We start from the raw sequence: 49,996 nt of genomic DNA, 5'->3' as shown, positions 1-49,996 counted from the left end.
TGGTTGCTCATGGCACCTCCTAATGGGCCTCATTTTAAGGCTTGGAGGTGTCTACGAAACTAGGGGCGATTCAGACTGTTGCTGAATCTCGACTCTCGGTGTTGCCGGTGCGCATCCAAGTTCTCAGATCACCCAGTCTCCATCTCAACCTTGACAGTCCCGGTACAGGCTCAAGCCCCGGCAATTTGCGCTGACGGACCGTAAGCACGCTGAAGCCGGTCAGCGCCGCAACTTCAGCCACGCCAATCAGAACGTCGTCGCCAAGCTTCTGTATTTTCTGGATGGTTTCATAATCTACTGTCATCGCTTTATCGCTCGATTGATCTGGTGAGGCCAGCTTTTGCCAATCAGACGCTCAATCACTAGGACAGCTTTTTAACAGATGAAAGGTTTTCTGAAGGAAGGGGCCGCAACAAGAGGCGATTGCTGACCCGGCAACAGTGCCTCGTAGACCTATGCTGGGTTCGCGCGGGCGTGTTGCAAGATCAGTGGTCAGCTCCAAGCTGACCACTGAGAAGTAGCCATAGGTCTGATCAAGCCAGCTTTGCCGCGAGCTCTTCTGCGGTGATGTTGTAGTAACGCTTCAGCATGTTCACTTCCCGATGACCCGTCACGCTGGCAAGCTCGATCAAATTCGGCAGCTTGGTCGCAAGCCGACATGTCGCTTCATGCCGCAGATCGTGAAAGCGTAGATTGATCAGGAAGTCTTCCTGAGGCGTTACCTGCGCCGCCCCGCAATCCCCCAGGTATTTCAGCCTCGCTCGCTCCAGGCCTCGCACAAAGGCTTTCTTGAGAGCGTCGGCGGTGGTGGGGAAGACTCGACCGCACAACGAGCGCGGCAAGTCCTTCAGCAGCTGAATAGCCCTTGGTGAAAGCGGGACGGTTCTGGGCAGTCCGTTCTTAGTCGCTGGAAGATGCGCGGTCCTGCGATCTAGGTTCACATGCTTCCAGCGCAGCTCGAAAATTTCGCCACGGCGCATGGCTGTCTCAATCGCCAGTTGGACGATGGGCCGTATCCATGGATTGTGTGAGGCGTCGGCATAGGTGCCGTCAGCACGGCGCTCACGAAGCTCCAGGGCGTTGAGGATGTATTGCTCTTCAATTGGGTCGAGCCGCCGCGAGCGTTCGTCGTTGTAGCTGGGACGGCTGACCATCCTGACTGGGTTCTCGGCAAGATGAATTCCCCATTCGCGGCGAGCGACCTCAATCACGCATTGGAACAGTGCGAGTTCACGTTTCACCGTATTGCCCTTCCGAATCTTCAGGCGCTCGTCGCGGTAGCGTGCAAAATCTGAAGAGGTGAGGGTGGCAACGATGCGTGTCGCCAGCGGATGACGCTTGAGCGCTTCCAGACGTTTGGTTTCCGAATACGCGCCTTTGTGTTTCGGTGCGATCTCGGAAATGTATCGATCAATGAGTTGATGAAAGGCGGTGCGTTCAGCCTCAACTCGAGAGACAAAAATACCTCGGTCGATTTCGCTTTCGATCATGCGCGCCCAGGCTTGGGCATCGGATTTGGTTTCGAAGGTTTTGCGCTGGGCTGGGTAGCCCTTACGGCGGATTTGCGCTTCCCACTGATACTCGCCGCGATTCCTGATTGTTGCCATTTCGACCATTCCCGCCACTTTTGAGTGTGGCAAATTTGTGGCAAAAACGACTTTCAGGACTAGGACAGGTTTCTGTCAGGAGCGCTATCCCCTTGTAATACAAGGGAAAGAAGATGGTGCACCCGGCGGGATTCGAACCCACGACCCCTGCCTTCGGAGGGCAGTACTCTATCCAGCTGAGCTACGGATGCTTGTGCGGGCGACATCATACCCATGTCGACCATGGGCGTCCATGCTGGTCTTTGGCCGTTCCAATGTAGGAAATGGCCTCACCAAGGCCTTGGGTCGGGCACCGTGGGTCAAGGTGCGGGAACCGGCCTCAACTACGCTGATCTGAAAGAATCGGCAAAAGCGCGGTTTTCGTTCTTTTTTTCGAACAGCCTATTGCCCTGTACCCCCATTGATCCTAGGATTCGTTTGAGATTTCAAACGCTCTGTCTCCCGCGCGCCTGTCCATTTATGCCAGCACGCTGGGGCTGATTTCCCTGACGGCAGCCCACCAGGCGCCTTTCAACAACTCTAATTCGCTCCGCGTGCGCGCGGTGCTGTTAAGGAAACCCGACATGCAGCTCAAAGATACCCAGTTGTTCCGCCAGCAAGCCTTTATCGATGGCGCTTGGGTGGATGCGGACAACGGTCAGACCATCAAGGTCAACAACCCTGCCACGGGCGAGATTCTCGGTACCGTGCCAAAGATGGGCGCCGCGGAAACCCGCCGTGCCATCGAAGCCGCCGACAAGGCCCTGCCAGCCTGGCGTGCACTCACGGCCAAGGAGCGCGCGAACAAGCTGCGCCGTTGGTATGAACTGCTGATCGAAAACCAGGACGACCTCGGTCGCCTGATGACCCTCGAACAAGGCAAGCCGCTGGCTGAGGCCAAGGGTGAAATCGTCTACGCCGCGTCCTTCATCGAGTGGTTCGCCGAAGAAGCCAAGCGCATCTACGGTGACGTGATCCCCGGCCACCAGCCCGACAAGCGCCTGATCGTGATCAAGCAGCCGATCGGCGTGACCGCTGCCATCACCCCGTGGAACTTTCCGGCTGCGATGATCACCCGTAAAGCCGGCCCGGCCCTGGCCGCTGGTTGCACCATGGTGATCAAGCCCGCTTCGCAAACCCCATTCTCGGCCCTGGCCCTGGTTGAACTGGCGCACCGTGCCGGTATCCCGAAAGGTGTGCTGAGCGTGGTCACCGGCAGCGCCGGCGACATCGGCGGCGAGCTGACCAGCAACCCGATCGTGCGTAAATTGTCGTTCACCGGCTCCACCGAAATCGGTCGCCAGCTGATGGCCGAATGCGCCAAGGACATCAAGAAAGTCTCCCTGGAACTGGGCGGCAACGCGCCGTTCATCGTGTTCGACGACGCGGACCTGGATAAGGCCGTCGAAGGCGCGATCATCTCCAAGTACCGCAACAACGGCCAGACCTGCGTCTGCGCCAACCGCCTGTACATCCAGGATTCGGTCTACGACGCCTTCGCTGAAAAACTCAAGGTGGCCGTGGCCAAGTTGAAGATCGGCAACGGTCTGGAAGATGGCACTACCACCGGCCCGCTGATCGATGAAAAGGCCGTGGCCAAGGTGCAGGAACACATCGCCGATGCGTTGAGCAAAGGCGCAAAGTTGCTGGCTGGCGGCAAGGTCATGGAAGGCAACTTCTTCGAGCCGACCATTCTGGTCGACGTGCCGAAAGACGCCGCCGTGGCCAAGGAAGAAACCTTCGGCCCACTGGCGCCGCTGTTCCGTTTCAAGGACGAAGCCGAAGTGATCGCGATGTCCAACGACACCGAGTTCGGCCTGGCTTCCTACTTCTATGCCCGCGACCTGGGCCGTGTGTTCCGCGTGGCCGAAGCCCTGGAGTACGGCATGGTTGGCGTCAACACCGGGTTGATCTCCAACGAAGTGGCGCCGTTCGGCGGCATCAAGGCTTCGGGCCTGGGCCGTGAAGGCTCCAAGTACGGGATCGAGGATTACCTGGAAATCAAATACCTCTGCCTGGGCATCTGACCGGGAAGGGATTGCAGCAAACGCAGAGGGCACGAGAGCGCTGACCCTTTGCGTGTTTCACACCGTTATTCGTAGTGGCCGGGAAAGCCGTGGCAGTCGATCATCGCATGCTGCCGCAGTTTCCTCCCCGCCACGTATTCCTTGGACCGCGCCACCCGATGAGTGGCGAATGAGGACTTTATGAGCAAGACCAACGCATCCCTGATGAAACGCCGCGAATCCGCTGTCCCGCGCGGTGTTGGCCAGATTCACCCGATCTTCGCCGAGTCGGCGAAGAACGCCACCGTGACCGACGTTGAAGGTCGCGAGTTCATCGACTTCGCCGGCGGTATCGCCGTGCTGAACACCGGCCACGTGCACCCGAAAATCATTGCGGCCGTGACCGAGCAACTGAACAAGCTGACCCACACATGCTTCCAGGTATTGGCTTACGAGCCTTACGTAGAAGTGTGCGAGAAAGTGAACGCCAAGGTCCCGGGTGATTTCGCCAAGAAAACCCTGTTGGTCACCACCGGTTCCGAAGCTGTTGAAAACGCCGTGAAGATCGCCCGCGCCGCCACTGGCCGTGCCGGCGTGATCGCCTTCACCGGCGCCTACCACGGTCGCACCATGATGACCCTGGGCCTCACCGGCAAAGTCGTGCCGTACTCGGCCGGCATGGGCCTGATGCCCGGCGGCGTGTTCCGCGCGTTGTACCCGAACGAACTGCACGGCGTGAGCGATGACGACTCCATCGCCAGCATCGAACGCATCTTCAAGAACGATGCCGAGCCGCGCGATATCGCTGCGATCATCATCGAGCCGGTGCAGGGCGAAGGCGGTTTCTACGTCGCGCCGAAATCCTTCATGAAGCGCCTGCGCGAACTGTGCGACAAGCACGGCATCCTGCTGATTGCCGACGAAGTGCAAACCGGTGCCGGCCGTACCGGTACCTTCTTCGCCATGGAGCAGATGGGCGTTGCCGCCGACCTGACCACCTTCGCCAAATCCATCGCTGGCGGCTTCCCGCTGGCCGGCGTGTGCGGCAAGGCTGAATACATGGACGCCATTGCGCCAGGCGGCCTGGGCGGCACCTACGCCGGTAGCCCGATCGCGTGCGCAGCGGCCCTGGCGGTAATGGAAGTGTTCGAGGAAGAACACCTGCTGGACCGTTGCAAGGCTGTCGGCGAGCGTTTGGTCACTGGCCTCAAGGCCATCCAGGCCAAGTACCCGGTGATCGGTGAAGTGCGTGCCCTGGGCGCGATGATCGCGGTCGAGCTGTTCGACGACGGCGACACCCACAAGCCAAACGCCGCTGCCGTTGCCTCGGTAGTGGCCAAGGCGCGTGAAAAAGGCCTGATCCTGTTGAGCTGCGGCACCTACGGCAACGTATTGCGCGTACTGGTCCCGCTGACGTCGCCGGACGAGCAGCTGGACAAAGGCCTGGCGATCATCGAAGAGTGCTTCAGCGAACTGTAAGCGCACGCTGACCGGTTCGACAGGAAAAACCCGCTTCGGCGGGTTTTTTTGTGCCCCCTGCAACACATTCAGGCCTTGTTCATTGTACGTAGGCCGCTCCATTGACTAAGGTGCAAGCATTGCCGATGGAGCGTGCTGGATGACTGCTGTTGATTTGCCGGCTGTACCCCGGGTATTGATTGCCGAAGCGGACCCTTGGTCGCGAGACCTGCTCAAGCAGGTTTTATTGAACGTGCGTTGCGACGCACGGCTTGATGTCTGTGCCGACGGGCAGCATGCGGCTACGTTGTTACGAGAAAAATCCTACGACCTGATCCTGGCGGATTGGGAATTGCCAGGCATCGATGGCTTGAGCCTGCTGCGCAACATGCGCCAGAAGCGTCGCTCGCCGGTTTTGCCCTTCATTCTGCTGAGCAGTCGCAATGACAGCGCCAGCGTGCGTGAGGCGCTGCCTCTGGCGCCCACGGCGTACCTGACCAAGCCCCTGAACATGGAGGGTTTGACCCAGCGCCTGCAGGACCTGCTGCTCAACGAAGGCGAAAGTGTGTACTGCGAAGTGCCTCCGCTGGCGCCGGGCGTGACGTTGCCAGTGTTTCTGGAGCGCCGCCGCGAAGCTTCCGATGGCGCGCCCTTGCGGGTGGATGTGAAAGCGGCGGTGCAGAAAAGCCTGGGCCCCGAGGGACTCGACCTCAAACGTCTGGAAGACCAGGTGCACGCAGACCCGCAAATCACTGCGGTGCTGATCGCGGCCGCCAACAGTGCCGGGCACCACGGCTCACCGGTGCAGACCCTGCCGGCGGCGTTGCACAAGCTCGCCGCCGGGCAAAGCATGAACCTGATCCTCGGCCTGGCGCTCAAGCACAACGTGGTGCTGGGTGATCCGGGCCTGGTGGCGTATGCCGAGCGTTACTGGCAGTTGTCCCAGGACACCGCTGACTATGCGCGCCGTCTGGCGCGCATGCTCGAACTGGACCACGAGCGCTGCTACAGCGCGGGCATCCTGCATCGGCTGGGCGACCTGGCGTTGCTGCGCTGCCTGGAGGACTGGCGCCAGGGCGGTGGGGCGTTGGATGATGAACTGATCGGCGAGTCCCTTGCCACGTTTGGCGCGGCCTACGGCTCGGCGCTGCGCACGCGCTGGCGTTTGCCGCTGGAGCTTCGGCAGTTGATCGCAGCGATTTACTCCCTGGAAGGCGGCGTGTACGCCCGCGATGCGCTGGTGGTGAACCTGGCGGCGCAGATGGCGCGCCTGACCGAGCACGAAGGCCTGGAAGCGTTGGCCGGTGGCAAAACCGCGCGCTTGCTCAAGGTGGGACTGTCGGAGCTCACGCGGGCGCGCAGGGCCTAGAGCGCGATCAGGCCCAAGTGTGGGGGCGGCTTCAGCCCGCAACCACGCGGTTCTTGCCCAGTCGCTTGGCCTCGTACATGGCCGCATCGGCGCGGGCAAACAGGCTGTCGAGGGTCGCGTCTTCTTCGGTAAGGCTGGCCAGGCCCTGGCTGATGGTCACGCTGAACACCTGGCCTTCATAGCTGAAGCCCAGCTCTTGTATCTCCCGACCCAGGCGTTCGGCCACCTGCAGCGCCATCTCCGGCGCGCAGCCGGGCAGCACGGCCGCGAACTCTTCGCCACCAATGCGCCCGAACAGGTCGCCCCGGCGCAACACGCCGCGGCCACTCTCGGCGATGCGTCGCAGCACCTGGTCGCCCTCCAGATGGCCGTAGGTGTCGTTGATGTCCTTGAAGTCATCGATGTCCAACAGCAGGAAGGCCAGTGGCGTGCCCTGGATGCAGGCATTGTCGAAGGCATGGTTGGCGCATTCGAAAAAGTGCCGGCGGTTGCTGCTCTGGGTCAGCACGTCGGTGGTGGCGAGGCGATGCAGCTCAAGCTCCAGCTGTTTCTTCTCGGTGATGTCTTCGGCCATGCCGACCACGATCAACGGCTCACCGGGCTCTGCCTGCTGGTTGATGTAGCACTTGTCGCTCAACCAGCGAATCTGCCCGTCGGCCGTGATGATGCGGTACTCGCGGTCTTCTACCGCGCCTTCGCTCAGGACGCGGGCCAGGCTGTGTTCGGCATAGTCGAGGTCTTCGGGGTGAATACTGTTGCGCCATTCCCGATGATCGGCCAGCAATGGACCGGCCGGGCGACCAAACACCCGCTCATAGGCCGGGCTCACGTACAGCACGCGGCGCGTCTCCCAATCGATGGCCCACAGCACCGCATTCACGCTCACCAGCAGCGAGCTCAGCAACTGCTCACGCTCGCTCAGCCGCTCGACTTCACCTTGGGCGTGCACGAGCGCCAGCAGGGTTGCAGCCGCAGCAGGACGAGGACTTCCAGTGGTTGGGGTGTCGACTAGGCAGGGCTTTTCATGAACCATCGGCACAACTCTCTCTGGGCGCGCCGCGATGTGGAGCAGCGGTCACAACAAGGGGCCACCATGATGGCGAAGTGTTCTTTGAGAGAGATGAATCGCGGTGAAGTTCCGTCGGGCGGACGGATTGGACCCGCCCGAGAACTGACGCCAAAAAGCTGATGGCTGGGAGGGCGGGCCCTCCCAGAGCGCCGTCAGACCGCCGCAGGACGCAGCGAATAGGTCTTCAATTGATGGGCAAAATCCCGCAGGGACTGGATGCCGCTTGCCTCGGCTTCATGCACCCATTCCTTGATCGCCGCGAGCATGTCGTGGCCATTGGAACTGGTCTTGAGCCAGATCTGTTGCAGCGCTAGGCGCTTTTCATAGATCACTTTCAGGGCCTGGCTGTGCTCCAGCATGCTCTGGATACGCAAGTGATGGCGATCGTCCAGCAGGCTGGTTTCCCGCGACAGCAAACGCTTGGCCCGGTGGAACTGGTGGCGCACCGAATGATCGACCTTCTCCAGCTCCTGCTTGACCAGCGGGCCGATCACCAGCTTGCGGTACTGGGCCATGATCTGGAAACGGTTGTTGAGGATCGCCATGGCAGTGTCCATGTCCAGGTGGCCCTTGCCTTCGACGCGGTGGGCGATCGGTGCGACGCGCTGCACCTTGGCCAGGCGCAGGAAGCTGAACACCTTGATCCAGGCCCAGCCCATGTCGAACTCCCATTTCTTCACCGACAGCTTGGCGGAGTTGGGGTAAGTGTGGTGGTTGTTATGCAGCTCTTCGCCACCGACGATGATGCCCCACGGCACCAGGTTGGTGGCCGCGTCACGGCATTCGAAGTTGCGGTAGCCCACGGCATGGCCCAGGCCGTTGATCACGCCGGCGGCCCAGAACGGAATCCACATCATCTGGATCGCCCAGATGGTGATGCCGATGGTGCCGAACAGCAGCAGGTCGATCACGCCCATGATCGCCACGCCCAGCAGGGGGTAGGGGGTGTAGATTTTGCGCTCGATCCAGTCGTCCGGGCAGTTCTTGCCGTAGATACGCAGGGTCTCGGGGTTTTCCGCTTCGGCGCGGTACAGTTCGGCACCCTTGCACAGGACGGTAGACAGGCCCTTGATCACCGGGCTGTGGGGATCGTCGACGGTTTCGCACTTGGCGTGGTGTTTGCGGTGGATGGCGGTCCACTCGCGGGTATTCTGGGCCGTGGTCAGCCACAGCCAGAAGCGGAAAAAGTGTTTCAGGCCGGCATTGAGCTCCAGGGAGCGATGGGCTGAATAGCGATGCAGATAGACCGTGACCCCAACGATGGTCACGTGGGTCATCAACAGAGTGACTGCCACCAGTTGCCAAGCTGACAAGTCAAGAAAACCGTTGTACCACATAGGCTGTATGGCCCTCAGATAAAGAAAAGAACAGCTCACGCATTATCACTAAGCCTACAGAGAAAACCAGCCGGCCTTTCAGATAGGAGTGACTGGATGTTTCTTATTCTATAATCCGCAGCCTTTGTAGGGCGATTCTGTTTTTTTGGTAAGGATTACTGACCATATGCTGTTTTCATACCGAGGTGCCCTACGTGCGGGGCTGGTATATCTGCTGCTTTCCATTGTGTGGCTGCAACTCAGCCAGCACCTATTGATCAACTTTCTCGATGAACCCGCCGACATCCTGCGCTGGATGCAACTGCGCGGGTACGCATGGGTCGCCGTAAGCGCCCTGGCCCTCTGGCTGCTCTGTGCCCGGTTCGCCCGGGCGAACCTGCTCCAGCCGCCGTTGAAGGAAAACCGCGAGCGCCTGCGTCAGGCGGCTGCGGTGTTCGACTGCACCCGTGAAGGCGTGCTGGTCACTGACGCCAAGGGCGTGATCGTGCATGTCAACCGGGCCTTTATGGAGATCACCGGCTACACCCGCGAGGCGGTCATCGGGCAGATGCCCAGCCTGTTCAAGTCCGGGCGCCATTCGTCGAATTTTTACCAGCAGATGTTCCAGAGCCTGGAGCGTGCCGGCGAATGGAGCGGTGAAATCTGGAACCGCCGCAAAAGCGGTGAGATTTATCCACAGTGGCAAACCATCCGAGTGATTCACGATGACCTCGGCCACGTCAGCCATTACGTCGCGGTGTTTTCCGATATCAGTGCAATCAAGGATTCCGAACACGAACTGGCCCACCTTGCGCACCATGATCCCCTGACCGACCTGCCCAACCGGCTGCTGTTCACCGACCGCGCCGAGCAGGCACTGGCCTCGGCGCAAACCCACAAGCGCGGCTGTGCCTTGCTGCTGCTGGACCTGGACCACTTCAAGATCATCAACGACAGCCTCGGTCATAACGTCGGCGACCAATTGCTCAAGTTGGTGGGCGAGCGGCTGCAAGGCCTGTTCGGCCCCGGCGTGACCTTGGCACGGCTGGGTGGGGATGAGTTCGCGGTGCTGGCAGAAAGTTGTCCACAGGTGGCGCAGGCGGCGGGGCTGGCGCAGCGCATCCTTGACGCGATGCGCCAGCCGTTCACGTTTGACGGTCACCAGCTGTTTATCAGCGCCAGCATCGGCATCAGCCTGTTCCCCAGCGATGCGCTGAGCGCCGAGCAACTGCTGCGCAATGCCGACTCCGCGTTGTTCAAGGCCAAGCGCGCGGGCCGCGAAGGCTATGCGTTGTACACCGAGGAGCTCACCGCCCATGCACAGAACCGCGTGGAAATCGCCAGCGAGCTGCGCCGCGCGCTTGAGCAGCAGGAACTCTGCGTCTATTACCAGCCGGTGCACGATCTGCATGACAGCCGCTTGATGGGGGTCGAAGCGTTAGTGCGCTGGCAGCACCCGGAGCGCGGCCTGGTGCCACCGGGCGAGTTTATCCCCATCGCCGAACGCACCGGGCTGATCGCCGAAATCGACGCCTGGGTCATGCACGAGGCTTGTCGCCAGATGTGCCAGTGGTTGGCCGATGGCACGCCGCTGGGCTTTATCGCTATCAATGTCTCCAGCCGTCTGTTCGCGCGTCGCGAGCTCTACGACCAGGTTGCCCAGGTGCTGCATGACACGGGCCTGGACCCGGCGCTCCTTGAACTGGAAGTCACCGAAAGCGCCGTGATGGACGATCCCGAGGTGGCGCTGGAACAACTGCACCGCCTGCGCGAGCTGGGCTTGCGCCTGGCCATCGACGACTTTGGCACCGGTTATTCCTCGCTGCTGCGCCTCAAGCGCCTGCCGGTGCAGAAACTCAAGATTGACCAGGGCTTCGTCGCCGGCCTGCCATGGGATGAAGACGACGCGGCGATTGTGCGCGTGGTCATTGCCTTGGCAAAAAGCATGGGCATGCAGGTGCATGCCGAAGGCATCGAGCAGGTGGAGCAGGCGCGGTTTCTGCTGGAGCATGCGTGCGACTTGGGGCAGGGGTATTGGTTTGGCAGGCCGGTGCCGGCTCAGGAGATTGACTGGAGCCGGGCACCCCCAATACGGAGTTGAAATGCAGCCAACATGTGGGAGTGGCAAGCCCCCTCCCGCATTTTGCTCGTCACAGGGCTAAATGTTGGCCGCATCACCCAAAATCCTCACGCAACCCCACGTCCCACCAGAAAATTCTTTCTGGTTATATAAACATTCTTAAATAGTATTTTTAAGAATATCCGCGCTTATCTACTATCGCCCTCACGCCGCAAGCAGTGCCGCCACTGCAAGGCACGCACTTTTCATTTCAGGAGCGAGACCATGAGCGCATCTCTACGTAGCGTCGACGGCCAGGACGAAGCAGCCATTTTGCGTGAGATCCAGAGCGCATTGCGCGATCTGCGGTTCGGCGCGGTGGAAATCACTGTGCACAACGCGCAAGTGGTACAGATTGAACGCAAGGAAAAATTCCGTCTGCAGAACCCGGGTAACAAACCGAGCTAAGCAAGAACGGCGATTCGCATGCTAGACCCGCAACTATAAGAAAAAGCCAACACCCCAGAATTTCAGGAGCTTCTATGTCGTCGATTCGCCGTTACGCCTTGGCCGCCCTGGCCAGCGCCGTGTTTGCAGGTTCCGCCGTTGCCAAGGACTACGAGTTGCTCAACGTCTCTTACGACCCTACCCGTGAGCTGTACCAGGACTACAACGCTGAGTTCACCAAGTTCTGGAAAGAATCTCACCCCAGCGACACCATCAAGATCCAGCAATCCCACGGAGGCTCGGGCAAGCAAGGCCGCGCCGTGATCGACGGGCTGCGCGCCGACGTCGTGACCCTGGCCCTGGCCGGTGACATCGACGAAATCGCCAAGTTGGGCAAGACCCTCCCGGAAAACTGGCAGACCCGCCTGCCGGACGCCAGCACCCCGTACACCTCGACCATCGTGTTCCTGGTGCGCAAGGGCAACCCTAAAGGCATCAAGGATTGGGGCGACCTGATCAAGAAAGACGTGTCCGTGATCACCCCGAACCCGAAAACCTCCGGCGGTGCGCGCTGGAACTTCCTCGCCGCCTGGGCCTATGGCCTCAAGGCCGGTGGCAGCGAAGCCAAGGCCCAGGAATACGTGAAAGAGCTGTTCAAGCACGTGCCAGTGTTGGACACCGGCGCACGCGGTTCGACCATCACCTTCGTCAACAACGGTCAGGGTGACGTGTTGCTGGCCTGGGAAAACGAAGCCTTCCTGGCCCTGAAAGAAGACGGCGGTGCTGACAAGTTCGATATCGTCGTGCCTTCCCTGTCGATCCTCGCGGAGCCGCCAGTGGCCGTGGTCGACAAGAACGCCGAGAAAAAGGGCAACACCGAAATCGCCACTGAATACCTGAAGCACCTGTACAGCCCGGCTGGCCAGGAAATCGCGGCAAAGAACTTCTACCGCCCACGTGATGCAAAAGTGGCCGCCAAATACGCCCAACAGTTCCCTAAACTGGACCTGGTGACTATCGACAAAGACTTCGGCGGCTGGAAAACTGCCCAACCGAAATTCTTCAACGACGGTGGCGTGTTCGACCAGATCTACACGGCGCAGTAAGCCAAAGTACCTGTAGGAGCGAGCTTGCTCGCGAAGATCGTCAACGATGGCGCGGGCATGCTGAATGAACGCGGTGCCCTTGAGTTCTTCGCGAGCAAGCTCGCTCCTACAGTGGTTTCTACCCTTTAACCAAGGACTCTTATGTCGCGTCGTATCTCCCCCGTCATACCCGGCTTCGGGCTGACGCTGGGCTACACCGTGGTGTACCTCAGCCTGATCGTGCTCATCCCCCTCGCGGCGATGTTTGTACACGCCGCCCAACTCACCTGGGATCAGTTCTGGAACATCATCTCCGCACCGCGCGTGCTGGCGGCGTTGAAACTGAGCTTCAGCACTGCGTTATACGCCGCGCTGATCAACGGCGTGATCGGCACGTTGCTGGCCTGGGTGCTGGTGCGCTACACCTTCCCCGGCCGCAAAATCATCGATGCGATGATCGACCTGCCATTCGCCCTGCCCACCGCCGTCGCGGGTATCGCGCTGACCGCGTTGTACACGCCCAACGGTTTCGTCGGCCAATTTGCCGCAGACCTGGGCTTCAAGATCGCCTACACCCCGCTGGGCATCACCCTGGCACTGACCTTCGTCACGTTGCCGTTCGTGGTGCGCACGGTGCAGCCGGTACTGGCCGACATCCCCCGCGAGGTCGAAGAAGCCGCCGCGTGCCTGGGCGCCAAGCCGTTGCAGGTGTTCCGCCACATCCTCGTTCCCGCCTTGCTGCCCGCCTGGCTGACCGGTTTCGCCCTGGCGTTTGCCCGCGGCGTGGGTGAGTACGGTTCGGTGATCTTCATCGCCGGCAACATGCCGATGAAAACCGAGATCCTGCCGCTGCTGATCATGGTCAAGCTCGACCAATACGACTACCGCGGCGCCACGTCCATCGGCGTGCTGATGCTGGTGGTTTCCTTTGTCCTGCTGCTGCTGATCAACTTGTTGCAGCGGCGTATCGAACGTCCATAAGGAGGCGCGGAACATGTCCCAATCGTCTATTTCCGCCGCGTCCTCGGCCAACGCCGCCCGCCGTGGCAGCGCTGCTTCGCGACGTATCCTGATCGGCCTCGGCTGGCTGGTGTTCGCGCTGTTCCTGCTGTTGCCCCTGCTGATCGTGGTGACCCAGGGCCTCAAGAACGGCCTCGGCGCGTTCTTTACCGCGATCCTCGAACCCGACGCGCTGTCGGCGCTGAAACTCACGGTGATCGCCGTGGCGATTTCGGTGCCGCTCAACGTGGTGTTCGGCGTCAGCGCCGCCTGGTGCGTGAGCAAGTACTCGTTCCGTGGCAAGAGCATCCTGGTAACGCTGATCGACCTGCCGTTCTCGGTATCGCCGGTGATCGCCGGTCTGGTGTATGTGCTGATGTTCGGTGCCCAGGGCTTCTTCGGCCCATGGTTGCAGGACCACGACATCCAGATCGTCTTCGCCTTGCCCGGCATTGTGCTGGCGACCATCTTCGTCACCGTGCCGTTCGTGGCCCGTGAACTGATCCCGCTGATGCAGGAGCAGGGCACCCAGGAAGAGGAAGCCGCACGCCTGCTCGGCGCCAATGGCTGGCAGATGTTCTGGCATGTGACCGTGCCGAATATCAAGTGGGGCCTGATCTATGGCGTGGTGCTCTGTACCGCGCGGGCCATGGGTGAGTTCGGCGCGGTGTCGGTGGTGTCCGGCCACATCCGTGGCGTCACCAATACGCTGCCGCTGCACGTCGAGATTCTCTATAACGAATACAACCACGTCGCCGCGTTTGCGGTGGCCAGCCTGCTGCTGATCCTGGCGCTCTTCATCCTGCTGCTCAAGCAGTGGAGCGAGAACCGTATCAACCGCCTGCGCAACAGTGCCGGTGAGGAATAAGTCATGTCGATCGAAGTCCGTAATGTCAGCAAGAACTTCAACGCCTTCAAGGCCCTGAACAGCATCAATCTGGATATCCAGAGTGGCGAGCTGGTGGCGTTGCTTGGCCCGTCCGGCTGCGGCAAGACCACCTTGCTGCGCATCATCGCCGGCCTGGAAACGCCGGATGACGGCAGCATCGTGTTCCACGGTGAAGACGTGTCCGGCCACGACGTGCGTGATCGCAACGTCGGTTTCGTGTTCCAGCACTATGCGCTGTTCCGCCACATGACCGTGTTCGACAACGTTGCCTTCGGCCTGCGCATGAAGCCGAAGAACCAGCGCCCGAGCGAAAGCCAGATCGCCAGCAAAGTCCACGAACTGCTGAACATGGTGCAGCTGGATTGGCTGTCGGACCGCTACCCGGAGCAACTCTCCGGCGGCCAGCGCCAGCGTATCGCCCTGGCCCGCGCCCTGGCGGTGGAACCCAAGGTCTTGCTGCTCGACGAACCCTTCGGCGCCCTTGACGCCAAGGTGCGTAAAGAGCTGCGCCGCTGGCTGGCGCGCCTGCACGAAGACATCAACCTGACCTCGGTGTTCGTGACCCACGACCAGGAAGAGGCCATGGAAGTCGCCGACCGTATCGTGGTGATGAACAAGGGCGTGATCGAGCAGATCGGCTCACCGGGCGAAGTCTACGAAAACCCGGCGAGTGATTTTGTCTATCACTTCCTTGGCGACTCCAACCGCCTGCACCTGGGGGAAGACAACCACGTGCTGTTCCGTCCCCACGAAGTGTCGCTGTCGCGCCATGAACTGGAAGACCACCACGCTGCCGAAGTGCGCGACATTCGCCCATTGGGTGCGACGACGCGGGTGACGTTGAAGGTGGAAGGCCAGAGCGAGCTGATCGAAGCCGAAGTGGTCAAGGACCACGACAGCCTCAGCGGTTTGGCGCGTGGTGAGACCTTGTTCTTCAAACCCAAGGTCTGGCAAAAGGCCTGAGAACCCGCCACCACGCTAACTGTGGAATGGGATCAAACGGTGGGAGGGGCTTGCCCCCTCCCAGATTTAGACTTGACCCGGCTTGAGGTCTCGGCGCGCCACAGGGCCCGACCGCGCCTCGATCTGCTGCTTGAGGTCATGCCGCAACCCCAGCAGAAACGCCAGCTCCGCCACCACGAACAATGGCCCGACGATCAGCCCCGACACGTCATCCACAAACGCGGGCTTGCGGCCCTCGTAGTAATGCCCGACAAACTGGATCACCCAGCCCACCACGAACATTCCGATGCCACTGCTCAGCCACACCAGCGTGCTCTGCGCTGCCAGCACATGCCCGGCCCACACCGACAACCCCATCAACACGGTCATCAGTGCGCCCAGCGCAAGTTCCAGGCGCAGGTAAAACACGGCGCTGAACAGTGCGAGGAGGACGGCAGGAGAAATCCACAGGCCGCCCACGGCCCACTCCGGGCGCGAGAGCAGCACGGCGACGGCCACAACGATCAGCGGGATGCCGATGAAGTGGCTGGCAATGTTGCGTGGTTCGCGGTGGTAGGCGGCGTATTGGCTAAGGTGGTCGACGAGGCTTTTCATTGTTTTTCCTCCTGGGGGAGGTTCGATCATGCCCTGTCTGCCATCCCGGCAACAAGCCGCTGCACTACCGCGATCCTGCCACTGTCGAGGTCCTAGGAGCCGCGATAGGTCGAGAAACCGTAAGGGCTCAGCAACAGCGGGATGTGGTAATGCTGATCGGCCTGCTTGACCTGGAAAATCACCGGTACTTCGGGGAAAAACGTCTCACGGCCGGCTTTTTTGTAGTAATCGCCGGTCTTGAACACCACGCGATACTCACCCGGCTGCAGGCTGCGGTTGGCCGGGAACAATTCGGCGATGCGGCCCTGCTGATTGGTCACGCCTTCAGACAGCGATTGCCATTGATTGCCCACGTGCTGTTCGAGGGTCACGCTGACACCGGCAGACGGCAAGCCGTTCTCCAGGTTGAGCACGTGCACGCTCAGGGGATTGCCATCTGCCAGTGCCAGGCTGGACAGGCCGCTCAGGCTGAGGGCGGCGAGGGTCATGCTTAGGGTTTTCATTGAGAGGTCCTTTCGAGGAGGGGTCAGCGGGTGATTTTCAGGCCCAGTTGCTCGGCAGCCTGTACGGCGCAGGCTTCGTCCTGCGCTGCACCACCGGCACCGGCAATGCCCAGCGCGCCGACCAATTCGGCATCGGCGAACAGCGGTACGCCGCCGCCGAGCAACAGCAACTCGGGCAAGCTGTTAAGGTTGGCCGCTTCGGGGTTGTTGCGGGCGCGCTCGGCAAACAAGCGGGTCGGGGTTTTGGTCGACAGCGCGGTGTACGCCTTGCGCTGGCTGGCGATGCTGTTGTGCGGGCCAACGCCATCGGCCCGCAGGCCCAGCAGCAGGTTGCCGCCGCGGTCGAGCACGGTCAGTGCTGCGGTGCAGTGGGCCAGGCTGGCATCGGCCAACTGGCGCGCGGTGCGCAGATCAAGCTCGGCATGCCGCGGCAACGGCGGCGAAGCCTGGGCGGCGGTGCAGACGGCGAGACTCAAGAACAGGGCAGTGCGATACATAGTGAGGGCTCCATAAAGCAGGCCGTCACGTTAGCCAGCGCACGCGGTCACACGCCGCACAATTTGATGACAAAGTTGTAATCAAACCACGAGGTAAGGCATGCAGGTGTTGTTAGTGGAAGACCAGCCCCAGCTGGCGCGGCGCATGGCCCAGGGCTTGAGCGAGGCCGGCTTCACGATCGAAGTTGCGGCCAATGGCATGGCGGCGTTGCGCTTTGTTGAAAGCACTGAATATGACCTGGTGATCCTGGATGTCATGTTGCCGGGCTTGAATGCCTGGAAGCTGCAGCAGGCGATCCGTCAGAAGGGCGACACGCCGGTGTTGTTCTTGACCACGCCGGACGGGATTGAAGACCGCCTGCGCGGGTTGGAACTGCATGAGGATGATTATTTGCTCAAGCCATTTGAGGACAAGGCGTTGGTGGCGCGGGTGAGGAAGCTGCTGCGGCGTGGGCGGTGACTGTACTGACGCTCTCGGGGGCAAGCCCCCTCCCACAGGTGACCGAGTTCCAAACTTGAAATGCCGTTTAATGTGGGAGGGCGCTTGCCCCCGATGAGGCCCTACCCGCCGCCACAAATCCCCCTACCTCAACCCCTCCCGAAACTGCCCCGGCGTCATTCCCGTCCACCGCTTGAACGCCCGGTTGAAACTGCTGGTATCGGCAAACCCCAACAAATGACTGATTTCCGCCAATGAGCACTGCGGGTCGCGCAGATGCAACAACGCCACATTCTCCCGGCACTCATTGAGCAACGCGTCAAACCGGCAGCCTTCATCCGCCAGATGCCGCTGCAAGCTGCGCAAACTCAAGTGCAGCGCCTGCGCGACGCGTTCGGCACTCGGCTCGCCATCGGGCAGTTGCGCTTCGATTACCCGGCGCACCTTGCGCTCCCAGGTCAGCGGTTGCAGCTGGGCGAGGGTGCGCTTGAGCACGGTTTCGTTGTGCTCGGCCAGCTCCGGGTTGGCGTCGTCCAGGTGGCTGTCGAAATCGGCTGCAGCGAACTCAAGGCGGTCTTCCTCGGCACCGAAAAACACCGGCGCGCGAAACACGGCGTGCCACGGCGTCGGGTCGTCCGGTTGCGGACGCCGCAGGTAAACCGCGAGTGGCGCGTAATCCCGGCCCAGGCGATTGCGGCAGGTGCGCACGTAAATCGCGGCAAACGCATCGATGGCCTCAAGCGCCGGCGCCGGGCTGTCCAGTGGTTGCAGCAGACGAAAGCGGTAGCGCTCGCCATCGCCGTCGAGCTCCAGGCGCAGCGCATCGCTGACCACTTGGTGATAGCGCACGATGCGCTCGAACACCTCGCGCAAACTGCCACTGGCCACCAGCGCATAGCCCAGTGCGTGGAATGTGGTGGGGCTGACGAACCGCGACACGCGCAAACCAATCGCCGGATCGCCGCTGGCCTGTACCGCCAATGCCCACAAACGCGTGGTGGCCGACAGCGGGTAGCGCGCGTTGGGGTCGTCCATCTGTTGCGGGTCGAGCCCGGCCTGAGCGCACAGCGCGGCGCTGTCGAGGCCCAGGGCATCGAGTTGCTTGCGCAGGGCACGGGTCCAGCTGGCAAGGGAGGTGGGTTCGGTCATGGCGATTGGCGCTTGCGGTCAACAGGTTGGCGTCCGGGGCTAGCGTCCTGCCAGATCGCTTGGGGCAGGATGGACACATCGGTTAACCAGAGGATGGAAGCATGGACGGTACTTCTGCAAGTCCCCAGCAGATGAACGCGCAACAGCGCGCGGCGCACATTCGCGACGTGGTGTTGGCCGAAGGCGTGCGCCTGCGCCGGCAACATCCCTGGCTGGCGCATCAGGACGCGCTGGGCGCGGGCATCCTGGCCTTTGCGCTGTTCGGCATGCTGGGTTCGGCAGCGCTCTATATCAACGGTGACCTGGCCGGTTGGGCGTGCCTGCTGATTAATGCGTTTCTCGCCTCGCTGACCCACGAGCTGGAACACGACCTGATCCACAGCATGTATTTTCGCAAGCAGCGCCTGCCCCACAACCTGATGATGGGCCTGGTGTGGCTGGCACGGCCGAGTACCATCAACCCGTGGGTTCGCCGGCACTTGCACCTCAACCACCACAAGGTCTCCGGCACCGAGGCGGACATGGAAGAACGCGCCATCACCAACGGCGAGCCCTGGGGCCTGGCGCGGCTGCTGATGGTTGGCGATAACGTGATGTCGGCGTTCATCCGCATGCTGCGGGCCAAGACCTGGAAGCACAAATTCAGCATCCTCAAGCGCGTGCTGCTGGTCTACGCACCGCTGGCGTTGCTGCATTGGGGCGCGTGGTATGTGTTCCTCGGTTTTCATGCGGCCAACGGCATCGCCCAGCTGTTGGGCACGCCCATCGAGTGGTCGGCCACGACCTTGCAGGTGATGCAGGTGATCGACATCGCCGCCGTGGTGATCATCGGCCCCAATGTGCTGCGCACCTTTTGCCTGCATTTCGTCAGCTCCAACATGCACTACTACGGCGATGTCGAACCGGGCAACGTGATCCAGCAGACTCAGGTGCTGAACCCTTGGTGGCTGTGGCCGATGCAGGCGTTCTGCTTCAACTTCGGCAGCACCCACGGCATCCATCATTTTGTGGTGAAGGAGCCGTTCTACATTCGCCAGATGACGGCCAGGGTGGCCCATAAGGTGATGGCGCAGATGGGCGTGCGCTTCAATGACTTCGGGACGTTTGCGCGGGCCAATCGGCTTGGCTTTCCACCGCCTGCAGGGTCTCGATCAACGCCTTCGCCGCAGGTGACAGGCGCACCCCAGCGCGGCTGATCACGCCGCAGCGGTTGTTGAGGCTGTCGAGGTTGTGGGGCAGGTTGCGCCAATGCAGCACGTTCAGCTCACCGCTGGCGAATGCCGTGACGAAGGCGTCTTCGGCGCCCAGGCCAATGGCGTCCGACTGAAGCACGATGCTGGCCAGTGCGGCGAACTGCTCAATCTCGATGGCCGGTGCAAAATCGATGCGCCCGCTGAGGTTGGCCAGCACCTTGCGAATGCCCGGTGCGATCAGCGGCGTGGCCAGCGGGTAGCCAAACAGATCGTTGGTGGAGAGGCTGTCCTTGGCCAGCAGCGGGTGCCCGGCGCGGCAGAAAAACACGTTGCGCCGGGGCGTCAGGGCCTGGGTCTGGAAGTTAGGGTCGGCTTCGAAATGGCGCACATCGGCGATGAAAAACTCGATCTCCTCGCGGTTGAGGCTGCGCCCGAGTTTTTCCCAGTTATCCACCTGCAGGCCGGTGCGCACCTTGGGGTAGGTGGTGATGAATCGCGCCATGGCCTGCGGTACCAGGTGCACCGCCGCCACGGCATCGCTGCCCAAGCGGACTTCGCCGGCATCGAGCTTGGTCATGCGCGTGACTTCATGGCTGAGCAGCGCCGCGCCTTGCACCAGGCTCAAGGCGTGTTGCAGCACCACCTGGCCTTCTGGCGTGGGGCGCAAGTCCTTGTTGGCACGGTCGACCAGCACGCAGCCCAATTCCTGCTCCAGGCCCTGGATGCTGCGGCTGAACGCCGGCTGCGTGATACCCATGGCGTCGGCCGCGCGCACGAAACTGCGGTGCTCGTTCAGCGCAATGAAATAGCGCAGTTGGCGAAGATCCATGGAAAGCCCGGCGTCCAAGAGGGGAACCGGGATTTTAAGGGTGCTGCTTATTCCGTCAATGAAGCATTATTGTTTTATATAGATCTTAAATGCATATCTATAGAGCAGGCGCCGTGCGGTAGCTGGCCGGGCGGAACACGCGGGTTACCACCAGCATTGCCACGGCGGTGACTGCCAGCACCACCCAGGCACTGACGAAGTTGCCGGTGAGCTGACGCAACCAGCCGGTCATCCACGGCGAAATGGCGTTGATCAGGAAACCCACACCCTGCACAAACGCGGCCAATTGCCCGGCCTGGCGCGGGTCGCGATGGTGGTCGAGGGTCAGCAGCAGGCTCAGGGCAAAACACGCGCCCAGGCCGAAGCCGCACAAGGCCACCCACACATGGGTCAATTGCAGCGGCGCGATGATCAGGCCGAGGTAGCCGATGGCCTGGGCCAGCAGGCTGATCCACAGCAGCGGCCGACGGTCCACGCCGCGTTGCGCCAGCACCGGCATCAGCAGCGCGGCAAGCACCTGGAAGATCGTCATGAACGCCAGCAGCGAACCGCTGGGCAACACGCCCCAGCCCAATTGCTGATAGAACGCCGGCAGCCACGCCACCAGGCTCATGTAGCCGCAATTCACCAGGCCGAAGTACAGCGCCAGCAGCCACGCGCGGCGGTTGCGCAGGCCCTTGAACGCAGGAATCTCTTTTGTGCCCTTGGCTGCGCCGAGGGGCAGCCAGGCCCACAGCAACAGCGCCCCCAGCGCGGGCAACAGCCACACGCCCAAGCCGGCCTGCCAGTCCTGGAAGTGCGAGGCCACCAACGGGCTGAACAACGCGGCCAGACCGCCGCCGGCCATCAGCGAGGCTGAATACACGCCCATCGCCACGGGCACGCGGTGATGGAATTCGCGCTTGATCATCGCCGGTACCAGCGCCTGGATCAGCGCCACGCCGGCACCCCCCAGCAACGCGGTGACCAGCAGTGTCGAGCCCTGGCCCAGCAGCCAGCGCGCCAGGCACGCCAGCAGAATCATCATCAGGCCCAGGGCGATGCCGCGCCGTTCGCCCAGTTGCGCCTCGACACGCACGCCCACCAGCGCCACCAGGCCCATGCAAATCACCGGCAGGCTGGTGAGCAGGGCGCTGCTCTGGAAGCTCAGGCCGGTGGCCAGGCGAATGTCGCCGAGCAACGGGCTGATGGAGCTGAGAATCGGCCGCAAATTCAGGCCGAGCACCACCAGCAGGCCCCAGCCGGCGAGGGATTTATTGAGGGTCATGCAGGGTTTTCCATTGGTGGTACAGCGTGGTCATCGCGGCATCGGGCAGGTGCTGGATCGGCAAGCGCTGTTCGCCGAGGGGCAAGCCGACCTGTTGGCCGATTGCCGCCGTCGACAGCCCGAAGGGTTCGGCCATCGCGTTGCTGGCCGCAAACACCACCCGCTCCACGCCACACAGGTACATGGCGCTCAGGCACATCGGGCAGGGTTGGCCGCTGGCGTAGATCACGCAACCCTCCAGGCGTGCGCCTACCTGCTGGCTGGCTTTGCGGATCGCCAGCAGCTCGGCGTGGGCGGTGGGGTCCTGGGTCAGGTGGATCTCATTCACGGCTTCAACCAGCACCACGCCGTGGCGCGTCAGCACCGCGCCGAACGGGCGGCCACCCTCGGCGACATTGGTGTGCGCCAGCGCGATGGCGCGTTGCAGATGCTGTTGATCGTCGCTCATGAAATAGCCTCGGCAAGATGAAAGATGAAGTATGCGCAGCCGCCGATGTATTCTGAAATTAAATATAACCATGCCAATCAGTGGCAAATGCAATGGTGGCCGCGATGTTCGATCCCGTGTTGTTACGCAGTTTTGTCGCCGTGGTGGACTGCGGCAATTTCACCCGCGCCGCTGAGCGCCTGCACCTGACCCAATCCACCGTGAGCCAGCAGATTCGCCGTCTGGAAGACGCCGTCGCGTGCCAGTTGCTCGACCGCGATCAGCGTCACGTGGTGGCCACCGTCGAGGGAGAACGCTTGCTGGCCTACGCGCGGCGCATCCTGGCACTGCATGAAGAGGCTGCCGACGTGCTGATCAACCAGCAGAGTGACGGCGTGCTGCGCCTCGGTGTGCCAGAAGACTTCGCCGCCGAACGCCTGATGCCGTTGCTCTCCGCCTTTGTGCTGGCCTATCCGCGGGTACGCCTGGAGGTCACCAGCGGCCTGGGCCCCGAGTTGCAACGCCAATACCGCAGCGGCGAATTCGATGTGCTGTTGGTCAAGCAAATGGGTGACAGCGACGACTGCCTCGCCTCCTGGCCAGAACCGCTGTGTTGGGTGGACAGCCGCAGCACGCCGTCACTGGGACGCGACCCCTTGCCCTTGGTGGCCTTTCCGGTGGGGGGCCTGTATCGCAATGAAATGTTGCAGCACCTGGAAGTGGCGGGCTGGCGCTGGCGCATCGGCTATTCCAGCGCGAGCCTCGCCAGTGTGTGTTCGGCGGTGGCGGCCGGGTTGGGCATCAGCCTGTTGCCGACCCGGGTGGTACAGCCGGGGCATGTGGTGCTGGGGCCGGACTGCGGTTTGCCGTCAGTGCAAGGTGTGCGCCTGGCGCTGTACGCCCGGACTGGCCTGGGCGCATCAGGGCAGAGCCTGCAGCGCCAATTGCTCGATTTGTGCGCGAACAACCCGCATTGAGCGATGCCTTTGCCGAATATTTTGTATGCCTGAAAAGCATCGAAAAATTCGTGCTGCTCGCCAGCCCGCACAGAACGGGGCTTTGACGTTTCAGCTTGTTTTGTTTATTCGGTTTGGGTCTATGTATAACTTTAAAGATTACTTTAAGAGATAAGCGTCTGGCCCCGATGATTCAGCCCTCGACGGCCTTCCATGCAGGCCTGTCGGTTTTTTTGTTTTAAAACCGTAGGGAGTGAATCAATGGGCAATGTCCAGACCGCCGCCAGTGCACACGAGGCGCCGTGGCGCCAGGCACCGGGTGGTGAGTTGGTCGACCTTGGCCGGCCGCACCGTGCGCCGTTGGGGCAACTGCGAACGCAGAAAACCCCCAAGGGCATCTTGAGTCGCCGCGAGGGGATTCTGCTCGGTTTGCTGGCCCTGGCCCTGCACGGCGCAGTGATCTACTGGGTGGCGCAGAAGCCGACCCCGGTGCTGCCGATCGTGCCGCCGGAAATTCCGCCGATGACCATCGAATTTTCCCAGCCGGCGCCGCCTGTGGTCGAACCGCCACCGCCTGCGCCGCCACCACCGCCGCCGCCGGTGGTCGAGCCACCACCGCCCGTGGTGGACGAATTGGCCGCCAAGCCGGCGCCGAAAAAACCGATTCCCAAACCCAAGCCCGTGCCGAAGCCGGTGCCCAAGCCGCAGCCCGCACCCAAACCGGTCGAGCAACCGCCAGCACCGCCGACACCTGCACCGCCCGCACCACCTGCTCCACCGGCCCCAGCCCCGGTCACACCGGCTTCGGCCAACGCCGCTTACCTGAAGAACCCGGCGCCGGAATATCCGTCACTGGCTCAGCGTCGCGGTTGGGAAGGCACGGTGTTGCTGCGGGTGCATGTGCTGGCCAGCGGCAAGCCGGGTGAGATCCAGGTCCAGAAGAGCAGCGGTCGCCAGCAACTCGACGACGCCGCACTGACCGCCGTGAAGCGCTGGAGCTTCGTGCCGGCCAAGCAGGGCGATGTAGCGCAGGACGGCTGGGTCAGCGTACCGATCGATTTCAAGATTCACTAACTATTCGGCTGCGGTGTGTTGCACACGCCGCGACCTGCACAGAGGGAACACATCATGGCATTAGCATCTCCACTTGAATCCATCGAAAGCGCGGTGATCTGGCTGCTGGTGGTCTTTTCGATCGCCACTTGGGGCCTGGCCCTGCTCAAGGGTGTGCAGTTCGGCCGCCTCAAGGCGCAGGATCGCAAACTCCACAAACAGTTCTGGGCGGCGTCGAGTCTCGACTCGGCCGCCGAGCTGGCTGAAACCCAACCCGGCGCCGCAGCCCGTGTGGCCCAGGCGGGTTATGCCGCAATCCAGGTGGGCGAAACCCCACACGCTGCCGACCTGAGCCAGGCGATCAACCATCAGGACCGTCTCGAACGCGCCCTGCGCCAGCAGATCGTTCGTGAACGGCGCTCCCTGGAAACCGGCCTGGCCGTGGTCGCCAGTATCGGCAGCACCTCGCCGTTCATCGGCCTGTTCGGCACCGTGTGGGGCATCATGGAAGCCTTGAAGGGCATCAGCGCCGCCGGTTCTGCCAGCCTCGAAACCGTCGCCGGCCCGATTGGTGCCGCACTGGTTGCCACGGGCGTAGGTATCGCCGTCGCGGTACCGGCGGTGCTGGTCTACAACTACTTCCTGCGTCGCCTCAAGCTGACCGCCGCCGACCTGGACGACTTCGCCCACGACTTCTACAGCCTGGCGCAGAAAAATTCGTTCCGCGTGCTGCTGCACCCGACGCTGAGCAAATCCGCCGCCGGCAACCCGCAGAAAGTGAAGGAGGCGTCCTGAGATGGCCTTCTCCACGCAAGACAGCGATGAGGTACTGAGCGAGATCAACGTCACACCGCTGGTGGACGTGATGCTGGTCCTGCTGGTGGTGTTCATCGTCACCGCGCCGCTGCTGACCAACGCGATTCCGATCAACCTGCCCAAGACCGAGGCCGTGGCCCCGGTCGAGCAGAAGGACCCGCTGGTGGTCAGCATCGACGGCGCCGGCAAACTGTTTATCAACAAGGACGAAATCCAGCCGGACCTGCTGGAATTCAACCTGCAGGCGGCGAAAGCCAAGGACCCCGATGTGCGGGTGCAACTGCAGGCTGACGATGGTGTGAACTACGGCGAAGTGGCGCGAGCCATGGCGTCGATCGAACGTGCGGGCATTACCAAGCTGTCGGTGATTACCGCCCGTTGAATGCAAAAGCCTCGACAATTTTTTGGCCGTCTCCTTGGCAGGGTGCGGCCTTTTTTTGCTCCAATCTCGTCATGGTTTGTAAAGGGCCAGCAAGTCGTGTCCCTTTAAATTGCAGGACGTTTCCGAGACAATCCCCGCCGCCTTGTGGCTGTTGGAATGGATGGCTAGTCTTCGGCCCGTCGCTGGTTTTCAGTGATCGGGTTTAGCAGCCTGAGTTCAATAGGCACACGGTTCACATCCGCGGTTATGGTGGCTGTGCGTGGGGCACCCTCGGGTGCGCTGGTGTTCCTATTGGAGTTACACCATGACCAAAGCACTCCCCGATCCACCCCTCGATTGCCTCGTCGCCAACGAAAACCTCAGTTTCGAAGACGCCCAACTTTATATCGCTCACATGATCCATAGTGCCTCGGCCACAGTGTGGGACTGTTGTGAGCACCTGCAGCCGCACGACCGCGCGAAGGTCCATGCGGTGTGGCATTTGCTGGAAATGGCCAAGACGGTGGTAGATCGCACCCTTGACTGCCTGCCTCGGACCCAGCTCACGACCTGAAAACCACTGCAATTGGACTGTGAAACCAGGTCAGTGTGGGAGGGGGCTTGCCCCCTCCCACATTTTGAAATTCATCAGATTTGAGTTTTTGGTTATTAATAAATAGCTTCTTATTCCTTAACGAATATAAACCGCGTCCCTATACTGGTCAGCAACGTTAAACGCTGCAGGAGGGCACACCCATGCACAGCGAGTCGATTCGTTATCTGATCGTGCCGGGCTGGCAAGGATCGCCAGAAGATCATTGGCAAAGTCACTGGCAGAACAGCCTGCCCAACAGCGCCCGCGTGGAGCAGGCCGATTGGCTGACCCCGCGTCGCGAAGACTGGGTGGCGGCACTGGCCGAGGCCATCGCAGCCGACAGCACGCCGGTGATCCTCATTGCTCATAGCCTGGGTTGCATCACGGTGGCGCATTGGGCGGCGACGGCGCCTCTGCAATTTCTGCGTCAGGTGCGGGGTGCCTTGCTGGTGGCCCCGGCCGATGTCGAACGGCCGGCCTGCTCACCTGCCTTGCGTAATTTCGCACCGATTCCCACCACCCTGTTGCCGTTTCCCAGCCAGGTAGTCAGCTCTGATAACGACGCCGCCGTCAGCGCCCCACGGGCCCTGGAGTTGGCGCGTAACTGGGGTGCCGAAGCCGGCATCCTGTCGGGCGCCGGGCATATCAATGTGAAGTCCGGCCACCAGCGCTGGGAGCAGGGTTTTGCTTACCTCTATCGCCTGCAGAGCCGCCTTGAGCACCACGCCCGGCGCACTGCCTGATTATTTTCAACGCCCCGTCCCTGAGTGGATTGGGGCGGGAGCCTGCCATGAGTCTGCATGAAACCTACGGCCAGCCACTGCTGACCTTCCCCGACGCCGATAAAAGCCCGCTGAGCATCCGCGCCAAGGCGCTGGTGTTTGTCGACCCGCGCTCGCGCCAGCTGCGCGAAGACCTCGAAAGCCTCGCCCCCCGTGCCTTGCCGGTGTTGATTCGCGGCGAGACCGGCAGCGGTAAGGAGTTGTTGGCGCGCCACATTCACCGGGGTAGCGACCGCAGCGGGCTGTTCGTGTCGGTCAATTGCGGGGCCATCAGCCCCACGTATGCCGACGCCGAATTATTCGGCTACGCAGCCGGTAGCCACAGTGGCGCGGCCAGCAGCCGGGCTGGCTGGTTTGGTTCTGCCAACGGCGGCACTTTGTACCTGGACGAGATCGGCGACTTGCCGTTGCCGATTCAGGTCAAGTTGCTCGCCGCGTTGGAAAATCATGAAGTCACCCGCGTCGGTGCCCATCAGCCGAGCCCGGTAGATGTGCGTTTGGTTGCCGCCACCAGCATCGACCTAGCCCAGGCCGTGGCGGCGGGCAAGTTTCATGAGCGCTTGTTCCATTACCTGAGCGAAGGCCAGCTGGAGTTGCCGGCGCTGCGCGAGCGGGTCGGCGACATCCTGTCGTTGGCCGAATATTTCCTCGGCATCTACAGCCAGCGCCTGGATTTGCCGGTGCCGCTGATCAGCGACGCCGCCCAGCAGGTGCTGGAGCATCACAGCTGGCCGGGTAATACCCGCGAGCTGGAAAACGTTATTCACTTTGCATTGTTAGTCAGTAGTGGCGACGAGATTTTGCCGGAGCACCTGAACCTGCCGGTTGCCGGGTCGCCGTTGGAGCAAGTGCAGCGGATCTTCAACAGTGCCAGCCCTGCCGAGCAAGAAACATTACGTAAATTCCTACATGAACAAAATGGAATATCAACGTGAATAAAAGATATTGTTCGGGAATAAAAAATCTAGGTATTGTCACACCCACGCCGCGATAGCACTTCGCTGGCACACCATATAAAAACGGTCGTCTCAGACGCCCCCGGAATTCCGATAAGGACACTGCATGAAAAAGGTTCTGTTGTTTACCGCACTGGCGGCTGCCCTGACTGCAGGCTTTGCCCAGGCCAACGAGAAGCTGGTGGTTGCCGCCACCCCGATCCCGCACGCGGAGATCCTCGAGCTGATCAAGCCAACCCTGGCCAAAGAAGGCGTGGACCTGCAGATCAAAGTCTTCACCGACTATGTACAGCCCAACGTACAAGTCGCCGAGAAGCGTCTGGACGCCAACTATTTCCAGACCCTGCCGTACCTGGAAAACTTCAACAAAGGTAAAGGCACCAACCTGACCACCGTGGTCGGCGTGCACGTTGAACCGTTCGGCGCTTACTCGAAGAAGATCAAGAACATCTCCGAGCTCAAGGATGGCGCGACCGTTGCCATCCCTAACGAAGGCTCCAACAGCGGCCGTGCCCTGTTGCTGCTGCAAAAGGCCGGCGTGATCACCCTGAAAGACCCGAAAAACGCCCTGGCCACCCCGAAAGACATCGCCAGCAACCCGAAGAACCTGAAGTTCAAAGAGCTGGAATCGGCCCTGCTGCCACGCGTGCTGGACCAGGTTGACCTGGACCTGATCAACACCAACTACGCGCTGGAAGCTGGCTTGAACCCAGCCAAAGACGCGCTGTTGATCGAAGGTGCCGATTCTCCGTATGTGAACTACCTGGTAGCGCGTCCGGACAACAAGGACAGCGATGCAATCCAGAAACTGTCCAAGGCCCTGACCAGCCCGGAAGTCAAAGCGTTCATCGAGAAGAAATACAGCGGCGCTGTACTGCCAGCGTTCTGATGTAACCCAAAACCCCCTTCAAGGTTTCAACGCCGGCGGCTTGCATAGCGTCGGCGTTTTTTATGCTCTGGAATAAGGTCAAAACTGTGGAAGCTGACGTGCTCCCACGGGTGTTGCACAGGCTCAAAGCGGTTAGGTTTTTGAGTGATATCAATATGCTATTTTGGTATTTAAATTATTGTTTTTATACCTTTAAAGTTGGCGCTACCCGGCGTTACCCACGCCGGATCGAACCGCGCACGTCGCATTACCCCTGCGGCGTTTTGGACCTCCGATGACCTTCGATTTCGCATTTATCCTCAGCACCTTGCCGGCGTTTCTGAAAGCCGTGGGGGTGACGCTGCAAGTGGGCCTGATCGCCATTGCCACCTCCCTGCTGGTGGCGCTGATCAACGCCGCGCTGCTGGTGTTTCGCACGCCCTACCTGTCGCGCCTGGTGGCGCTGTACGTGGAGTTGGCGCGCAACACGCCGCTGCTGATCCAGCTGTTCTTCGTGTACTTCGCGCTGCCGGCCCTGGGCTTCAATATTTCAGGGTTCTGGGCCGCGATCATCACCATGACCTTCCTCGGCGGCGCCTACCTCACCGAAGTGCTGCGCGCCGGTGTGGAAGCGGTGCCGCAGGCGCAGATCGAGTCGGGCAAGTCCATCGGCCTCTCTGACTGGCAACTGCTGCGCCATGTGATTCTGCCGCAGGCCGGGATCCTCAGCCTGCCGGCGCTATTCGCCAATTTCATCTTCCTGCTCAAGGAGACCACCGTGGTCTCCGCCGTGGCGGTGCCGGAGATTCTCTACACCACCAAGAGCTACATCGCCCTCTACTACAAGACCTACGAAATGCTCGCCGTGTTGACGCTGATCTGCGTGCTGTTGTTCTTGCCGCTGTCGCTGCTGCTCAGCCGCCTGGAAAGGAGGCTCCAGCATGGCCAGTTCGGGTCTTGAGTTGTTGTGGGTGTCGTTGCCGCAACTGGGCAAGGGCGCTGCACAAACCCTGTCGATTTCATTCCTGAGTATTGCCTTCAGCACCGTCGGCGGCGTGTTGTACGGCGTGCTGCGCACCTTGAACAACCGGCTGATCAACGCCGTGCTGCGGGTGTACCTGGAATTGTTCCGCGCGATTCCGGTGCTGGTGTGGCTGTACCTGCTGTTTTTTGGCTTGCCGATATTCTTCGGCCTGAGCATTCCGAGTTTCTGGTGCGCCGTGCTGGTGCTGTCGCTGTGGGGCGCCAGTGAAGTGGGCGAAGTGGTGCGCGGTGCGTTGCATTCGCTGCCCCGTGGCCAGCGCGAAGCGGGCTTGTCGATTGGTCTTTCGGCCCCGCAACTCTACGGCTACGTGCTGCTGCCCCAGGCCCTCAAGCGCATGACACCGCCGACCATCAACGTCTACACGCGCATCATCAAGACCAGCTCCCTGGCGGTGCTGATCGGCGTGGTGGACGTAATCAAGGTCGGCCAGCAAATCATCGAACGCACCTACGAGTCAGTGTTGATCTACGGCGTGCTGTTCCTGTTTTTCTTTTTTATCTGCTACCCGTTGTCGGCCGCCTCCAAGGTGCTGGAACGGCGCTGGGCCCAAGCATGAGCGCATTGATCGAGTTTCAGGGATTCAACAAATTCTTCGGCGAGGCGCAGGTGCTCAAGGGCATCGACCTGAGCGTGCAGAGCGGCGAAGTGGTGGTGATCCTCGGCCCCAGCGGCTGCGGCAAAAGCACCTTGCTGCGTTGCCTCAACGGACTGGAGGTGGCCCACAGCGGGAGCCTGCGCTTTGCCGGCAACGAGCTGCTGGGCCCGAAAACCGATTGGCGCGAGGTGCGCCAGGACATCGGCATGGTGTTCCAGAGCTACCACCTGTTCCCGCACATGAGCGTGCTCGACAACATCCTGCTCGGCCCGCTGAAAGTGCAAAAGCGCGACCCCCGCGAAGCCCGCGAGCAAGCGGTGAAACTGCTGGAGCGCGTAGGCCTGGCCGACAAGCGCGACGCCTTCCCGCGTCAGCTTTCCGGTGGCCAGCAGCAACGCATCGCCATCGTCCGTTCGCTGTGCATGAACCCCCAGGTCATGCTGTTTGACGAAGTCACCGCCGCCCTCGACCCGGAAATGGTCAAGGAAGTGCTGGAGGTCATTCAAGGCCTGGCCCGCGATGGCATGACCCTGCTGATCGTCACCCACGAAATGGCCTTCGCCCGCGCCGTCGCTGACCGCGTGGTGTTCATGGAGGCCGGTCGCATCCTCGAACACAACACCCCCGAGGCATTCTTTACGAACCCGCAAACCGCACGCGCGCAGCAGTTCCTGGAGAAGTTCTCCTTTGTTTCAACACTGCCTAAGAAAACCAAGGAACTGGAGCTGATATGAAAAAACTACTGCTGCCACTGTTTGCCGTCGCCCTGCTCGCCGGCTGCGATAAAAAGGCCGAAGAGCCTGCAAAACCGGTTGCCGCCGCAAGCTACCTCGACAAGATCAAGGCGCGCGACAAGCTGATCGTGGGTGTTTTCACCGACAAGCCGCCGTTCGGTTTCGTCAACGAAGCCGGGCGCTACGTCGGCTTCGATACCGATATCGGCCGCCAATTCGCCAAGGACCTGCTGGGCGATGAAAACAAAGTCGAGTTCGTCGCCGTCGAGCCAGCCAGCCGCATCCCGTTCCTGCAGAGCGACAAGGTCGACCTGATCCTCGCCAACATGACCGTAACGCCCGAGCGCAAGGAAGCGGTGGACTTCACCAACCCCAACCTGAAAGTCGCGGTACAGGCCCTGGTGCCCAACGACAGCGCGGTGAAAAACCTGGATGACCTGGCGACCCGCACCACCATCGTCACCACGGGCACCACTGCCGATGTCTGGCTGACCAAGAATCACCCGGACTGGAAGCTGCTCAAGTTCGAGAAAAACTCCGAGTCGCTGCAGGCGCTGTCCGCTGGCCGTGGCGATGCCTACGCGCAGGACAACCTGGTGCTGTTCAGCTGGGCCAAGCAGAACCCAGGTTATCGCGTGCTGGAAGAAAAGCTCGGCGACGAAGCGCCGATTGCACCGGCCGTGAAGAAAGGCAACATCGAACTGCGCGACTGGGTGAATGCCGAGTTGGCGAAGTTGGGTGAGGAGAAGTTCCTGCTCAAGCTGTACGACCAGTATGTGCGTAAAGAGCTGAGCGATGACACCAAGCCTGAGAGCGTGATTGTTGAAGGCGGTAAGTGGCAGGGCTGATATCGCTATCGGGGGCAAGCCCCTTCCCACACTGGATGGGGTTCACAGATAGAGATAAGTGAACACCGTCAAATGTGCGAGGGGGCTTGCCGCCGATGAGGCCCTACCTGCCACCACTTATTGAGGCCAATGCCACGCCGGCGCATCCAGAATCCCCTGGCCCACAATCCGGGTCTCCCCCAGCACCTTCTCCAATACGATCGAATTACACCCCTCATCCTGCTGCAGCGCCGCAATCAAGCGGCTGGCATGGGACACCACCCACACCTGGCACTGCGCGGATGCCTGGATGATCAAGCGCGCCAACGCCGGCAGCAGGTCCGGATGCAGGCTGGTTTCCGGCTCGTTCAGCACCATCATGGTCGGCGGCCTGGGCGTCAGCAGCGCCGCGATCAGCAGCAGGTAACGCAAGGTGCCGTCCGACAACTCCGCCGCCGACAACGGCCGCAGCAAACCCTCCTGATAAAACTCGATCGCAAAACGCCCGCCCTGCAGTGGCTCGATATTCAACCGTGCACCGGGGAACGCATCGCTGACCGCGCGTTGCAACGCTTCGGGGTCGCCGATTTCGCGGATGGTCTGCAAGGCGGCGGCCAAATCCCGTCCGTCGTGGTGCAGCACTGGCGTGCGCGTGCCCAGTTGCGGTTGGCGTACCGGCGCCTCCGCGTCGCTGCGAAAGTGATCATAAAAGCGCCAGCCACGGATGCTCTCGCGCAGCAGCAATACCTCCGGGGAGCCGCGCAGGCTGCCGACCTGGTCGAACAGGCTGTGATAATTCGGCGTGTGCTGGGCCAGCACGTCCCAGTTGCGCCCGTCGCGCGCCCGCACCATTGGCCCGGAACGCTGCACCAGCAGGCTGGCCGGGCGGTAAATGTGCCCGGCCCAGATGCATTCCTTCTTCACCTCCGGATCTAGGGAAAAATAGGACAAGGTCAATTCCGGCAGCCCGAGGGAGATGGCATAGCTGAAATCGTCTCCGGCGAAGCCTAGGCGCAGGCGTTTGACACCCTGGCGTACGCTGGCCTCTACCGGCACCTCGCCCTTTTGCATGCGTCGGCTGATGGTTTCCGGGCCGGCCCAAAAAGTCGAATCCAGCCCGCCCTCACGGGCCAGCGCATTGATCACCCCGCCCTGAGCGGTTTCTGCGAGCAGGCGCAGGGCGCGGTACAGGTTGGATTTGCCGCTGCCATTGGGGCCGGTGATCAGGTTCAGCCGGTCCAGGGGCACCACCAATTTATTGATCGAGCGGTAATTGGCCACCGCGAGGGTCTTGAGCATGTGTCTTCAGTCAACAGGGGGACCGCTGGAGTATGGGAGCCTGCATGCAGTTTAGGAACCCTCAACTAAGCTCACAGTCGCATACACATCTGACCTATCGCGTCACGCAAAGGAGCCTGCATGGGCGGTCGTATTTCCACCTGCATTTTAGGACTTGGCCTACTGACCCTATTGGGCGGCTGTGGCCAGGAAAAGCCTGAGCCCAAGCAGCATTCACGGGTGTTCGTGCAAACCGTGCAGTCGGCGGATTTCGCCGCAGCGGTCACCTTGACGGGCGATATCCAGGCCCGTGTGCAAACCGACCTGTCCTTTCGCGTGGGCGGCAAGATCATTGAGCGCATGGTGGATGTGGGCGATCGCGTGACCGCCAGGCAAGTGCTGGCCAAACTCGATCCCAAGGATTTACAGACCAACGTCGATTCCGCCCAGGCCCAGGTCGTGGCCGAACAGGCGCGGGTCAAGCAGACCGCCGCGGCCTTCGTGCGCCAGGAAAAACTCCTGCCCAAGGGTTACACCAGCCGCAGCGAATACGATTCGGCCCAGGCCGCCTTGCGCAGCAGCCGAAGTGCACTGGCCGCTGCCCAGGCTCAACTGGCCAATGCCCGCGAGCAACTGGGTTATACCGCCCTGGTCGCCGATGCGCCGGGGATCATCACCGCGCGCCAGGCCGAAGTGGGCCAAGTGGTGCAGGCCACGGTGCCGATCTTCAGCCTGGCCCGCGATGGTGCGCGCGATGCGGTGTTCAACGTCTACGAGTCGCTGCTGGCTGAACCGCCGCCGGATGCACCGATCACCGTGAGCCTGCTGGACAACCCGAGCATCAAGGCCGTGGGCAAGGTCCGCGAAGTGACCCCCGCCGTGGCGGCCAATACCGGCACGGTGCAGGTCAAGATTGCGCTGGAGACGTTGCCCAAAGGCATGCAATTGGGTTCGGTGGTGAGCGCCACTGCCAATGGCCAGGCCAAACCCAGCGTCGAACTGCCCTGGTCCGCGCTGACCAAAGACCTCAGCGAGCCCGCCGTATGGCTGGTCGATGCCGACGGCAAGGCGAAGTTGCACAAGGTCACGGTGGCCCGCTACCTCACCGGTAAAGTCATCATCGCCGACGGCCTCAAGGGCGGCGAGAAAGTCGTGGTGGCCGGCGGACAATTGCTGCACCCCGGCATGCTGGTGGAAATCGCCCAGCAAGGAGCCCAGCCATGATGCGCCTGACGGTGTTGATCGCCGCAAGCCTGCTGCTGGCGGCCTGTTCCAAGGAGGAGCCACCGCCCGAACCGGTACGCCCGGTGCTGTCCATGGAGGTGAAGGCCGAAGACCAGGAAACCCTCGGCCGCTTCGCCGGCACCATCCAGGCCCGCTACGAGAGCAACCTGGGGTTCCGCGTGGCCGGGCGCATCGCCCGTCGCGCCGTGGATGTGGGCGCTGAAGTGGAGAAGGGCGCCTTGCTCGCCGTACTCGACCCTACCGATCAACAAAACCAGCTGCGCGCGGCCCAGGGCGACCTGGCCCGCGTTCAGGCCCAGTTCATCAATGCGCAGGCCAACGCACGTCGGCAGCAGGAACTGTTCAACCGGGGCGTCGGCGCTCAGGCCCAGCTGGACATCGCCCAGACCGACCTGAAAACCACCCAGGCCTCCCTCGACCAGGCGAAGGCGTCGGTCAATCAAGCCAAAGACCAGCTCAATTACGCCGAACTGCGCACCGACCACGCTGGCATCGTCACCGCCTGGAACGCCGAGGCCGGCCAGGTGGTCACCGCCGGCCAGCAAGTGGTGACCCTGGCGCGCCCGGACATCAAGGAAGCGGTGATCGACCTGCCCGCCGGCTTGGCTGAGCGCCTGCCGCCAGACGTGGTGTTTCTGGTGGCCGGGCAACTCGACCCCAGCGTGCACACCACTGCCATCGTGCGCGAGATCGAACCCCAGGCCCAAAGCGCCACCCGCACCCGTCGCGCACGCCTGACGTTGGCCGAGACACCTTCGGCGTTCCGCTTGGGCACGGCGATCAGCGTGACCTTGAGCACCGCCATAAAGCCGCGCATCGAATTGCCCCTGAGCGCGTTGCAGGAAACAGACGGCAAGACCCGCATCTGGCTGCTCGACACCCAGAGCCAGACCGTGCAACCGCGCGACGTCCACGTCATCAGCCGTGACAGCCGCAGCGCATTGCTCGACGGCGGCGTCAAACCCGGCGAACGCATCGTGACTGCCGGCGTGAACAGCCTGAAACCCGGGCAAAAAGTCAAAATCGACGAGGACAGCCCGCGATGAAAGGGAGCTTCAACTTATCCGACTGGGCCCTCAAGCATCAGTCCTTCGTCTGGTACCTGATGTTCGTCGCGCTGCTGATGGGCGTGTTCTCCTACATGAACCTGGGCCGCGAGGAAGACCCTTCGTTCACCATCAAGACCATGGTGATCCAGACCCGCTGGCCCGGCGCGACCCAGGAAGAAACCCTGCGCCAGGTCACCGACCGCATCGAGAAAAAACTCGAAGAGCTCGATTCCCTCGACTACGTGAAAAGCTACACCCGCCCGGGTGAGTCCACCGTGTTCGTGTTCCTGAAGGACACCACCAGCGCCAAGGCCATCCCGGAAATCTGGTACCAGGTGCGCAAGAAGATCGACGATATTCGCGGCACGTTCCCCCAGGGGCTGCAGGGACCGTCGTTCAACGACGAGTTCGGTGATGTGTTCGGCTCCGTCTATGCCTTCACCGGCGATGGCCTGTCGATGCGCCAGTTGCGCGACTACGTGGAGCAGGTGCGCGCCGAGATCCGGTCAGTGCCGGGGCTGGGCAAGGTCGAGATGATCGGCCAGCAGGACGAAGTCATTTACCTGAATTTTTCCACGCGCAAACTGGCGGCCCTGGGCATTGACCAGCGCCAGGTGGTGCAGAGCCTGCAATCGCAGAACGCGGTGACCCCGGCCGGGGTGATCGAGGCCGGGCCCGAGCGCATTTCGGTGCGCACCTCGGGGCAATTCGCCTCGGAGAAAGACCTCGCCGACGTCAACCTGCGCCTCAATGACCGTTTTTACCGGTTGGCGGATATTGCCGAGATCAGCCGTGGCTACGTCGACCCGGCGCGGCCGATGTTCCGATTCAACGGCCAACCAGCGATCGGCCTGGCCATTGCGATGCAAAAGGGCGGCAACATCCAGTCCTTCGGCAAGGCCCTGCACGGGCGCATGGACGAACTGACCGCCGACCTGCCGGTGGGCGTCGGCGTGCACAAGGTGTCCGACCAGGCCGAAGTGGTGGAAGAGGCCGTCGGCGGCTTTACCAGCGCGCTGTTCGAGGCGGTGATCATCGTGCTCGTCGTGAGCTTTATCAGCCTGGGCATGCGCGCCGGGCTGGTGGTGGCGTGCTCGATTCCACTGGTGCTGGCGCTGGTGTTCGTGTTCATGGAATACAGCGGCATCACCATGCAGCGGGTGTCCCTGGGCGCACTGATCATCGCCCTCGGCCTGTTGGTGGATGACGCGATGATCACCGTGGAGATGATGATCACGCGCCTGGAAAAAGGCGAAACCAAGGAACAGGCGGCGACTTTCGCCTACACCTCCACCGCGTTCCCGATGCTCACCGGTACATTGGTGACCGTCGCCGGTTTCGTGCCGATCGGCCTCAACGCCAGCTCGGCGGGCGAGTACACCTTCACCCTGTTCGCGGTGATTGCGGTGGCGATGCTGGTCTCGTGGGTGGTGGCGGTGCTGTTTGCGCCGGTGATCGGCGTGCATATTCTCAGCGCCAAGGTCAAACCTCACGATGCCGAACCGGGCCGAATCGGCCGGGGTTTCAACCGCAGCATGTTGTGGGCCATGCGCAATCGCTGGTGGGCCATCGGCATTACCGTGGCGCTGTTCGTCGCGTCGGTGTTCTCCATGCAGTTCGTGCAGAACCAGTTCTTCCCGTCGTCGGACCGTCCGGAAATCCTGGTCGACCTGAACCTGCCGCAAAACGCCTCGATCAACGAAACCCGCCGCGCCGTGGACCGCCTGGAAGCGATCATCAAGGACGACCCGGACATCGCGCGCTGGAGCACCTACATCGGCCAGGGCGCGATCCGTTTCTACCTGCCCCTGGACCAGCAACTGGAAAACCCCTACTACGCGCAGTTGGTCATTGTGAGCAAGGGCCTGGAAGAGCGCGGTGAGTTGATCAAGCGCCTGCAAAAGCGCCTGCGCGATGATTTTGTCGGCATCGGCAGCTTTGTTCAGCCGCTGGAGATGGGGCCGCCGGTAGGTAGGCCGATTCAGTATCGCGTGTCGGGCAAAGATACTGACCAAGTCCGTAAACACGCCATCGAGCTCGCCACGTTGCTGGACCAGAACAGCCACCTGGGCGAGATCATCTATGACTGGAACGAGCCGGGCAAAGTGCTGCGCATCGACATCGCCCAGGACAAGGCGCGGCAACTGGGGCTGTCCTCGGAAGACGTGGCGCAACTGATGAACAGCGTGGTCAGCGGCGCCTCGGTGACCCAGGTGCACGATGATATCTACCTGATCAACGTGGTCGGCCGCGCCGAGGACGCGGAGCGCGGCACGCCGGAAACCCTGCAAAACCTGCAGATCGTCACGCCCAACGGCACCTCGATCCCGCTGCTGGCGTTCGCTACCGTGCGTTATGAACTGGAGCAACCGCTGGTGTGGCGCCGCGACCGCAAGCCGACCATCACCATCAAGGCGTCGGTGCGGGATGAGATGCAACCGACGGACCTGGTCAAGCAGCTCAAGCCGGACATCGACACGTTCAGCGCCGGCCTGCCGGTGGGCTACAAGGTCGCCACCGGCGGCACCGTGGAAGAAAGCGGCAAGGCCCAAGGCCCGATTGCCAGCGTGGTGCCGCTGATGCTGTTCTTGATGGCGACGTTCCTGATGATCCAGCTGCACAGCGTGCAGAAAATGTTCCTGGTGGCGAGCGTCGCGCCGCTGGGCCTGATCGGCGTGGTACTGGCGCTGATCCCCACGGGGACGCCCATGGGCTTCGTGGCGATCCTGGGGATTCTGGCGCTGATCGGCATCATCATCCGCAACTCGGTGATCCTGGTGACGCAGATCGACGAGTACGAACGCGCGGGCTACACGCCGTGGGACGCGGTGGTGGAAGCCACCGAGCACCGGCGCCGACCGATCCTGCTGACCGCCGCAGCGGCCAGCCTGGGCATGATCCCCATCGCCCGCGAAGTGTTCTGGGGGCCGATGGCCTACGCGATGATTGGCGGGATCATCATTGCCACGCTGCTGACCTTGCTGTTCCTGCCGGCGCTGTATGTGGCCTGGTACAAGATCCGCGAGCCGCAACAGGACCAACAGGAAAAACGCGGATAGAAATGGGGGAGGGGGCTTGCCCCCCTCCCACATTTGAATCTCTATTTACCGCGGGATGTGTGGGAAACCTCCTGATATTTCTACCCGCCCATTTCAGGCAACCATCTGTCTTACCCTACCGACCTTCACCCCCAACCGGTCGAACACGATGAGCTGGCAACGTCATATTCTTTTGATCTGCACTGTCTTCCTTTCGCCCCTGGCCTCTGCCGCCACTGTCCTGGAAAACCCCCTGTGGCGCGTCGAGCTTGACCCCGCCACCCTCGCCATCCGCGTCACGCCCAGTGGCCAGGCGTCGGTGCAGGCCTCCAGCGGGCTGCCTGCCCGGGCGGTCAGTCAACTTTCTCACAACGTCCAACAGGCTGAGTGGCAATGGGACGACGGCGCCGTTCGCGTCACCGCTCGCCTTGATCAACGCGACCTGCTGCTGGCCCTTCACGCACGGGAGCCTGGCGAACTGCCGGTCCTCGAGCAGCCCGCCAGTGCCCTCGGCAAAGGCCTGATGTGGCCGTTGGCCGAGGGGCATTACGTACCGACTGGCAACGCGCGTTGGAAAACGTTTTTGCAGGAGCAGGGCGACCTCAACACCACCCAGGACCTCAGCCTGCCGCTGTGGGGCATGGATCATGGTGGGTTTACCCTCAACTGGCTGCTGACCAATCCCTACAACAACCGCCTGCGCTGGCTCCCCGACCAGGCGTTGTCGGTGGCCCATGAGTTCACCGCGCTGGACCCCGGCGCGCCGATGACCCTGGTGTTGCACCTGGGAGACGCCGACCCCCTGGCCGGCGCCAAGCGCTACCGCCGATGGCTGATGGAGCAGGGCCGTTACGAGCCATTGGCGGACAAGCTGCGCCAGACCCCGGAGGCCGAGAAGCTGTTGGGCGCCAGCCATATCTACCTGTGGGGCAACGACCAACTGGCGCTCAAGGATGTACGCGACTGGCCGCAGTTGATCCAGCAACTGCGCGGGCATGAACTCAAGGCCTTGCTGGGCAAGGAAGCTGCGAAGGTCCTGGCACAGTCCACGGCGCCGAACCGCTTCGAACAGACAGTGTTGCTGCGCGGCCTCAACGCGGCGATCAACACCCAGGCGCGCCGGAGCTGGCAAGTGGCAGAACCCGACATGACCCGGCTCGCCGCGCGCTACGGTGAACTGCGCAGTGAACTCGCCGTCGCCTTTGCAGGCGCCTTGAGCGACACCCCGGAAACCTGGGGCAGCGCGGTGATTCAAACGCTGGGCAACGCCAGTCTGCCGCGCTTGCTGGTGACCCTCGGCGAAGGCTGGGAGGGCGGCCTCTGGCACCCCGAGGCGATTCGCGCCGGGGTGGACGCCGGTTTCCTGATGGCGCCCTACGACTCCTACGAAACCGCCCTGTCCGCCATGGAAAACCCCGATTGGACCACGGCCCACCTGGGCAGCAAGGCCTACCGCGACTGCGCGATTGTGCTCAAGGGCGGCAAGCTCAAGACCGGCTTTCAGCAATTCGGCTACTACACGGACCCACGTTGCGTGCGGCCCTTGTTGGAGTCGCGGGTGAAGGCCGTGCAAGCCAAGGCCGGTTTCAACGCTTGGTTCCTGGACGCCTACGCCACCAGCATGGTCTTCGACAGTTATCGCGACAGCGCGCCAATGACCCAGGCGCAAAACGCCCAGGGCAATATCGACGCGTCTCGTTGGCTGAACACCACGCTCAAACTGCCCGCCGGCTCTGAAGACGGCAACGCCATCACCGCACAGGGCATAGTATTCGCCCACGGCATGCAGACGCCGGTGATTGGCTGGGGTGACCAGTTGATGACCCAGGATAAGCAGTCGCCCTATTACGTCGGTAACTGGTACCCGCCAGAGCAGCCGACGGTGTTCTTCAAACCGGTGCCGTTGCGCGAGCCGTTGCGCACGATTCATTTCGACCCGAGCCTGCGCCTGCCGTTGTATCAGGCGGTGTTTCATGGCTCGGTCATCACCACCCATCATTGGCTGTTCGACAGCCTGAAACTGAGCAATGTGCAGGTTGAAAACGAGCTGACGCAACTGCTCTACAACGTGCCGCCGCTCTATCACCTGAGTGCGTCGACGGTTAAGCAGCGGCTGCCGGTGATCAAACGGCAGGACCGGTTTTTCCGGCCATTGCATCAGCGTTTGGCGACTCAGGCGATGACCGGGTTTCGTTGGTTGACGGCGGATCGGTGGGTGCAGGAGACCCGGTTTACCGATGGAACGCGATTGGTGGCCAATTTTGCAGTGGGATCGAGAGAAGGCTATGCCGGGCGCAGTGTAACGGCGCTTGTGGAGGGCGAGGAGCCGGTGGTGTATCGGTTGCAGTGATGCTGACCCTTCCGGCCTCATCGGGGGCAAGCCCCTCCCACATTTTTGGATGTGTTCACAGATCAACGTGTGGGAGGGGGCTAGCCCCCGATGGCGTCAGCCCAGACAACACAGCCCTAACGCTTGCGCCACACACTCGCCAACCAGGGTTGCTGGTCACGGGGCAACCCCGCGGGCCGGTAGTAATGCTCCAACTCCACAAACCCGGCTTCGCTCAACAGCGCCTGCCACGCCGCCAGGTCGTGATAAGACCCATACCTGGGCCCATTCCAGCCCTCCTGGTTCTCACCCCTTGGGTTGGAGCTGAACAACACGCCCCCAGGCTTCAGCGCGCCATGCAGTTGTTTGAGCACACGCGGCAATTCCTGCTTGGGGATGTGAAACAGCACGGCGTTGGCAAAAATCCCGTCGAAGCGTTCGGCAGGCAGGTTCATTTTCAAGAAATCCTGCTGCAAGACTTCGCAGCCACTGTCTTCGTGTGCCATCTGCGCGAACCGCTCGGAACCGTCCAGGCCCACGGCGATGTGCCCCATGCGCGTGAACGTCTGCAAGTCCCGCCCAGGCCCGCAGCCGAAATCCAGCACGGTGAACGGCGCCGTGCCCTGGATATGCCGCAGCAGCGCGTCGATATTCTGGCTCACATCGTGGTCGCGGGTGCCCGCGCGGAAGCCCTCGGCCACGCTGTTGTAGTGGCCGAGGGTGGTGGCGGTGATCTGGTCGAGGTCTTCAGGTTTTAATGTCATGACGGGGAATATACCCCAAACGACCCTCAGCGCTTGTTGAGCACCCGCGCCAACCGATCGCCACCCAACTGAATGAACGCCACCAGCACGACCAACAGCACAATCACCGTGAGCATGATCTGCGTATCGAAACGCTGATAACCGTAGCGGTAGGCAATATCCCCCAAGCCGCCGGCGCCAATCGCACCGGCCATGGCCGACGAGTTGATCATGGTCACCAGCGTGATGGTGAAGCCGCCGACAATCCCCGGCAGTGCCTCTGGCAACAATACATGCCAGATGATGTGCCAGCGCCGGCAGCCCATGGCCTGCGCGGCTTCGATCAACCCGTGGTCGACCTCCCGCAGACTGACTTCGGCGATCCGCGCAAAGAACGGCGTGGCGGCGATGGTCAGCGGAACGACGGCCGCCCACACGCCATAAGTGGTGCCGACGATCAGCCGGGTGAACGGGATCAGCGCCACCATCAAGATCAAGAACGGAATCGAACGGAACAGATTCACGAACGCGCCCAGCACTCGGTTCAGCGCCGGGGCCTGGTAGATGCCGCCCTTGTCGCTGGTGACCAGGAACACCGCCAGCGGAATCCCCACCAGCAATGCGATCAACGACGACACGCCGACCATCAGCAGGGTGTCGATGGCGCCCTGCAATAAACGATCAAACCACATAGCCGAGCACCTCCACCTGTTGTGCCCAATTCGCGGCGCGTATGCGCAGTTCGCCGGCGCTGTGGGCCGAGCCACTCACCGCCAGCAGCAATTGCCCCAGCGCATGGCCCTGGATGCGCTCCACGCCGCCCTGCAGCAACCGCACGCGCCCGCCGAGGGCGCTGAACAGCGCAGCCAGGTCCGGTTCGTCGGTGTCGCTGCCGGTGAACTGCAAGCGCAGCACCACGGCGGCCTCGGCCGACGTCGGCGCAGCCTGCAAGCGGCGTTGCAGTTCGTCCGGCAGCCCGTGTTGCAGCGGTGCCAGCAGGGTCTTGCTGACCTCATGTTGCGGGTCGCCAAACACGTGCCACACCGGCCCTTGCTCGACGACGCGCCCGTGTTCCAACACCACCACGCGGTCGCAGATTTCGCGGATCACCGCCATCTCGTGGGTGATCAAGACGATGGTCAGGCCCAGGCGTTTGTTGATCTCGCGCAGCAGGCCGAGGATCGACTGAGTGGTCTCCGGGTCGAGGGCGGAGGTGGCCTCGTCGCACAGCAGAATCTCGGGGTCGTGGACCAGCGAACGGGCGATGCCCACGCGCTGTTTCTGCCCGCCGGACAGCTGCGCCGGATAGGACTTGTGCTTGTCCTGCAAGCCCACCAGCTCCAGCAACTCACGTACCTTCTGCTCGCGCTGCGGCTTGGGTACACCGGCGACTTTCAGCGGCAATTCGACGTTCTGCCACACGGTCTTGGCCGACATCAGGTTGAAGTGCTGGAAGATCATGCCGATGCGCCGACGCAGCGCCACCAGGTGGTCTTCGTCGAAGTCGCCGATGTCGACCTGATCGATCAACACCCGTCCGCTGCTCGGTTGTTCCAGGCGGTTGATGGTGCGAATCAGCGAGGACTTGCCGGCACCGCTGCGACCGATGATGCCGAACACTTCGCCGCGCTGGATTGCCAGGTCGATGCCTTGCAGCGCCTGCACCTTGCCGTCGTAGCTTTTGCCCAGGTTGATGAAGCGCACGTGGGCGCGGTTGAGGTCCGGGTGCAGTTCTGTCTGCTCGGCGTCCCTGGGCACTTGGCCCAGGTCGCGCAGTCGAGAGTGGGCGGCGGTCATTTTTTAGCTTCCCAACCGACTTGATAGAGCTTGCCCAGGGATTTATCCAGCGCGGCGCGAACCACCGGCGAGTGCTGGTAGATATCGACGAACTTGATCACCCGAGGGTCGGTAGTGCCCTTGGGCTGGGTGACGAACTGGATCACGTATTCCGGGTGGTCGAGGCCGTCAAACAGCAGCGCCGACTCGGCATCGAAGGTCTTGGACAGACGGATGTAGGCCGGGTAGCCCTGCACCAGATCAGCATCGTCATAAGCGCGCACCAGTTGCACGGCTTCGACTTGCAGGATCTTGATCTTCTTCGGGTTGGCCACGATGTCTTCTTCGGTGGCCTTGTAGCCCACGCCCGGCTTGAGGGTGATCAAGCCAGCCTTGGCCAGCAACTGCAGGCCGCGACCGCTGTTGATCGGGTCGTTGGCGATGGCCACGCTGGCGCCTTGGGGCAGGTCGTTGATGCTGTTGAACTTCTTCGAGTACAAACCGACGTTGTTGATGATCCCCGGTGCGTACGGCACCAGGTCAAAGCCGGCGGCGGCCTTGGCGTTTTCCAGGAACGGGATGTGCTGGAAATAGTTCACGTCGATATCTCCGGCGGCCAGGCTGACGTTCGGCGCGATCCAGTCGGTGAACTCCACCAGCTCGACTTTCAAGCCTTGCTTGCCGGCCTCGGCCACGGCGGCTTCCAACGGGATGGCGAACGCGGCGGTGGTGCCGACTTTGAGCGGTGCGTCAGCGGCGAACAGCGCCGAGCTGAACAAACCGAGCGCCAGGGCCAGTGCTTTGACTGGGTGAGAAAGCCGTGTTCTTTTCATAATCATTTTCCAGTGTGTAGGAGCGAGCTTGCTCGCGAAAAACTTGAGGGCGCCTCGGGGTGTCAGGCGGTCTGCGTTATCGTTGACGATCTTCGCGAGCAAGCTCGCTCCTACAGGGGTTAGTGTCGATAGGTGGAGCCGGTGTGTTGTTCGGGTAAGCGGGCGGTGTTGTGGAAGACTTTTTCGCGCAGCGTGCCGGTCTCATAAGCGGTCTTGTACGACCCACGCTTCTGCAGCTCCGGCACCACCAGATCAATGAAGTCCACATAGCTTTCCGGCGTGACAATCCGCGTCAGGTTGAAGCCATCCAACCCGGTCTCGCCGATCCACGACTCCAGCTCATCGGCCACCTGTTCAGGCGAGCCGACCAGGGTGATATAGCGACCACCCAGGGCGTGCTGCTCCAGCAACTTGCGCCGGGTCCAGTCGTTGTTCTGCAGGTTCTTGGTGGCCGACTGAATCGCATTGCTCTTCACGTACTGGATCGGTTCATCCAGTTCGTAGTCGGCAAAATCGATCGCAGTGGACGCGGAAAAATGCGCCACCCCGGCTTCCGCGCTGGCGTAGCTCAGGTACTCGGCGTGCTTGGCCCAGGCGGCTTCTTCAGTGGCGCCGACGATCACGTTGAGGCCCATGAACACCTTGATGTCGTCCGGGTTGCGCCCGGCCGCGACTGCGCTGGCGCGCACCTTGTCCACCTGCACCTTGGTCGCCGCCTTGTTCTGCCCACTGATGAACACGCACTCGGCGTGGCGCCCGGCGAACAGCAAGCCGCGGTCCGAACTGCCGGCCTGGAACAGCACCGGCGTGCGCTGCGGCGAAGGTTCGCACAGGTGATAACCCTCCACCTGATAGAACTCGCCACGGTGCTCGACCTTGTGCACCTTGCCCGGCTGGGCATACACCCGCGCCTGCGGGTCGTTGAGCACGGCGTCGTCTTCCCAGCTGCCTTCCCAGAGTTTGTAGAGCACTTCCAGGTACTCATCGGCCTGGTCGTAGCGACGGTCATGCTCGACCTGCTCGGTGAGGCCCATGGCCTTGGCGGCGCTGTCGAGGTAGCCGGTGACGATGTTCCAGCCCACCCGGCCCCGGCTCAGGTGGTCCAGCGTCGACATGCGCCGGGCGAACAGATACGGGGGTTCGTAGGTGAGGTTGGCGGTGAGGCCAAAACCGAGGTTTTGGGTGACCGCAGCCATGGCCGAGACCAGCAGCAATGGATCGTTGACCGGCAGCTGGATCGACTCCTTGAGTGGCACGTCGATGGAGTTTTGATAGACGTCGTACACGCCGACGATGTCCGCGATGAACAACCCGTCGAACAGCCCGCGTTCCAGGGTCTGCGCCAGTTCGGTCCAGTATTCGACGGTCTTGTACTGGGTCGACGTATCCCGGGGATGGGTCCACAGGCCGTGGTTGATGTGCCCGATGCAGTTCATGTTGAAGGCATTGAGCAGGATTTTTTTCTTGGCCATCAGATCGTCCCCCGCAGTGGCGGGTTGGTACCGTTGAGGTAGTAATTGCCCACCGCGTGGTACTTCCAGCGCACCGGGTCGTGCAGGGTGTGCACCCGGGCGTTGCGCCAATGGCGGTCGAGGCCGTGTTCGGCCAGGGTGGCCTGGCTGCCGGCCAGTTCGAACAGGGTGCTGCCAGCGGCCAGGGAAATCTCGGTGCTCAAGGCGCGGACTTCGGCGATGGCAATCGAGGCCGCGGCGACGGTCTCGGCATTGCTGTCGGCCTGGGCGCGGTCCAGGTATTCGCCGGCGCGCTCCAGCAGTGCCTCGGTGGCGCTCAGGCGGATGCTCAGGTGGCCGAAGCTTTTCAGGGTGAGCGGGTCGTCGCTGGCCTTGTCGCTGCCGGCGTCGATCCACGGGCGGGTCTTGGTGCGCACAAAGTGCAGCGCATCTTCGAAGGCAGCGCGGGCGATGCCGGTGTCGATGGCGGCGTGAAGGATCTGCGCCAGCGGGCCGACGGTGGTCGGGCGCTCGAACGCGCTCTGGAACGGGATTACATCCTGGGCGGTGACCCACACGTTGTCGAACACCACTGAACCGCTGCCCGTGGTGCGCTGGCCAAAGCCGCTCCAGTCGTCGATCACGCTTAAACCCTGGCTGCCCCGGGGCACAAACGCCAGTTGTTGTACGCCCTGTTCATCCACCACCGAGGTGGGGATGCGCTGCGCGTAGATCGCGCCGGTGGAATAGAACTTGCGCCCGGTGATACGGAAGCCGTCGCCATCGCGAGTCAGCGCGGTGGTACGGTCGTGAGCGGTCCTGGTGCCCAGTTCTGCCAGCGCGTTGCCGAAGCGTTGGCCAGCAAGGACTTCGGCGTACAAACGTTTTTGCTGGGCCGGGCTGCCGTTCACCCGCAGCACTTCGAGGGCATAAAAATGGTTTTGCGGGATCTGGCCCAGGGACGCATCCGCCTGGGCGATCAGTGCAATGACCTTGGCCAGGGTGACGTTGGACACACCGGCGCCGCCGTAGGCTTTCGGCACGCTGATGCCCCACAGGCCGGAGCGCGAAAATGCCTCCAGTTCGGGCAGCGGCAGGCGGCGGTCGCGGTCGCGCTGGGCGCTGTCGCGGCGGAAGTCGTCGGCCAGGTCGCTGGCGACAATGAGGGCGTGTTCATCGCTGGTAATGACCGCGACGTTGGGGGAAAAAGTCATGGGTTTCTCCAGATGTCTGGTCGGTCAGATCCAGGAATGGCGGGCCGGCAAGGTGCCGTTGAGTCGATAGGCGCCCACCGCGTGATACTTCCAGCGCACCGGGTCATGCAGGGTGTGCACGCGGGCGTTGCGCCAGTGACGGTCGAGGTTGAATTCGGCGAGGGTGGCGCGACTGCCGGCCAGTTCGAAGAGTTTTTCGCTGGCCAGCAACGACACTTCGGTGGTCAGCACCTTGGCCTCGGCCACGGCGATCGACGCGCGTGCGGCTGACTGCGCGGTGATCGGTGCGGCGCTGATGTGGTCGAGCACCTGGCCGGCCTTGCGCAACAGCGCTTCGGCGGCATGCAGTTCGATCTTCAACTTGCCGATGTCGGCGATCACGTAGAGGTCGTCGCTGGCCCGTTCGACCTTGGCGTCGACCCACGGGCGCGAACGCTCGCGGACGAAGGCGATGGTGTCGTCCAGCGCACCACGGGCGATGCCCGCATCGATGGCGGCCTGGATCAGTTGGGACACGGCGCCCTGCAGGCTTGGGCTTTCGCCGATGCGCCAGCTGTCGACCACCAGCTCGCCCTCCACCGCCACCCGGTCGAGCAGCACCGTACCGCTGGCGGTGGTGCGTTGGCCAAAGCCCGACCAGTCATCGACGATGCGCAATCCTTCGGTGCCACGGCGCACAAACGCCATGACCGACTTGCCGTCGTCATTCAGCGCCTTGACCGCGACCAAGTGGGCGAACAGCGCTCCGGTGGAGTAGAACTTCTGGCCGCTGAGCACAAAACCGTCGTCTTGCGCGCTGATGCGGGCCTTGAGGTCCAAGGTGTTTTTAGTGCCCCGCTCGGGGCCGCCATTGCCGATGCGCCAGCCGTCGAGGACGTTCTGGAACAGCTGCTTTTTCTGGCGCTCGGTGGCGGCCACCTGCAACAGGTGCAGGATGCCGAAATGGTTCTGCGGGATCTGGCCCAGGGCCGGATCGGCGGCGCTGATAATCGCGAACACCTCGGCGAGGGTCACGAACGACACCTGTGGGCCGCCATATTCGCGAGGAATGGAAATACTGCCCAAACCGCTGCGGGTGAACTGTTCGATCAGCGCCCAGGGCAGTTGACGTTGCTGATCGCGCCTGGCGGCTTGCAGGCGTGCGGCCTGGGCCAGCTCATGGGCGGCGTTCAGGGCCTCGGCGTCGTTGCGCAGCACAGCGGCCGGCAACAGCAGCGGGGCGACATCCAGATCACTCTGGGGGGGTGTAAGAGCCAAGTTAGACATCAGCGCCGCTCCTTGGCTGCACGTAATGCCCTGGCGTTACGCACCGGGGTAATTCTGACCATACCGACCTCGCATTCAATGAATTGAAAACAGAAAAATCACAGAGGTCCGGTGGTCCGGTTCATATACCCTAAACGTGTTAAATATTTAAATAAACGTGCTTTTTGGAATAAGCATAGAAGGTCTGTCACCCCGGTTCGCAGGGCGAGCCGAGGGGGCGGGGTTGATAGATCGGCGCCGCCTTGTCCAGACGCTCCGGCGGGGTGGCGGCAATGCGTAACGTGCGGGTCGGTGCCCAGCATGAGGTATTGCCGACACGGTCGAGAATGCAGTAGGTGACATCCAGTCGGCAGTCGTCCCCGGCTTCGATGATCAGGCTGGAAGGCACCCATACCTGCACGAGCTGGCCGATGTCCCGCGCCTGGAGCGTCGGCAGGTCGAGCCGCGCGTCGCCCCAGCGCAAGGTGATGGCGTCGCCGCTGGCCATGTTCAGGTAAGGCTCGATGGTCAGCGGTATGCCCCGTCGTACCTGGCTGGCGTTGACACCGTAGCGGCGAATGGTCTCGGGCAGGCCTACAGGCGCAAGGTTCTGGTTTTCGTCGCTGCCGGGGAGCGCGGGCCGGCCGCCCGGGCAATGGGTTTTCACGCGTATGTGCGTCACGGCGGAGCGGGCAGGGCCATGACCGATCTGCATGACCTGGTAGTGCACCCGCGCCGGTCCCTCCAGCACGAAACTCTCCGGCACCCGCAGGTGGGTCGGCATGCCGGCCTTGCATGCAGTCACGCGGCGCGAGGCGGCAAAGCAGTTGTTCCAGAACAGCTCGATCACGTCGCCTTCGCCCATGCCGGGGTAGGGCGCGATATCAACCTGGAGTTGGGTGGCGGCCAGGGCGTTGATGCCATGGCGAAGCGCCTGGGGCAGGGTGGGCGCGGTAAGCAGTGTGTGCGTCATCAGTCATCTCCTTGATGCAGCCAGCAGCCGTCGTTCCCGCCGTTTTGCGCGCATGCGCACGGGCAGAAAAGAACGATTCAGTGAGTAGCCGGGATAGGATCCAATCCTCAGGGCGCTAGATAAGAGGGTTGGCCGGGGAGCGTCAATGGCGGCAAAGGGCTAAATGGCGGGATGGGGCAGATTCAGATGGGTCTGACGGGCGGGGGGATATTCAGGTGGGCATGGCGGGAGGTTTTACGGGCTGGAATGAGCATTCCCTGTAGGAGCACGCTTGATGTGGGAGCTGCCTGCGACAGTATCATCTCGGTTTGCTTGTAACACCGAGGTGTCTGTATCGCCGGCAAGCCAGCTCCCACACGAACGCCTGCCTACACGCCCCGTGGCGGGTATCAGTGAGCGAGGAATTTGCTCAGGAACTGCTTGGTGCGCTCCTCCTTGGGGTTGGCAAACAGCGCCTTGGCTTCGCCTTGCTCGACGATCACGCCTTTGTCGAAGAAGATCACCCGGTTGGCAACGTCGCGCGCGAAACTCATCTCGTGGGTGACGATGACCATGGTGCGATTTTCTTCGGCAAGGCTGCGAATGGTCGCCAGCACTTCCCCCACCAGCTCCGGGTCGAGCGCCGAGGTAGGTTCGTCGAACAGGATCACCTCGGGCTCCATGGCCAGTGCGCGGGCAATCGCGACGCGCTGCTGCTGGCCGCCCGAAAGACGGCGTGGATACGCGTCCTCCTTGCCCGCCAGGCCAACCCGCGCCAGCAACTTACGGCCCAGGGCCACAGCCGTTTCCCGTGGCATCTTCTTGACCACCGTCGGGCCTTCGATGACGTTTTCCAGCGCAGTGCGGTGGGGGAACAGGTTGAAGTTCTGGAACACAAAACCCACGTGCTGGCGCAAGCGCCGCACCAGGCCCTGTTGCTGGTTGAGGGACTTGCTGCTGTCGATCTCGATATCACCCACCTTGATACGGCCGCTGGAGGGTTGTTCGAGAAAATTCAGGCAGCGCAGGAAGGTGGTCTTGCCGGAACCGCTGGGGCCGATGATGGCGATGACTTCGCCTTCCTTGACCTCAAGATCGATGCCGTTGAGTA

At 62.2% G+C, this 49,996-nt stretch carries 48 protein-coding genes, 1 tRNA gene and 1 pseudogene (1 of these 50 cut by a window edge); 28 read left to right on the top strand and 22 right to left on the bottom strand.

All coding sequences use genetic code 11. From position 1 onward, the window contains the following. Positions 1-70: 70 nt before the first annotated feature. From CQ041_RS13345 to CQ041_RS13335, 3 genes are all read right to left on the bottom strand, one after another. Positions 71-304: an AlpA family transcriptional regulator gene (locus CQ041_RS13345; RefSeq protein WP_256586790.1), complete on the bottom strand. Its 234-nt coding sequence runs from the start codon at positions 302-304 to the stop codon at positions 71-73. Between the two features lie 229 nt (positions 305-533). Continuing rightward, a complete protein-coding gene (locus CQ041_RS13340; RefSeq protein ID WP_241665026.1) occupies positions 534-1,616 on the bottom strand; it encodes a site-specific integrase in 1,083 nt (360 codons plus the stop codon). A 105-nt stretch (positions 1,617-1,721) separates the two neighbouring features. Continuing rightward, a tRNA-Arg gene (locus CQ041_RS13335) sits at positions 1,722-1,798 on the bottom strand. A gap of 372 nt (positions 1,799-2,170) precedes the next feature. On the opposite strand from CQ041_RS13335, the gene gabD reads away from it, so the two are divergent. The 3 genes from gabD to CQ041_RS13320 all read left to right on the top strand — a co-directional run bounded on the left by gabD (position 2,171) and on the right by CQ041_RS13320 (position 6,419). Beyond that, positions 2,171-3,613 (top strand): NADP-dependent succinate-semialdehyde dehydrogenase, encoded by a 1,443-nt coding sequence (gene gabD / locus CQ041_RS13330; protein WP_105524555.1) that lies wholly within the window; start codon positions 2,171-2,173, stop codon positions 3,611-3,613. Between the two features lie 180 nt (positions 3,614-3,793). Further along, positions 3,794-5,071, top strand: a complete 1,278-nt coding sequence (gabT, locus tag CQ041_RS13325) for a 4-aminobutyrate--2-oxoglutarate transaminase (protein ID WP_105524553.1) — start codon at positions 3,794-3,796, stop codon at positions 5,069-5,071. 139 nt (positions 5,072-5,210) lie between these two features. Next, the gene (locus CQ041_RS13320) at positions 5,211-6,419 is read left to right on the top strand and encodes an HDOD domain-containing protein (RefSeq protein ID WP_105524551.1); all 1,209 of its coding nucleotides are present in this window, start codon (positions 5,211-5,213) and stop codon (positions 6,417-6,419) included. A 31-nt stretch (positions 6,420-6,450) separates the two neighbouring features. Here the strand turns inward: CQ041_RS13320 and CQ041_RS13315 are convergent, their stop codons facing one another. Together CQ041_RS13315 and desA are read right to left on the bottom strand one after the other, a co-directional pair. Then, the gene (locus CQ041_RS13315) at positions 6,451-7,452 is read right to left on the bottom strand and encodes a sensor domain-containing diguanylate cyclase (protein ID WP_105524549.1); all 1,002 of its coding nucleotides are present in this window, start codon (positions 7,450-7,452) and stop codon (positions 6,451-6,453) included. Between the two features lie 188 nt (positions 7,453-7,640). Then, positions 7,641-8,825 (bottom strand): delta-9 fatty acid desaturase DesA, encoded by a 1,185-nt coding sequence (desA, locus tag CQ041_RS13310; protein ID WP_105524548.1) that lies wholly within the window; start codon positions 8,823-8,825, stop codon positions 7,641-7,643. Between the two features lie 166 nt (positions 8,826-8,991). Here desA and dibA point away from each other — a divergent pair, with 166 nt between their 5' ends. The 7 genes and pseudogenes from dibA (at position 8,992) to CQ041_RS13280 (ending at position 15,246) form a co-directional block, all read left to right on the top strand. Continuing rightward, entirely contained in the window at positions 8,992-10,905 is a 1,914-nt protein-coding gene (gene dibA, locus CQ041_RS13305) for a phosphodiesterase DibA (protein ID WP_105524546.1), read from the top strand. 243 nt (positions 10,906-11,148) lie between these two features. Beyond that, the gene (gene oscA, locus CQ041_RS13300; protein WP_003170956.1) at positions 11,149-11,331 is read left to right on the top strand and encodes a sulfur starvation response protein OscA; all 183 of its coding nucleotides are present in this window, start codon (positions 11,149-11,151) and stop codon (positions 11,329-11,331) included. A 74-nt stretch (positions 11,332-11,405) separates the two neighbouring features. Then, a complete protein-coding gene (locus CQ041_RS13295; protein ID WP_105524544.1) occupies positions 11,406-12,416 on the top strand; it encodes a sulfate ABC transporter substrate-binding protein in 1,011 nt (336 codons plus the stop codon). A 24-nt stretch (positions 12,417-12,440) separates the two neighbouring features. Then, a pseudogene (locus CQ041_RS26575) lies at positions 12,441-12,542 on the top strand (outer membrane lipoprotein carrier protein LolA); the annotation flags it as partial. 15 nt (positions 12,543-12,557) lie between these two features. Next, positions 12,558-13,376 (top strand): sulfate ABC transporter permease subunit CysT, encoded by an 819-nt coding sequence (gene cysT, locus CQ041_RS13290; RefSeq protein WP_105524542.1) that lies wholly within the window; start codon positions 12,558-12,560, stop codon positions 13,374-13,376. Positions 13,377-13,389: 13 nt separating this feature from the next. After that, positions 13,390-14,262 (top strand): sulfate ABC transporter permease subunit CysW, encoded by an 873-nt coding sequence (gene cysW / locus CQ041_RS13285; protein ID WP_105524540.1) that lies wholly within the window; start codon positions 13,390-13,392, stop codon positions 14,260-14,262. Positions 14,263-14,265: 3 nt separating this feature from the next. Beyond that, positions 14,266-15,246 carry a sulfate/molybdate ABC transporter ATP-binding protein gene (locus CQ041_RS13280; RefSeq protein WP_105524538.1) on the top strand — a complete coding sequence of 327 codons (981 nt, stop codon included), beginning with the start codon at positions 14,266-14,268 and terminating at the stop codon, positions 15,244-15,246. A gap of 66 nt (positions 15,247-15,312) precedes the next feature. Here CQ041_RS13280 and CQ041_RS13275 read toward each other — a convergent pair whose 3' ends face one another. From CQ041_RS13275 to CQ041_RS13265, 3 genes are all read right to left on the bottom strand, one after another. After that, a complete protein-coding gene (locus CQ041_RS13275; protein ID WP_105524536.1) occupies positions 15,313-15,840 on the bottom strand; it encodes a DUF962 domain-containing protein in 528 nt (175 codons plus the stop codon). A 92-nt stretch (positions 15,841-15,932) separates the two neighbouring features. Further along, positions 15,933-16,343, bottom strand: a complete 411-nt coding sequence (gene uraH, locus CQ041_RS13270) for a hydroxyisourate hydrolase (protein WP_105524534.1) — start codon at positions 16,341-16,343, stop codon at positions 15,933-15,935. A gap of 23 nt (positions 16,344-16,366) precedes the next feature. Next, a complete protein-coding gene (locus tag CQ041_RS13265; protein WP_105524532.1) occupies positions 16,367-16,840 on the bottom strand; it encodes a heme-binding protein in 474 nt (157 codons plus the stop codon). 100 nt (positions 16,841-16,940) lie between these two features. Between CQ041_RS13265 and CQ041_RS13260 the strand changes: the two genes are divergently transcribed. Further along, entirely contained in the window at positions 16,941-17,300 is a 360-nt protein-coding gene (locus CQ041_RS13260; protein ID WP_105524530.1) for a response regulator, read from the top strand. A 123-nt stretch (positions 17,301-17,423) separates the two neighbouring features. Here CQ041_RS13260 and CQ041_RS13255 read toward each other — a convergent pair whose 3' ends face one another. Continuing rightward, positions 17,424-18,428 (bottom strand): AraC family transcriptional regulator, encoded by a 1,005-nt coding sequence (locus CQ041_RS13255; protein WP_105524529.1) that lies wholly within the window; start codon positions 18,426-18,428, stop codon positions 17,424-17,426. 101 nt (positions 18,429-18,529) lie between these two features. Between CQ041_RS13255 and CQ041_RS13250 the strand changes: the two genes are divergently transcribed. Beyond that, positions 18,530-19,624, top strand: a complete 1,095-nt coding sequence (locus CQ041_RS13250; protein ID WP_105524527.1) for a fatty acid desaturase — start codon at positions 18,530-18,532, stop codon at positions 19,622-19,624. On the opposite strand, the gene CQ041_RS13245 is transcribed toward CQ041_RS13250, so the two are convergent. The 3 genes from CQ041_RS13245 to CQ041_RS13235 all read right to left on the bottom strand — a co-directional run bounded on the left by CQ041_RS13245 (position 19,515) and on the right by CQ041_RS13235 (position 22,165). Further along, complete coding sequence (locus tag CQ041_RS13245; RefSeq protein WP_105524525.1) at positions 19,515-20,450, bottom strand: LysR family transcriptional regulator; 936 nt, start codon at positions 20,448-20,450, stop codon at positions 19,515-19,517. The genes CQ041_RS13250 and CQ041_RS13245 overlap by 110 nt on opposite strands. A 97-nt stretch (positions 20,451-20,547) precedes the next feature. Then, positions 20,548-21,717: a CynX/NimT family MFS transporter gene (locus CQ041_RS13240; protein WP_105524523.1), complete on the bottom strand. Its 1,170-nt coding sequence runs from the start codon at positions 21,715-21,717 to the stop codon at positions 20,548-20,550. Then, positions 21,704-22,165: a nucleoside deaminase gene (locus CQ041_RS13235; protein ID WP_105524521.1), complete on the bottom strand. Its 462-nt coding sequence runs from the start codon at positions 22,163-22,165 to the stop codon at positions 21,704-21,706. The genes CQ041_RS13240 and CQ041_RS13235 overlap by 14 nt, the downstream gene beginning before the upstream one ends. Before the next feature lie 104 nt (positions 22,166-22,269). Here CQ041_RS13235 and CQ041_RS13230 point away from each other — a divergent pair, with 104 nt between their 5' ends. The 12 genes from CQ041_RS13230 (at position 22,270) to CQ041_RS13175 (ending at position 31,753) form a co-directional block, all read left to right on the top strand. Continuing rightward, complete coding sequence (locus CQ041_RS13230; protein ID WP_105524559.1) at positions 22,270-23,121, top strand: LysR family transcriptional regulator; 852 nt, start codon at positions 22,270-22,272, stop codon at positions 23,119-23,121. Positions 23,122-23,361: 240 nt separating this feature from the next. Then, positions 23,362-24,174, top strand: a complete 813-nt coding sequence (locus CQ041_RS13225) for an energy transducer TonB (RefSeq protein ID WP_105524520.1) — start codon at positions 23,362-23,364, stop codon at positions 24,172-24,174. A 51-nt stretch (positions 24,175-24,225) separates the two neighbouring features. Next, entirely contained in the window at positions 24,226-24,948 is a 723-nt protein-coding gene (locus CQ041_RS13220) for a MotA/TolQ/ExbB proton channel family protein (RefSeq protein WP_105524557.1), read from the top strand. A gap of 1 nt (position 24,949) precedes the next feature. Continuing rightward, positions 24,950-25,351 (top strand): biopolymer transporter ExbD, encoded by a 402-nt coding sequence (locus CQ041_RS13215; protein ID WP_010565408.1) that lies wholly within the window; start codon positions 24,950-24,952, stop codon positions 25,349-25,351. Positions 25,352-25,655: 304 nt separating this feature from the next. Continuing rightward, positions 25,656-25,904: a hypothetical protein gene (locus tag CQ041_RS13210; protein ID WP_105524517.1), complete on the top strand. Its 249-nt coding sequence runs from the start codon at positions 25,656-25,658 to the stop codon at positions 25,902-25,904. 182 nt (positions 25,905-26,086) lie between these two features. Next, on the top strand, positions 26,087-26,668 hold the full coding sequence (locus CQ041_RS13205) for an alpha/beta hydrolase (protein ID WP_105524516.1): 582 nt from the start codon (positions 26,087-26,089) through the stop codon (positions 26,666-26,668). A 47-nt stretch (positions 26,669-26,715) separates the two neighbouring features. Then, complete coding sequence (locus tag CQ041_RS13200; protein WP_105524515.1) at positions 26,716-27,642, top strand: sigma 54-interacting transcriptional regulator; 927 nt, start codon at positions 26,716-26,718, stop codon at positions 27,640-27,642. Between the two features lie 127 nt (positions 27,643-27,769). After that, complete coding sequence (locus tag CQ041_RS13195) at positions 27,770-28,552, top strand: MetQ/NlpA family ABC transporter substrate-binding protein (RefSeq protein ID WP_105524513.1); 783 nt, start codon at positions 27,770-27,772, stop codon at positions 28,550-28,552. 274 nt (positions 28,553-28,826) lie between these two features. Further along, complete coding sequence (locus tag CQ041_RS13190) at positions 28,827-29,492, top strand: amino acid ABC transporter permease (RefSeq protein ID WP_014716444.1); 666 nt, start codon at positions 28,827-28,829, stop codon at positions 29,490-29,492. Next, entirely contained in the window at positions 29,473-30,132 is a 660-nt protein-coding gene (locus CQ041_RS13185) for an amino acid ABC transporter permease (RefSeq protein ID WP_105524511.1), read from the top strand. Before CQ041_RS13190 ends, CQ041_RS13185 begins: the two co-directional genes overlap by 20 nt. After that, positions 30,129-30,905 carry an amino acid ABC transporter ATP-binding protein gene (locus CQ041_RS13180; RefSeq protein ID WP_105524509.1) on the top strand — a complete coding sequence of 259 codons (777 nt, stop codon included), beginning with the start codon at positions 30,129-30,131 and terminating at the stop codon, positions 30,903-30,905. Before CQ041_RS13185 ends, CQ041_RS13180 begins: the two co-directional genes overlap by 4 nt. Continuing rightward, complete coding sequence (locus tag CQ041_RS13175) at positions 30,902-31,753, top strand: transporter substrate-binding domain-containing protein (RefSeq protein WP_105524507.1); 852 nt, start codon at positions 30,902-30,904, stop codon at positions 31,751-31,753. Before CQ041_RS13180 ends, CQ041_RS13175 begins: the two co-directional genes overlap by 4 nt. A 117-nt stretch (positions 31,754-31,870) precedes the next feature. On the opposite strand, the gene CQ041_RS13170 is transcribed toward CQ041_RS13175, so the two are convergent. Beyond that, positions 31,871-33,031: an AAA family ATPase gene (locus CQ041_RS13170; RefSeq protein WP_105524506.1), complete on the bottom strand. Its 1,161-nt coding sequence runs from the start codon at positions 33,029-33,031 to the stop codon at positions 31,871-31,873. Positions 33,032-33,151: 120 nt separating this feature from the next. Between CQ041_RS13170 and CQ041_RS13165 the strand changes: the two genes are divergently transcribed. From CQ041_RS13165 to CQ041_RS13150, 4 genes are all read left to right on the top strand, one after another. Beyond that, a complete protein-coding gene (locus CQ041_RS13165; protein ID WP_105524504.1) occupies positions 33,152-34,234 on the top strand; it encodes an efflux RND transporter periplasmic adaptor subunit in 1,083 nt (360 codons plus the stop codon). After that, positions 34,231-35,301: an efflux RND transporter periplasmic adaptor subunit gene (locus CQ041_RS13160; protein ID WP_105524499.1), complete on the top strand. Its 1,071-nt coding sequence runs from the start codon at positions 34,231-34,233 to the stop codon at positions 35,299-35,301. The genes CQ041_RS13165 and CQ041_RS13160 overlap by 4 nt, the downstream gene beginning before the upstream one ends. Further along, a complete protein-coding gene (locus CQ041_RS13155) occupies positions 35,298-38,363 on the top strand; it encodes an efflux RND transporter permease subunit (RefSeq protein WP_105524498.1) in 3,066 nt (1,021 codons plus the stop codon). Before CQ041_RS13160 ends, CQ041_RS13155 begins: the two co-directional genes overlap by 4 nt. 148 nt (positions 38,364-38,511) lie before the next feature. Further along, the gene (locus tag CQ041_RS13150) at positions 38,512-40,692 is read left to right on the top strand and encodes a glycoside hydrolase (RefSeq protein ID WP_105524497.1); all 2,181 of its coding nucleotides are present in this window, start codon (positions 38,512-38,514) and stop codon (positions 40,690-40,692) included. Positions 40,693-40,808: 116 nt separating this feature from the next. On the opposite strand, the gene CQ041_RS13145 is transcribed toward CQ041_RS13150, so the two are convergent. From CQ041_RS13145 to tcyN, 9 genes are all read right to left on the bottom strand, one after another. Then, positions 40,809-41,435, bottom strand: a complete 627-nt coding sequence (locus tag CQ041_RS13145; RefSeq protein ID WP_105524495.1) for a bifunctional 2-polyprenyl-6-hydroxyphenol methylase/3-demethylubiquinol 3-O-methyltransferase UbiG — start codon at positions 41,433-41,435, stop codon at positions 40,809-40,811. A gap of 26 nt (positions 41,436-41,461) precedes the next feature. Next, positions 41,462-42,106, bottom strand: a complete 645-nt coding sequence (locus CQ041_RS13140) for a methionine ABC transporter permease (RefSeq protein ID WP_017736886.1) — start codon at positions 42,104-42,106, stop codon at positions 41,462-41,464. Next, positions 42,096-43,211, bottom strand: a complete 1,116-nt coding sequence (locus CQ041_RS13135; protein ID WP_105524494.1) for a methionine ABC transporter ATP-binding protein — start codon at positions 43,209-43,211, stop codon at positions 42,096-42,098. Before CQ041_RS13135 ends, CQ041_RS13140 begins: the two co-directional genes overlap by 11 nt. Next, entirely contained in the window at positions 43,208-44,023 is an 816-nt protein-coding gene (locus CQ041_RS13130; protein WP_105524492.1) for a MetQ/NlpA family ABC transporter substrate-binding protein, read from the bottom strand. The genes CQ041_RS13135 and CQ041_RS13130 overlap by 4 nt, the downstream gene beginning before the upstream one ends. A gap of 119 nt (positions 44,024-44,142) precedes the next feature. Further along, the gene (locus CQ041_RS13125; protein WP_105524491.1) at positions 44,143-45,495 is read right to left on the bottom strand and encodes an LLM class flavin-dependent oxidoreductase; all 1,353 of its coding nucleotides are present in this window, start codon (positions 45,493-45,495) and stop codon (positions 44,143-44,145) included. After that, a complete protein-coding gene (locus CQ041_RS13120) occupies positions 45,495-46,688 on the bottom strand; it encodes an SfnB family sulfur acquisition oxidoreductase (RefSeq protein WP_105524489.1) in 1,194 nt (397 codons plus the stop codon). Before CQ041_RS13120 ends, CQ041_RS13125 begins: the two co-directional genes overlap by 1 nt. Positions 46,689-46,712: 24 nt before the next feature. Continuing rightward, entirely contained in the window at positions 46,713-47,954 is a 1,242-nt protein-coding gene (locus tag CQ041_RS13115) for an SfnB family sulfur acquisition oxidoreductase (RefSeq protein WP_105524487.1), read from the bottom strand. Between the two features lie 187 nt (positions 47,955-48,141). Next, on the bottom strand, positions 48,142-48,906 hold the full coding sequence (locus CQ041_RS13110) for a hypothetical protein (RefSeq protein WP_105524485.1): 765 nt from the start codon (positions 48,904-48,906) through the stop codon (positions 48,142-48,144). Between the two features lie 389 nt (positions 48,907-49,295). Then, positions 49,296-49,996, bottom strand: partial view of an L-cystine ABC transporter ATP-binding protein TcyN gene (gene tcyN, locus CQ041_RS13105; protein ID WP_105524483.1) — the 3' portion only. The gene runs 46 nt beyond the window's last position; the window shows 701 of its 747 coding nt (coding positions 47-747); the start codon falls outside the window, past its right edge; the stop codon is at positions 49,296-49,298.

The organism is Pseudomonas sp. MYb60 (genome assembly GCF_002979555.1).
In the GTDB taxonomy this organism is placed as follows: Bacteria; Pseudomonadota; Gammaproteobacteria; order Pseudomonadales; family Pseudomonadaceae; genus Aquipseudomonas.
This window is presented reverse-complemented; position numbering and strand designations above follow the sequence as displayed.

Excerpts from the sequence above, each read along its gene's own strand:
- CQ041_RS13225 (WP_105524520.1), top strand. The coding sequence starts at position 23,362 with ATGGGCAATGTCCAGACCGCCGCCAGTGCACACGAGGCGCCGTGGCGC.
- CQ041_RS13145 (WP_105524495.1), bottom strand. The coding sequence starts at position 41,435 with ATGACATTAAAACCTGAAGACCTCGACCAGATCACCGCCACCACCCTC.
- gabT (WP_105524553.1), top strand. The coding sequence starts at position 3,794 with ATGAGCAAGACCAACGCATCCCTGATGAAACGCCGCGAATCCGCTGTC.
- CQ041_RS13120 (WP_105524489.1), bottom strand. The coding sequence starts at position 46,688 with ATGACTTTTTCCCCCAACGTCGCGGTCATTACCAGCGATGAACACGCC.
- CQ041_RS13255 (WP_105524529.1), bottom strand. The coding sequence starts at position 18,428 with ATGACCGAACCCACCTCCCTTGCCAGCTGGACCCGTGCCCTGCGCAAG.
- CQ041_RS13280 (WP_105524538.1), top strand. The coding sequence starts at position 14,266 with ATGTCGATCGAAGTCCGTAATGTCAGCAAGAACTTCAACGCCTTCAAG.
- cysT (WP_105524542.1), top strand. The coding sequence starts at position 12,558 with ATGTCGCGTCGTATCTCCCCCGTCATACCCGGCTTCGGGCTGACGCTG.
- dibA (WP_105524546.1), top strand. The coding sequence starts at position 8,992 with ATGCTGTTTTCATACCGAGGTGCCCTACGTGCGGGGCTGGTATATCTG.
- CQ041_RS13115 (WP_105524487.1), bottom strand. The coding sequence starts at position 47,954 with ATGTCTAACTTGGCTCTTACACCCCCCCAGAGTGATCTGGATGTCGCC.
- CQ041_RS13345 (WP_256586790.1), bottom strand. The coding sequence starts at position 304 with ATGACAGTAGATTATGAAACCATCCAGAAAATACAGAAGCTTGGCGAC.
- CQ041_RS13195 (WP_105524513.1), top strand. The coding sequence starts at position 27,770 with ATGAAAAAGGTTCTGTTGTTTACCGCACTGGCGGCTGCCCTGACTGCA.
- CQ041_RS13250 (WP_105524527.1), top strand. The coding sequence starts at position 18,530 with ATGGACGGTACTTCTGCAAGTCCCCAGCAGATGAACGCGCAACAGCGC.
- oscA (WP_003170956.1), top strand. The coding sequence starts at position 11,149 with ATGAGCGCATCTCTACGTAGCGTCGACGGCCAGGACGAAGCAGCCATT.
- CQ041_RS13190 (WP_014716444.1), top strand. The coding sequence starts at position 28,827 with ATGACCTTCGATTTCGCATTTATCCTCAGCACCTTGCCGGCGTTTCTG.
- cysW (WP_105524540.1), top strand. The coding sequence starts at position 13,390 with ATGTCCCAATCGTCTATTTCCGCCGCGTCCTCGGCCAACGCCGCCCGC.
- CQ041_RS13320 (WP_105524551.1), top strand. The coding sequence starts at position 5,211 with ATGACTGCTGTTGATTTGCCGGCTGTACCCCGGGTATTGATTGCCGAA.
- CQ041_RS13185 (WP_105524511.1), top strand. The coding sequence starts at position 29,473 with ATGGCCAGTTCGGGTCTTGAGTTGTTGTGGGTGTCGTTGCCGCAACTG.
- CQ041_RS13110 (WP_105524485.1), bottom strand. The coding sequence starts at position 48,906 with ATGACGCACACACTGCTTACCGCGCCCACCCTGCCCCAGGCGCTTCGC.
- CQ041_RS13170 (WP_105524506.1), bottom strand. The coding sequence starts at position 33,031 with ATGCTCAAGACCCTCGCGGTGGCCAATTACCGCTCGATCAATAAATTG.
- CQ041_RS13230 (WP_105524559.1), top strand. The coding sequence starts at position 22,270 with ATGTTCGATCCCGTGTTGTTACGCAGTTTTGTCGCCGTGGTGGACTGC.
- gabD (WP_105524555.1), top strand. The coding sequence starts at position 2,171 with ATGCAGCTCAAAGATACCCAGTTGTTCCGCCAGCAAGCCTTTATCGAT.
- CQ041_RS13245 (WP_105524525.1), bottom strand. The coding sequence starts at position 20,450 with ATGGATCTTCGCCAACTGCGCTATTTCATTGCGCTGAACGAGCACCGC.
- CQ041_RS13275 (WP_105524536.1), bottom strand. The coding sequence starts at position 15,840 with ATGAAAAGCCTCGTCGACCACCTTAGCCAATACGCCGCCTACCACCGC.
- CQ041_RS13205 (WP_105524516.1), top strand. The coding sequence starts at position 26,087 with ATGCACAGCGAGTCGATTCGTTATCTGATCGTGCCGGGCTGGCAAGGA.
- CQ041_RS13235 (WP_105524521.1), bottom strand. The coding sequence starts at position 22,165 with ATGAGCGACGATCAACAGCATCTGCAACGCGCCATCGCGCTGGCGCAC.
- CQ041_RS13150 (WP_105524497.1), top strand. The coding sequence starts at position 38,512 with ATGAGCTGGCAACGTCATATTCTTTTGATCTGCACTGTCTTCCTTTCG.
- CQ041_RS13210 (WP_105524517.1), top strand. The coding sequence starts at position 25,656 with ATGACCAAAGCACTCCCCGATCCACCCCTCGATTGCCTCGTCGCCAAC.
- CQ041_RS13130 (WP_105524492.1), bottom strand. The coding sequence starts at position 44,023 with ATGAAAAGAACACGGCTTTCTCACCCAGTCAAAGCACTGGCCCTGGCG.
- CQ041_RS13265 (WP_105524532.1), bottom strand. The coding sequence starts at position 16,840 with ATGTATCGCACTGCCCTGTTCTTGAGTCTCGCCGTCTGCACCGCCGCC.
- CQ041_RS13240 (WP_105524523.1), bottom strand. The coding sequence starts at position 21,717 with ATGACCCTCAATAAATCCCTCGCCGGCTGGGGCCTGCTGGTGGTGCTC.
- CQ041_RS13160 (WP_105524499.1), top strand. The coding sequence starts at position 34,231 with ATGATGCGCCTGACGGTGTTGATCGCCGCAAGCCTGCTGCTGGCGGCC.
- desA (WP_105524548.1), bottom strand. The coding sequence starts at position 8,825 with ATGTGGTACAACGGTTTTCTTGACTTGTCAGCTTGGCAACTGGTGGCA.
- CQ041_RS13135 (WP_105524494.1), bottom strand. The coding sequence starts at position 43,211 with ATGACCGCCGCCCACTCTCGACTGCGCGACCTGGGCCAAGTGCCCAGG.
- CQ041_RS13125 (WP_105524491.1), bottom strand. The coding sequence starts at position 45,495 with ATGGCCAAGAAAAAAATCCTGCTCAATGCCTTCAACATGAACTGCATC.
- CQ041_RS13180 (WP_105524509.1), top strand. The coding sequence starts at position 30,129 with ATGAGCGCATTGATCGAGTTTCAGGGATTCAACAAATTCTTCGGCGAG.
- CQ041_RS13165 (WP_105524504.1), top strand. The coding sequence starts at position 33,152 with ATGGGCGGTCGTATTTCCACCTGCATTTTAGGACTTGGCCTACTGACC.
- CQ041_RS13295 (WP_105524544.1), top strand. The coding sequence starts at position 11,406 with ATGTCGTCGATTCGCCGTTACGCCTTGGCCGCCCTGGCCAGCGCCGTG.
- CQ041_RS13155 (WP_105524498.1), top strand. The coding sequence starts at position 35,298 with ATGAAAGGGAGCTTCAACTTATCCGACTGGGCCCTCAAGCATCAGTCC.
- CQ041_RS13200 (WP_105524515.1), top strand. The coding sequence starts at position 26,716 with ATGAGTCTGCATGAAACCTACGGCCAGCCACTGCTGACCTTCCCCGAC.
- CQ041_RS13315 (WP_105524549.1), bottom strand. The coding sequence starts at position 7,452 with ATGGTTCATGAAAAGCCCTGCCTAGTCGACACCCCAACCACTGGAAGT.
- CQ041_RS13140 (WP_017736886.1), bottom strand. The coding sequence starts at position 42,106 with ATGTGGTTTGATCGTTTATTGCAGGGCGCCATCGACACCCTGCTGATG.
- CQ041_RS13260 (WP_105524530.1), top strand. The coding sequence starts at position 16,941 with ATGCAGGTGTTGTTAGTGGAAGACCAGCCCCAGCTGGCGCGGCGCATG.
- CQ041_RS13175 (WP_105524507.1), top strand. The coding sequence starts at position 30,902 with ATGAAAAAACTACTGCTGCCACTGTTTGCCGTCGCCCTGCTCGCCGGC.
- uraH (WP_105524534.1), bottom strand. The coding sequence starts at position 16,343 with ATGAAAACCCTAAGCATGACCCTCGCCGCCCTCAGCCTGAGCGGCCTG.
- CQ041_RS13215 (WP_010565408.1), top strand. The coding sequence starts at position 24,950 with ATGGCCTTCTCCACGCAAGACAGCGATGAGGTACTGAGCGAGATCAAC.
- CQ041_RS13340 (WP_241665026.1), bottom strand. The coding sequence starts at position 1,616 with ATGGTCGAAATGGCAACAATCAGGAATCGCGGCGAGTATCAGTGGGAA.